Origin of the sequence: Shewanella sp. 10N.286.51.B2, from assembly GCF_041469265.1 — a bacterium.
GTDB lineage: Bacteria > Pseudomonadota > Gammaproteobacteria > Enterobacterales > Shewanellaceae > Shewanella.
Genome location: NZ_JBFRKH010000025.1, coordinates 1 through 57,671 on the forward strand (window position 1 = coordinate 1; position 57,671 = coordinate 57,671).

Annotated in this window: 56 protein-coding genes (1 of these 56 running past the window's edge); 37 read left to right on the top strand and 19 right to left on the bottom strand. The window is 43.3% G+C overall.

The genetic code is table 11. The features are described 5' to 3' along the window. The first annotated feature begins 1,054 nt into the window (after window positions 1–1,054). On the top strand, window positions 1,055–1,306 hold the full coding sequence (locus tag AB4140_RS07050) for a YkgJ family cysteine cluster protein (protein ID WP_102435385.1): 252 nt from the start codon (window positions 1,055–1,057) through the stop codon (window positions 1,304–1,306). A 32-nt stretch (window positions 1,307–1,338) separates the two neighbouring features. Then, window positions 1,339–1,794, top strand: a complete 456-nt coding sequence (locus AB4140_RS07055) for an Rrf2 family transcriptional regulator (RefSeq protein WP_372000349.1) — start codon at window positions 1,339–1,341, stop codon at window positions 1,792–1,794. Here the strand turns inward: AB4140_RS07055 and AB4140_RS07060 are convergent. The 4 genes from AB4140_RS07060 to gpmM all read right to left on the bottom strand — a co-directional run bounded on the left by AB4140_RS07060 (window position 1,769) and on the right by gpmM (window position 6,521). After that, entirely contained in the window at window positions 1,769–2,521 is a 753-nt protein-coding gene (locus tag AB4140_RS07060) for a divergent polysaccharide deacetylase family protein (protein ID WP_372000351.1), read from the bottom strand. The genes AB4140_RS07055 and AB4140_RS07060 overlap by 26 nt on opposite strands. Window positions 2,522–2,531: 10 nt before the next feature. Next, complete coding sequence (locus tag AB4140_RS07065) at window positions 2,532–3,734, bottom strand: S41 family peptidase (RefSeq protein WP_102476993.1); 1,203 nt, start codon at window positions 3,732–3,734, stop codon at window positions 2,532–2,534. Window positions 3,735–3,844: 110 nt separating this feature from the next. Next, a complete protein-coding gene (locus AB4140_RS07070) occupies window positions 3,845–4,978 on the bottom strand; it encodes a murein hydrolase activator EnvC (protein WP_198589350.1) in 1,134 nt (377 codons plus the stop codon). Between the two features lie 10 nt (window positions 4,979–4,988). Then, window positions 4,989–6,521, bottom strand: coding sequence for a 2,3-bisphosphoglycerate-independent phosphoglycerate mutase (gene gpmM / locus AB4140_RS07075; protein ID WP_102435376.1), 1,533 nt, complete (start codon window positions 6,519–6,521; stop codon window positions 4,989–4,991). Between the two features lie 377 nt (window positions 6,522–6,898). Here gpmM and AB4140_RS07080 point away from each other — a divergent pair, with 377 nt between their 5' ends. The 4 genes from AB4140_RS07080 (at window position 6,899) to AB4140_RS07095 (ending at window position 10,318) form a co-directional block, all read left to right on the top strand. Then, window positions 6,899–7,333 (top strand): rhodanese-like domain-containing protein, encoded by a 435-nt coding sequence (locus tag AB4140_RS07080; RefSeq protein ID WP_076541491.1) that lies wholly within the window; start codon window positions 6,899–6,901, stop codon window positions 7,331–7,333. 131 nt (window positions 7,334–7,464) lie between these two features. Next, window positions 7,465–7,953 carry a protein-export chaperone SecB gene (gene secB, locus AB4140_RS07085; protein ID WP_102435374.1) on the top strand — a complete coding sequence of 163 codons (489 nt, stop codon included), beginning with the start codon at window positions 7,465–7,467 and terminating at the stop codon, window positions 7,951–7,953. 3 nt (window positions 7,954–7,956) lie between these two features. Beyond that, window positions 7,957–8,973, top strand: a complete 1,017-nt coding sequence (gene gpsA / locus AB4140_RS07090) for an NAD(P)H-dependent glycerol-3-phosphate dehydrogenase (protein WP_102435372.1) — start codon at window positions 7,957–7,959, stop codon at window positions 8,971–8,973. Window positions 8,974–9,133: 160 nt separating this feature from the next. Then, the gene (locus tag AB4140_RS07095; protein WP_102476991.1) at window positions 9,134–10,318 is read left to right on the top strand and encodes an NAD(P)/FAD-dependent oxidoreductase; all 1,185 of its coding nucleotides are present in this window, start codon (window positions 9,134–9,136) and stop codon (window positions 10,316–10,318) included. A gap of 36 nt (window positions 10,319–10,354) precedes the next feature. On the opposite strand, the gene AB4140_RS07100 is transcribed toward AB4140_RS07095, so the two are convergent. Then, window positions 10,355–11,326, bottom strand: coding sequence for a LysR family transcriptional regulator (locus tag AB4140_RS07100; RefSeq protein WP_102476501.1), 972 nt, complete (start codon window positions 11,324–11,326; stop codon window positions 10,355–10,357). Window positions 11,327–11,576: 250 nt separating this feature from the next. Between AB4140_RS07100 and AB4140_RS07105 the strand changes: the two genes are divergently transcribed. Both AB4140_RS07105 and mog read left to right on the top strand, forming a co-directional pair. Further along, complete coding sequence (locus AB4140_RS07105; RefSeq protein ID WP_102435897.1) at window positions 11,577–12,161, top strand: C40 family peptidase; 585 nt, start codon at window positions 11,577–11,579, stop codon at window positions 12,159–12,161. A gap of 110 nt (window positions 12,162–12,271) precedes the next feature. Continuing rightward, window positions 12,272–12,805, top strand: coding sequence for a molybdopterin adenylyltransferase (gene mog / locus AB4140_RS07110; RefSeq protein ID WP_372000355.1), 534 nt, complete (start codon window positions 12,272–12,274; stop codon window positions 12,803–12,805). A 72-nt stretch (window positions 12,806–12,877) separates the two neighbouring features. Here mog and AB4140_RS07115 read toward each other — a convergent pair whose 3' ends face one another. After that, window positions 12,878–13,057, bottom strand: coding sequence for a hypothetical protein (locus AB4140_RS07115; protein ID WP_102435901.1), 180 nt, complete (start codon window positions 13,055–13,057; stop codon window positions 12,878–12,880). Window positions 13,058–13,221: 164 nt separating this feature from the next. Here AB4140_RS07115 and AB4140_RS07120 point away from each other — a divergent pair, with 164 nt between their 5' ends. After that, complete coding sequence (locus AB4140_RS07120) at window positions 13,222–14,226, top strand: GlxA family transcriptional regulator (RefSeq protein ID WP_303502783.1); 1,005 nt, start codon at window positions 13,222–13,224, stop codon at window positions 14,224–14,226. Between the two features lie 165 nt (window positions 14,227–14,391). Here the strand turns inward: AB4140_RS07120 and AB4140_RS07125 are convergent, their stop codons facing one another. Genes AB4140_RS07125 through AB4140_RS07140 form a run of 4 tightly spaced genes read right to left on the bottom strand, consistent with a single transcriptional unit; the run spans window position 14,392 to window position 17,934 of the window. Then, window positions 14,392–15,525 carry an ABC transporter permease gene (locus tag AB4140_RS07125; RefSeq protein ID WP_372000357.1) on the bottom strand — a complete coding sequence of 378 codons (1,134 nt, stop codon included), beginning with the start codon at window positions 15,523–15,525 and terminating at the stop codon, window positions 14,392–14,394. Continuing rightward, the gene (locus tag AB4140_RS07130; protein WP_277869075.1) at window positions 15,525–15,647 is read right to left on the bottom strand and encodes a hypothetical protein; all 123 of its coding nucleotides are present in this window, start codon (window positions 15,645–15,647) and stop codon (window positions 15,525–15,527) included. The genes AB4140_RS07125 and AB4140_RS07130 overlap by 1 nt, the downstream gene beginning before the upstream one ends. Next, window positions 15,647–16,381: an ATP-binding cassette domain-containing protein gene (locus tag AB4140_RS07135; RefSeq protein ID WP_102435907.1), complete on the bottom strand. Its 735-nt coding sequence runs from the start codon at window positions 16,379–16,381 to the stop codon at window positions 15,647–15,649. Before AB4140_RS07135 ends, AB4140_RS07130 begins: the two co-directional genes overlap by 1 nt. Window positions 16,382–16,383: 2 nt before the next feature. After that, entirely contained in the window at window positions 16,384–17,934 is a 1,551-nt protein-coding gene (locus AB4140_RS07140) for an alpha/beta hydrolase (protein ID WP_372000416.1), read from the bottom strand. A gap of 664 nt (window positions 17,935–18,598) precedes the next feature. Here AB4140_RS07140 and AB4140_RS07145 point away from each other — a divergent pair. The 3 genes from AB4140_RS07145 (at window position 18,599) to AB4140_RS07155 (ending at window position 21,257) form a co-directional block, all read left to right on the top strand. Further along, entirely contained in the window at window positions 18,599–18,733 is a 135-nt protein-coding gene (locus tag AB4140_RS07145; RefSeq protein WP_372000359.1) for a hypothetical protein, read from the top strand. 119 nt (window positions 18,734–18,852) lie between these two features. After that, window positions 18,853–20,652, top strand: a complete 1,800-nt coding sequence (locus tag AB4140_RS07150; protein WP_372000361.1) for a long-chain fatty acid--CoA ligase — start codon at window positions 18,853–18,855, stop codon at window positions 20,650–20,652. A gap of 194 nt (window positions 20,653–20,846) precedes the next feature. After that, entirely contained in the window at window positions 20,847–21,257 is a 411-nt protein-coding gene (locus AB4140_RS07155; protein ID WP_303502779.1) for a thioesterase family protein, read from the top strand. A 23-nt stretch (window positions 21,258–21,280) separates the two neighbouring features. Here AB4140_RS07155 and AB4140_RS07160 read toward each other — a convergent pair whose 3' ends face one another. Continuing rightward, a complete protein-coding gene (locus tag AB4140_RS07160; RefSeq protein ID WP_303502778.1) occupies window positions 21,281–21,706 on the bottom strand; it encodes a thioesterase family protein in 426 nt (141 codons plus the stop codon). A gap of 148 nt (window positions 21,707–21,854) precedes the next feature. On the opposite strand from AB4140_RS07160, the gene AB4140_RS07165 reads away from it, so the two are divergent. Beyond that, complete coding sequence (locus AB4140_RS07165; protein ID WP_372000363.1) at window positions 21,855–23,123, top strand: hypothetical protein; 1,269 nt, start codon at window positions 21,855–21,857, stop codon at window positions 23,121–23,123. Window positions 23,124–23,228: 105 nt separating this feature from the next. On the opposite strand, the gene mtnC is transcribed toward AB4140_RS07165, so the two are convergent. Continuing rightward, complete coding sequence (mtnC, locus tag AB4140_RS07170; protein WP_076541452.1) at window positions 23,229–23,909, bottom strand: acireductone synthase; 681 nt, start codon at window positions 23,907–23,909, stop codon at window positions 23,229–23,231. A 260-nt stretch (window positions 23,910–24,169) separates the two neighbouring features. Between mtnC and AB4140_RS07175 the strand changes: the two genes are divergently transcribed. From AB4140_RS07175 to AB4140_RS07190, 4 genes are all read left to right on the top strand, one after another. Next, window positions 24,170–24,619 carry a dCMP deaminase family protein gene (locus AB4140_RS07175; RefSeq protein WP_102435917.1) on the top strand — a complete coding sequence of 150 codons (450 nt, stop codon included), beginning with the start codon at window positions 24,170–24,172 and terminating at the stop codon, window positions 24,617–24,619. Window positions 24,620–24,968: 349 nt separating this feature from the next. Continuing rightward, complete coding sequence (locus AB4140_RS07180) at window positions 24,969–25,292, top strand: c-type cytochrome (protein ID WP_372000418.1); 324 nt, start codon at window positions 24,969–24,971, stop codon at window positions 25,290–25,292. 186 nt (window positions 25,293–25,478) lie between these two features. Next, complete coding sequence (locus AB4140_RS07185; RefSeq protein WP_303460968.1) at window positions 25,479–27,206, top strand: DUF3373 domain-containing protein; 1,728 nt, start codon at window positions 25,479–25,481, stop codon at window positions 27,204–27,206. Between the two features lie 38 nt (window positions 27,207–27,244). Further along, the gene (locus AB4140_RS07190) at window positions 27,245–28,636 is read left to right on the top strand and encodes a tetrathionate reductase family octaheme c-type cytochrome (protein ID WP_372000365.1); all 1,392 of its coding nucleotides are present in this window, start codon (window positions 27,245–27,247) and stop codon (window positions 28,634–28,636) included. 170 nt (window positions 28,637–28,806) lie between these two features. Here AB4140_RS07190 and hutI read toward each other — a convergent pair whose 3' ends face one another. Further along, on the bottom strand, window positions 28,807–30,051 hold the full coding sequence (gene hutI / locus AB4140_RS07195) for an imidazolonepropionase (RefSeq protein ID WP_102435925.1): 1,245 nt from the start codon (window positions 30,049–30,051) through the stop codon (window positions 28,807–28,809). A 121-nt stretch (window positions 30,052–30,172) separates the two neighbouring features. Here hutI and hutC point away from each other — a divergent pair, with 121 nt between their 5' ends. The 3 genes from hutC to hutH all read left to right on the top strand — a co-directional run bounded on the left by hutC (window position 30,173) and on the right by hutH (window position 34,186). Then, entirely contained in the window at window positions 30,173–30,877 is a 705-nt protein-coding gene (hutC, locus tag AB4140_RS07200; RefSeq protein ID WP_102435927.1) for a histidine utilization repressor, read from the top strand. Window positions 30,878–30,968: 91 nt separating this feature from the next. Then, a complete protein-coding gene (hutU, locus tag AB4140_RS07205; RefSeq protein WP_372000420.1) occupies window positions 30,969–32,642 on the top strand; it encodes a urocanate hydratase in 1,674 nt (557 codons plus the stop codon). After that, window positions 32,642–34,186, top strand: a complete 1,545-nt coding sequence (gene hutH / locus AB4140_RS07210; RefSeq protein ID WP_372000367.1) for a histidine ammonia-lyase — start codon at window positions 32,642–32,644, stop codon at window positions 34,184–34,186. Before hutU ends, hutH begins: the two co-directional genes overlap by 1 nt. Window positions 34,187–34,290: 104 nt before the next feature. On the opposite strand, the gene AB4140_RS07215 is transcribed toward hutH, so the two are convergent. Continuing rightward, window positions 34,291–34,827 carry a hypothetical protein gene (locus tag AB4140_RS07215; protein ID WP_102476489.1) on the bottom strand — a complete coding sequence of 179 codons (537 nt, stop codon included), beginning with the start codon at window positions 34,825–34,827 and terminating at the stop codon, window positions 34,291–34,293. 287 nt (window positions 34,828–35,114) lie between these two features. Here AB4140_RS07215 and AB4140_RS07220 point away from each other — a divergent pair, with 287 nt between their 5' ends. Then, on the top strand, window positions 35,115–36,371 hold the full coding sequence (locus tag AB4140_RS07220; protein ID WP_102476488.1) for a mechanosensitive ion channel family protein: 1,257 nt from the start codon (window positions 35,115–35,117) through the stop codon (window positions 36,369–36,371). Here the strand turns inward: AB4140_RS07220 and AB4140_RS07225 are convergent. Next, complete coding sequence (locus AB4140_RS07225) at window positions 36,368–36,940, bottom strand: lysophospholipid acyltransferase family protein (RefSeq protein WP_303446154.1); 573 nt, start codon at window positions 36,938–36,940, stop codon at window positions 36,368–36,370. The two genes, AB4140_RS07220 and AB4140_RS07225, sit on opposite strands and share 4 nt — an antisense overlap. Window positions 36,941–37,571: 631 nt before the next feature. Between AB4140_RS07225 and AB4140_RS07230 the strand changes: the two genes are divergently transcribed. Next, on the top strand, window positions 37,572–37,970 hold the full coding sequence (locus AB4140_RS07230; RefSeq protein WP_102435939.1) for an SgcJ/EcaC family oxidoreductase: 399 nt from the start codon (window positions 37,572–37,574) through the stop codon (window positions 37,968–37,970). A gap of 30 nt (window positions 37,971–38,000) precedes the next feature. Here the strand turns inward: AB4140_RS07230 and AB4140_RS07235 are convergent, their stop codons facing one another. Next, complete coding sequence (locus AB4140_RS07235) at window positions 38,001–38,777, bottom strand: NRDE family protein (RefSeq protein ID WP_372000370.1); 777 nt, start codon at window positions 38,775–38,777, stop codon at window positions 38,001–38,003. A 100-nt stretch (window positions 38,778–38,877) separates the two neighbouring features. Continuing rightward, complete coding sequence (locus AB4140_RS07240; protein WP_303446152.1) at window positions 38,878–40,473, bottom strand: metal transporter; 1,596 nt, start codon at window positions 40,471–40,473, stop codon at window positions 38,878–38,880. Between the two features lie 224 nt (window positions 40,474–40,697). Here AB4140_RS07240 and AB4140_RS07245 point away from each other — a divergent pair, with 224 nt between their 5' ends. From AB4140_RS07245 to AB4140_RS07255, 3 genes are all read left to right on the top strand, one after another. Next, window positions 40,698–41,291, top strand: a complete 594-nt coding sequence (locus AB4140_RS07245; RefSeq protein WP_102435945.1) for a YhgN family NAAT transporter — start codon at window positions 40,698–40,700, stop codon at window positions 41,289–41,291. A 211-nt stretch (window positions 41,292–41,502) separates the two neighbouring features. Continuing rightward, window positions 41,503–41,784 carry a hypothetical protein gene (locus tag AB4140_RS07250; RefSeq protein WP_102435947.1) on the top strand — a complete coding sequence of 94 codons (282 nt, stop codon included), beginning with the start codon at window positions 41,503–41,505 and terminating at the stop codon, window positions 41,782–41,784. Between the two features lie 12 nt (window positions 41,785–41,796). After that, window positions 41,797–44,175 (top strand): immune inhibitor A domain-containing protein, encoded by a 2,379-nt coding sequence (locus tag AB4140_RS07255; protein ID WP_372000372.1) that lies wholly within the window; start codon window positions 41,797–41,799, stop codon window positions 44,173–44,175. An 82-nt stretch (window positions 44,176–44,257) separates the two neighbouring features. Here AB4140_RS07255 and AB4140_RS07260 read toward each other — a convergent pair whose 3' ends face one another. Next, window positions 44,258–44,836, bottom strand: coding sequence for a chorismate lyase (locus tag AB4140_RS07260; RefSeq protein WP_102435951.1), 579 nt, complete (start codon window positions 44,834–44,836; stop codon window positions 44,258–44,260). 107 nt (window positions 44,837–44,943) lie between these two features. On the opposite strand from AB4140_RS07260, the gene AB4140_RS07265 reads away from it, so the two are divergent. Together AB4140_RS07265 and rlmF are read left to right on the top strand one after the other, a co-directional pair. Next, complete coding sequence (locus AB4140_RS07265) at window positions 44,944–45,345, top strand: flagellar basal body-associated protein FliL (RefSeq protein ID WP_102435952.1); 402 nt, start codon at window positions 44,944–44,946, stop codon at window positions 45,343–45,345. A gap of 11 nt (window positions 45,346–45,356) precedes the next feature. Beyond that, the gene (gene rlmF / locus AB4140_RS07270; RefSeq protein ID WP_241903444.1) at window positions 45,357–46,397 is read left to right on the top strand and encodes a 23S rRNA (adenine(1618)-N(6))-methyltransferase RlmF; all 1,041 of its coding nucleotides are present in this window, start codon (window positions 45,357–45,359) and stop codon (window positions 46,395–46,397) included. Window positions 46,398–46,470: 73 nt separating this feature from the next. Here the strand turns inward: rlmF and AB4140_RS07275 are convergent, their stop codons facing one another. Beyond that, window positions 46,471–47,310, bottom strand: a complete 840-nt coding sequence (locus tag AB4140_RS07275) for a formate dehydrogenase accessory sulfurtransferase FdhD (RefSeq protein ID WP_102435956.1) — start codon at window positions 47,308–47,310, stop codon at window positions 46,471–46,473. A gap of 401 nt (window positions 47,311–47,711) precedes the next feature. Here AB4140_RS07275 and AB4140_RS07280 point away from each other — a divergent pair, with 401 nt between their 5' ends. The 10 genes from AB4140_RS07280 to AB4140_RS07325 all read left to right on the top strand — a co-directional run. Further along, window positions 47,712–48,176: a DUF3305 domain-containing protein gene (locus AB4140_RS07280; RefSeq protein WP_076541409.1), complete on the top strand. Its 465-nt coding sequence runs from the start codon at window positions 47,712–47,714 to the stop codon at window positions 48,174–48,176. Continuing rightward, on the top strand, window positions 48,176–48,799 hold the full coding sequence (locus AB4140_RS07285; RefSeq protein WP_102435958.1) for a DUF3306 domain-containing protein: 624 nt from the start codon (window positions 48,176–48,178) through the stop codon (window positions 48,797–48,799). Before AB4140_RS07280 ends, AB4140_RS07285 begins: the two co-directional genes overlap by 1 nt. Window positions 48,800–48,951: 152 nt before the next feature. Further along, a complete protein-coding gene (locus AB4140_RS07290) occupies window positions 48,952–50,631 on the top strand; it encodes a 4Fe-4S binding protein (protein ID WP_372000375.1) in 1,680 nt (559 codons plus the stop codon). Between the two features lie 10 nt (window positions 50,632–50,641). After that, on the top strand, window positions 50,642–51,337 hold the full coding sequence (locus AB4140_RS07295; RefSeq protein WP_102435962.1) for a molecular chaperone: 696 nt from the start codon (window positions 50,642–50,644) through the stop codon (window positions 51,335–51,337). Window positions 51,338–51,473: 136 nt separating this feature from the next. After that, window positions 51,474–51,677 carry a twin-arginine translocation signal domain-containing protein gene (locus tag AB4140_RS07300; protein ID WP_102435964.1) on the top strand — a complete coding sequence of 68 codons (204 nt, stop codon included), beginning with the start codon at window positions 51,474–51,476 and terminating at the stop codon, window positions 51,675–51,677. Between the two features lie 17 nt (window positions 51,678–51,694). Then, window positions 51,695–54,544 (top strand): formate dehydrogenase subunit alpha, encoded by a 2,850-nt coding sequence (locus AB4140_RS07305; protein ID WP_102435965.1) that lies wholly within the window; start codon window positions 51,695–51,697, stop codon window positions 54,542–54,544. A gap of 26 nt (window positions 54,545–54,570) precedes the next feature. Next, complete coding sequence (gene fdh3B / locus AB4140_RS07310) at window positions 54,571–55,167, top strand: formate dehydrogenase FDH3 subunit beta (RefSeq protein ID WP_102435967.1); 597 nt, start codon at window positions 54,571–54,573, stop codon at window positions 55,165–55,167. 48 nt (window positions 55,168–55,215) lie between these two features. Continuing rightward, the gene (locus AB4140_RS07315) at window positions 55,216–56,226 is read left to right on the top strand and encodes a formate dehydrogenase subunit gamma (protein WP_102476479.1); all 1,011 of its coding nucleotides are present in this window, start codon (window positions 55,216–55,218) and stop codon (window positions 56,224–56,226) included. Between the two features lie 784 nt (window positions 56,227–57,010). Then, window positions 57,011–57,208, top strand: a complete 198-nt coding sequence (locus AB4140_RS07320; protein WP_102435971.1) for a twin-arginine translocation signal domain-containing protein — start codon at window positions 57,011–57,013, stop codon at window positions 57,206–57,208. A gap of 17 nt (window positions 57,209–57,225) precedes the next feature. Then, on the top strand, window positions 57,226–57,671 hold the beginning of the coding sequence (locus AB4140_RS07325; RefSeq protein ID WP_372000378.1) for a formate dehydrogenase subunit alpha. 2,410 nt of this gene lie beyond the right edge of the window; 446 of the gene's 2,856 nt are visible here — the first part of the coding sequence; its start codon is at window positions 57,226–57,228; its stop codon lies beyond the right edge, outside the window.

Consider the following 57,671-nt stretch of genomic DNA (forward strand, 5'->3'; position numbering starts at 1 on the left):
GTCCGCTCCGCCAACATTACGATAAGCCCTGCTAGCAATAGCAGGGCTTTTTCGTATCTGTTATTTAAAGAATGAATAATAGTGACATGCAAAAGTAGTTTGCTAAAGCAGCGGTAATTCAGTTGCTTAGACGCTTGATTAGAGATCAACGGCCTGTCACGCCGGGGGCGAGGGTTCGTCTCTTGATAAGAGTAAGTCCGCTCCGCCAACATTACGATAAGCCCTGCTAGCAATAGCAGGGCTTTTTCGTATCTGTTATTTAAAGAATGAATAATAGTGACCTGCTAAAGTAGTTTGCTAAAGCAGCGGTAATTCAGTTGCTTAGACGCTTGATTAGAGATCAACGGCCTGTCACGCCGTGGGCGAGGGTTCGTCTCTTGATAAGAGTAAGTCCGCTCCGCCAACGTAAAGACGAAAGCCTATACAGCAATGTAGAGGCTTATTTCGTTTTAGAAATGAATGAATTGTCAGCGAGAAAGCGAAAGTTCAGCTGTGTGAATCTGATAATGTGATTGTTATTAGAGACTGTCGACTCGTCACACGCTAAGACGCACTGGTATAACTCTTGATAAGAGTAAGTTAGCTGCGGCAACATAAAGAATAAAGATCAAAGCCTCTACCGTAGTGATTTAGTGCAAGGTAGAGGCTTTTTTAGTTCTGGAATTTAGTTTTTATTTACTCAATATTAATGCAGAAGTAGAATATTCGGTTGGTCAGGATGTTTTTAGAAACTGCCGACCTATGAGACGTTCGAATTTCAAGATCCAAGAATTAAGGTTCTATTGCAACATGCAGACTTTTTGTTTTTAGCAAATTAAGAAAGTTTTTGGCTTATTGCATCAATCTTGTCTAAATGAAAGTAAAGGCTTTTTGTCATTATGGGTAAAGGCTTTGACTCTTTAACTCTAGTCAATACAGATACAAGTAGTTTCGATTGTACCCAAAACTCACATTTTTAAACAAAAGATGCATTTAATGTACTTTTTTTGATTTAGATGTTTTTATATTAGTGATGAGTAAGATATATTGCTCTTTTAAGCAGGTAGGTGGAAGTATGGATTGTCGTTTAGGTTGTGGTGCATGTTGTATTGCTCCGTCAATTACCAGTCCAATACCCGGCATGCCTAACGGTAAACCTGCAGGGGTTCGCTGTATTCAGTTAAATGACGATAATTTGTGTAAGATTTTCGGCGATCCATCAAGACCTGCTGTTTGCGCAGAATTTACCGCGACAATGGATGTTTGCAGTACATCAAATGAGCAAGCATTGATTTTGATCACTGAGCTAGAAGCTTCAACGTCTTAGTATGTACCTTTAATTAGTTTGGATATGACTTTATGCAACTGACCCGTTATACCGATTATGGCATCCGTATTTTAATGTACCTTGCTGCACAGCCAAAAAGAGAGACTTTATTTCGTATTGCTGAAGTCACGGAAGTCTTTGAGCTGTCTTCTAATCATGTTGCAAAGATTATTCATCATCTGGGTAAGCTAGGTTATATACAAACTTTACGTGGTAAAAGTGGTGGGTTTAAATTAGCAGTGAAGCCTAGTAACATTAATCTTGGTCAGCTTGTTGGTGAATTAGAGCCTTCACTGGCCCCTGTTAATTGCAGTGAACCCTATTGCCGCTTTACGCCAGCATGTAGTTTAAAAGGTATTCTTGCGAACGCAGTTGCTGCATATATGAACGTGCTGAATGACTGCACTTTGGCTGATATCGTTAAGAACGCAGATGAGTTAATGGATACCTTACCTGATTTATCTATCTCAATACTTGAACTGAACTAGTGGCTTTATTACTGATCATTGTTATGGGCAACAGCTTTGAAGTATGGACTAGGCTAATTCCTTCGGCTTCTAAGCGATGTAAATTTTGATTCAAAAAGTGCACTGTTTCAGGATATGGGTGTGCTATTACAACAATATTTTCATCGTTTTTTGCTTTTAGTATGATCTGCTTAAATTGTTTCTCTAGTGCCTGCTCACTGACATCGTTATCTAAAAAAATTTGTCTGCGTAATAATGGCACCTCATGTTGCTGCGCCTGCTCACTGGCAACACTAAAGCGGGTTGTCCTGCTATCGACAAAATACAAGTCCTGCTCTTTTAAGCTTTGCATCAGCCAAGTCATTGGGCTTTCAAGTTGTGTGAGCAAACTGCCCATATGGTTATTTGCCCCTTTAGCATAAGGGATATTGGCAATAGAATCTTTTAGCTGGTGTTTTAACTCTTGCTCATCCATTTCATTCGTTAAACCACCTTGGCCTAGGTTTTTACCATTGAGTGCCTGCATGGGAATATGCAGCATAATTTCATGGCCACGCTGATGGCCTTGCTTTGCAAGTTGCTGACCTAATGGAGTATGAGGTATTACCGAAAGGGTAATGCCGTTTGGTAAAGACAAAACCGCCTCATCGGTTTGACGATAACCAATATCGTCAATGATGATAGCGATTTGGGTTGCTTGAACTGGAGCCGTTAACAGTAAAGCTAAAAGTATCAATATATAGCGCACAAAGTCTGCTTTAATTATGAGTTGTTATCCATGCAATAGCGGAAGAAATTTGACCATCCTGTGGTTCATCATATTGCGCTGTAGTTTGTTCAATTATATCCAGATAATCTGTTTTTAGGATAGCATCATTTGATATTTTAATGTCCGGTTCAATGCCTTTAGTGTGAATGTCGTTACCATCTGGCGTGCTATATTTTGCAATCGTGAGCTTTATAGCGTTGCCCATATCCAGCATGGGGATCAAACTTTGCACCGTACCTTTTCCAAAGCTGGTTTCTCCCACTAGCGTGGCGCGGTTATTTTCTTGTAATGCTGCAGCCAGTACTTCTGATGCCGATGCTGAGCCCTTATTAATAAGTACTACCATAGGCACGCCTTTAAATATGGTAGGTTGCGATGCATAGTAGTTTTCATTTGCATCGAAAAAACGCCCTTCAGTTGAAACAATTAAACCTTTTTGCAAAAACAAATCAGCAATACTGATGGCTTGACTGAGTAGCCCGCCGGGATTGTTTCTAACATCAATAATAAGACCTTTTAATTGCTGTTGTTGCCATAGTTTAGCTTGGTTAATAATGGCATTGGTAGCGTCTTCCTGAAACGAGTTAAGTTGTATATAACCGATATTATTATCAATAATTTTCGCATTAATTGATTTAATATGAATTAGCTCAGGGGCGAGATTAAATAGAAGTGTTTCGTTAGCTTGGCGCTCAATGGTGAGTGTTATTGGTCGCTTGTTGATACTGTGCTGCTTAATCTCGGTAAGTACATCGGTTAAATTGGTTTGATCAATCAGGGTGTCGTTAAGTTGCAGGACCTTATCGCCAGGTTGAATATTAGCGCGGGCCGCAGGTGAGTTGGCATAAGGAGTAATGATAGTGATTTGGTTGTCATCAGTTGCCACTTCAAAGCCGAAACCAAAGTACTGGCCATTATTACTGTCATTAATGCTTTGATAATCGCCAGTATCTAAAAAGCCTGAATAGGGGTCTAGTTTATTGAATATTCCTTCGATGGCGTATTCAATTAAGTCTTCGCGGTCTACTTCATTAAAGTAATAGGTATGAACCGTATCGATGACATCAAGTAAGAGTGAGTAACTGTATTCAGATTGGGTTTTATAGTGTTGCTCTGAACTGGATAAGTTCAATGAAAATGCAACGCTAACGCCTAATATGAAGCACAAGAAATAACGTGTAATTTGCATCATAACTGCCCCTTAGATACCTTGCGGTATTATTAGGGCGTCGATTGATCAACGATTAAACCTACGGAAGGTTTGATAACCGCCAAAGATTAAATTACTTTATTATTAGCGTGTTATCGACAATATCTCGCTGGGTTAATGGCTTGCCCTTTGTGTCTTATTTCAAAGTATAGGCCAGATTCTGTTTGTCCGCCTGAACTCCCAACAAGTGCAATGGATTCTCCTTTTTTAACGGTTTCGCCAGGTGGAATAAGTAATGACTGCGCATGACCATATAAACTCATATAGCCTTCGCCGTGATCGATCACCATAACCATACCAAAGCCTCGTAACCAGTCTGAATAAATAACGGTGCCATGAGCAATAGCGGTGATGGTTTGTCCTTCAGGAGCGGCAATTACCGCACCTTTCCAGCTGATTTGTCCTGAGCGGCTACTGCCAAATTTGGACGAAACTCGTCCTTTAGTTGGCCATTTTAATTTACCGCGCAGCTTGGCTAAGCCATCCATTGAGGGGCTATTTTTGGCCGCCAGCACCGCTTGTTCAATAAGGTGTTTTAAGCTGGCTTCTTCAATTTGTAGTTGTTCAAGCTCTGCGCCTTTGCTGGTCAAGGTGCGTTGAATTTGTGCTAAGGTTTGTTGACGTTGTGATTGTTCTTTAGCGAGTTGTTTAGCCTGCTTTTGTTGCTCAAGAATTAAGGAATTAAGTTTTTGCTGTTCATTAACTTGCTCAACTTTAACTAGCTCTAATTGCTCAATAGTTGTTTTTAAACTGGTAATGGCTTTAATACGGGCATTATTAAGGTATTGATAATACGCTAACATCCGCTCAACTGTGGCGGGATTTTGCTGGTTAAGCATCATCTTTGAATAGTCATGGTTACCGGCAAGGTAAGCGCTAGATAATTGTTTAGATAAGGTCTTTTGCTGCGTAACTCGCAGTGTATCTAAGTTGACTTTTTCAGCATCAAGTTCGCGAAGTTTAGTATTTACCGCAGACAGTGAGTTTTGGGTTTGATTAACTTTTTGAGCAGCATTAGAGATAGCTTGCTCATCTCGCTTTAACAACGAAATGAGCTTTTCTCGTTGACGACTGGTGTCCTTCAAAGAGCTTTGTTGTTGGTTAATCTGAGCCTGAATAGATTTCAGCTCTGATTGACGCTTACCAAGATCGGCACTTTGAACTGATGATGTCAGTATCACCAAGCCAGCAAACATGCTGGCTTTAAACAAAAGTCGTTTTTTCACGAGTGGCTAGTTACTCTTTGAGTTTAATGATTGAACGGCCGGTCATTTCCTGCGGCACTTCTTGTTCCATCAAGGTTAACATAGTCGGCGCAATATCGCTCAATCGTCCACCTGCATCAATGGTGGCTTCACGGCCTACATAAATGAAAGGTACCAACTCACTGGTATGGGCAGTATGAGCTTGACCCGTTTGTTCATTGGTCATTTGCTCAGCATTACCATGATCGGCAGTAATAATGCATTCGCCGCCGACTTTCGCTAGCGCCTCTACTACACGACCAATACAAGCATCGACTGCTTCACAGGCTTTAACCGCAGCATCAAATTTACCGGTATGACCGACCATGTCACCATTTGGATAATTACAAATAATCACGTCATAGTCAGTAGACTCAATGGCAGCAACTAATTTATCAGTGAGCTCGGTTGAGTTCATTTCAGGCTGCAAATCATAAGTTGCCACATCTGGCGACTTAATCAAGGTGCGATCTTCGCCTTCAAATGGCTCTTCTTTGCCGCCATTAAAAAAGAAGGTCACATGGGCATATTTTTCTGTTTCAGAAATACGCAGCTGTTTTTTACCCTGTTTTTGTAAGGTTTCACCTAAGGTATTGACCAGATCTGTTGATGGAAATGCCACCACAGCGTCAATGTCATTAGCATAGTTGGTTAGCATCACGAAGTTGATTGCAGGGGTAACTTCACGTGTAAAGCCAGCAAAATCGGTTTCGACAAAACAACGAGTGATTTCTCGGGCGCGGTCTGCGCGAAAGTTCATGAAGATTAATGCATCGCCATCAGCTAAGCTTGCGGCCTCACCTATGGTCGATGCAGCGACAAACTCATCGTTTTCATCACGTTCGTAAGCGGCGTCTAATGCCGCAACTGCGCTTGGGTAATTAAAGTCACCTTTACCTTGAGCAATTAAGTTGAACGCTTTTTCAACTCGATCCCAGCGGTTGTCGCGATCCATGGCGTAGTAACGACCAATCAATGAGGCTACCTTACCGTGACCCAAGCTTGCAAATAACTCATCAAAATGGATCAAAGAGTTTTTTGCGCTACGAGGTGGGGTATCACGACCATCTAAAAAGGCATGTAAATACACCTTAGTGGCACCGCGCTCAACCGCCATGCGGCACATGGCTTCAATGTGCTCTTCATGGCTGTGAACACCACCTGGCGACATTAAACCCATAATATGCACAGCACCATCATTGGCGATAGCTTTATCGATTGAAGCGCACAGTGCCTCATTTTGATTAAACTCATTGTCAGCAATGGCTTTGCTAATGCGGGTAAGCTCTTGGTAAACAATACGGCCAGAACCAATATTGATATGACCCACTTCTGAGTTGCCCATTTGACCGTCAGGTAGGCCAACATCCATACCTGATCCGGAAATTAAACTGCTTGCATATTGGGCGGTTAACTTATCTAAAACTGGAGTTTTCGCATGAAAAACCGCATTTTTATGCGTATTTTCACGATGACCCCAGCCATCTAAGATAAGTAATGCCAGTGGACGTTTTGGTGTCGTCATGGGAGTACCTTTAAGTTTTAAAAGAAAAAGTTTTAAGAGAAAGCTAAAATTTTAATGGTATGGATATTACTTCTTTTTCAGCTCCTGAAAAAGAAATTTACCTTTGAAGAGCGGCTCAGTAGAGGCAATTTACGATGAATAGCTTGCCCAGTCACAATCCCGTGCAAGATGAATAAGGCTCAATAACAACACATTTAGTCAAAAACCTGTGAGCTATTGCCCTTAGGATAGTAAGCAAATGCAATGTTTCGTCGTTAAAGTGCTGCCCATGGCACAGTAGAGAAGATGATTAGGCTTGAATTTGCTGCATTATAAAGATGCAATCGGTATACTCTGTGGCTTATTAATTTTAGCCATTTTTAAAGTAGGCAGAGAAGATGCAAGAATATATCGAATTTTTTCAAGCTAACCCTGTATTAAGTATCGCATGGGTTGGTTTATTTGCTGCAGTTGTGGTGATGACCATTAAATCAGCAACCTCAAAAGTGAGCAACGTCAATACTCAAGAACTGACCATGCTAATGAACAAGCAAGGCGCTAAAGTTGTTGATGTGCGCTCTCAAGACGATTACCGCAAAGGTCACATCGTTGACGCTATTCATGTGCCATTAGCAGAAATCAAAAATAATAAAGCGACTGCCCTTGAAAAGTTTAAAACCAGTCCCATTATTACTGTATGTGCTGCTGGAATGACATCTTCGCAAGCTGCTCAACTTCTTGTCGCTCAAGGGTTTGAGAATGTTCATAACCTAAAAGGCGGTATGGGTGATTGGCAAGCGGCAAACTTACCTGTTGTTAAAGGTAAGAAGTAAGATAACAAACTGGTGAGACCCAATTTACCGGGATGGTCTAAAATGTTGTCTAACGGCCACATTTTAGCGACAAGCCCAAATTTACGATTAGCTTCGCAGAAGAGCTAAAAAACATTTGAAGGTAGGAAATCATGGCTGAAGTAGCAAACAACGAAGAGCAAGCACCACAATTCAACATCCAACGCGTTTACACAAAAGATGTGTCTTTTGAAACGCCAAACAGCCCAGAAGTTTTCCAAAAAGAATGGAATCCAGAAGTTAAGCTGGATCTTGATACTCGTAGCAACAAGCTATCTGATGATGTTTATGAAGTGATCCTTTCTCTAACTGTTACTGCACAAAATGGCGAGCAAACTGCTTTCTTATGTGAAGTTCAACAAGCGGGTATCTTCTCTATCACTGGCTTAACTGAGCAACAACTTGCTCACTCTTTAGGTGCTTACTGCCCTAACGTACTATTCCCATACGCACGTGAAACAGTAGGTAACTTAGTTTCTCGTGGTACTTTCCCACAGCTTAACCTTGCTCCAGTGAACTTTGATGCACTATTTGCACAATATGTTCAACAGCGTCAGCAAGAAGCTGCAGCAGCACCAGCTGCTGAAGAAGCAAACGCATAATATATGAATAACACTGCTGAAATTGCGGTTTTAGGGGCGGGGTCTTACGGCACCGCCCTTGCCATTTCTCTTGCAAGAAGTGGCCACAAGACCTTACTTTGGGGTCATGAGCCTGAGCACATGACCGCGTTAACTAACGATCGCGCCAATAATGCCTTTCTACCAGGGATTACCTTTCCTGATAGTCTTGAAATTGAAGCCGACTTAGCCACCGCACTTGCTGCCACTAAAAATGTATTGGTTGTGGTGCCAAGCCATGTGTTTGGTTTAGTACTGCAACAGGCCAAGCCTTTGCTACGAGATGATGCACGCATTGTCTGGGCGACAAAAGGTTTAGAGCCTGAAACAGGTCGATTACTGCAAGATGTTGCTCTTGAGCATCTTGGGGATAAATTTCCATTAGCAGTATTATCAGGCCCAACCTTTGCAAAAGAACTGGCTGCAGGTATGCCAACAGCAATTTCGGTAGCGGGCACCTGCCCAAGCTTCACTAATGATTTAGTGGAACTACTGCATAGCCCGAAACGTTTACGTGTTTACGCTAATGATGATTTTACCGGCTTACAATTAGGTGGCGCAGTTAAAAACGTTATCGCAATTGGCGCTGGCATGTCTGATGGCATTGGCTTTGGTGCCAATGCACGCACCGCATTAATCACTCGTGGTTTGGTTGAGCTAACCCGTTTAGGCGTTGCTTTAGGTGCTGATGCTAATACCTTTATGGGTATGGCAGGCCTTGGTGACTTAGTACTAACTTGTACCGATAACCAATCACGTAACCGTCGTTTTGGCTTGGCATTAGGTAAAGGCTGCGATGTCGATACTGCTCAAGACGAAATCGGTCAAGTGGTTGAAGGCTATCGCAACACCAAAGAAGTTTACACTTTAGCTAAACGTCTTAATGTTGAAATGCCTATCACTGAGCAAATTTACCAAGTGTTATATCAAGGTAAAAGCCCAACAGATGCCGCTAAAGAGCTACTGGGTCGAGACCAAAAGTCTGAAACCATTAGTGAATAGCTAAAGGCATTGTGTAAGTGTGAATGCGACTAAAAGGGTGCTAATATAGCGCCCTTTTTTGTGGCTTAAATATACCGCTTGCTAGCTGATTAACGCTGTCGAGTAGGCAGCGTAAACTGTCACAATAATCGCCCCCAATCATTTTAAAGAGAGTAAGCTTGTGAAACATCATGACGTGATCATTATTGGCGCTGGCGCAGCAGGACTCATGTGCGCCTCTACTGCTGGCTATCGAGGTCGTGATGTTCTAGTGCTAGATAATGCTAAGCAAGCAGGCCGTAAAATTCTCATCAGTGGCGGCGGTCGTTGTAACTTCACTAATCAAAAAGTGGAACCTCACAACTTCTTGTGTGGTAACAGCCACTTTGTAAAATCTGCCTTAGCACGTTACCGTTCAAGTGACTTTATCGAGTTAGTTGAGCGTCATGGCATTGAATATCACGAGCGTGATCATGGGCAGTTATTTTGTAATGACTCAGCTAAAGACATTGTCAGCATGTTAATGACAGAGTGTGAATGGGCTGGCGCGCAAATACAGCTACGCACTGAGATTGTGTCGGTCACCAAAAATGATGCTGGGCAGTTTGCAGTCGTGACCTCAAACGGTGAGTTTAGTTGTGAGTCACTGGTGATTGCCACGGGCGGCTTATCAATGCCCAAACTTGGCGCATCACCTTACGGTTACAAGCTTGCAGAACAATTTGGACTAAAGGTGTTACCGACCACAGCAGGCTTAGTGCCGTTTACATGGCATACGGAGCAAAAAGCGCGTTTTGAGCCTCTGTCGGGCATTGCGGTGCCAACAACAATCACCGCGCAAGATGGCACTCAGTTTAGCGAAGCATTGTTATTTACCCATCGCGGCTTATCAGGCCCGGCAATTTTACAAATTTCAAATTACTGGCAAGCAGGCCAAAGCATTAGTATTAACCTGTTACCCAATGAGTCAGCGAAAGATAAAATCGAGCTAGCGCTTGCAAATCACCCTAAGCAAAGCCTACGTAACACCATCAGCCAATGGCTACCAAAGCGCTTGGTTGAAGCGTTATTTGAAGCAGCACTGCTTGATAAAGCCTTAAACCAGTTAGGCCACGGTGAGCGTGAGCAAATAGCACAAGACCTTAATGAATGGTCAATCGTGATGAACGGTACCGAAGGCTATCGCACTGCTGAAGTCACCTTGGGTGGCGTTGATACTAATGAGTTATCATCTAAAACCATGCAGTCTAGCAAGGTTACTGGATTGTACTTTATTGGTGAAGTGATGGACGTCAGTGGTTGGCTCGGAGGGTTCAACTTTCAATGGGCTTGGTCGTCTGGTGTGGCGGCCGGGATGGCGGTTTAGCTTGTTTATCGCGCCAGAGCAGGGTAAACAAGCTCACTACTGCAGCTGGGTATTTTCATAGCAAGCCTGATATTCAGCTAGGTTCGTTGTCATCACCTGAGTTAACGCATCTGTGAACTCTTGCTCATGGGAATCATGGTATTGCAATGAATGTAGTGGTACTTTCCATTCATGCATGATCTTAATATTTTTATTATAAAAGTCAGTTATATCAACCAGTTCAATATCATCGCGTTTTTCACCAATAAAGTAGGGAAATATCGTTGATGCCAAGCAAATATCATTAGAATTTACCACTTTTTCAAATGCCATAAATAGGCTTGAAGTCATTAAGCTTACCTCGGGTTTCTGGTTAACTTTTTGCGCGCAAAGTTCAAAAAGGTCATTCAAGTCTGCAATGGGACCATTATTGGTTAATACCAGTTTGTGATTAAAAATGGCCTCCATGGTGATTTCATTTTTCAAAATAGGGTGGTTCTTTTTAACGGCTAAAAACCAATATTTCACCTCAGCTAACGTGCTAATTTGGACATTTTCCTGCTGACGAGTACGAGTGCCAAAAGCGTAATCAATTTTACCTTGGGCAATATATTGTTCAACGTTGTCAGCCCAGGGGTGGATGTCAACGGTTCTAGATATGCCTAAGTCTTGATTAACCTGTTCAATGGCATCAAGAATAAAGCTCGACATATGCTCTGGCGCAGCGATATGTAGCACTTTCTGCTGCAATGGCTGCCTGTTTGCAACCTGGGCCATTTCATCGTAAGCGGCAATGATGGCTTTCGCTAAAGGGTATAGGCGCGAGGCCATGGCGTTAGGCTGTAAGCCATATTGCTTTCTGATAAACAGTTCATCATGGATAACTTCACGCATGTTGCTTAGCGCTCGGCTTATCTTAGGCTGAGTGCTATTGAGTTTCTCTGCCACTATGCTGCCATTTTTAAATTCGAATAAACCGATCAGCACTTTTAACGTAAAATAATCTAGTCTTGACAGTTGTTTTTGCATAGTTTTTTACCAAGTGAGCCAGTCTGGATGAGTAAGTTAGCATAATATGTAGCTGCTAAAGTGTGCTTAAATCACACAAATACCTAAATAGGGGTATGTTTTGGGGTTTGTACGATCTATTTCTCATTATATTCAGTTAGATACTGCATTAATTTGAGGTGCTTGTTGTTGGTTTGTTCTGGTTTGGTGACGTTGAGGTTTAAGATGCTAAACTTTTATCTGCCTTGTTGGTCACAGGGGGCTTTAATTAATGAAAACCATTCCCAATACGCAGATAAAGCGTAAAAGTATTGATAGTTTCCTAGATAATGGCGAGTTAGTAGCGGAATACATCACAGAGGTGACTTTGTACAAAAAAATCCTTATTGCGTTTATTGCACTTGTCATTAGTGGTTGTGCTGCACGTATTGAGCAAACTGCTGGCAATGGCATAGCTGTCGATGGGTATAGCGTAATGACTGATGCTCAACGATGGAATGAAGCTCGTTTACTGCAATTTCACCAGCAGTGGCAGGGTACACCATATCGATTAGGCGGATTAACCAAAAAAGGCTTAGATTGTTCTGGTTTGGTGTATGTGGCTTATCAAGATCTCGTGGGGCCCAGTATTCCAAGAACTGTGCAAGGTCAAACAAGCTTAGGTATTCGCATTGCTAAAAGTGACTTACAAAGTGGTGATTTAGTGTTTTTTAAAACCACGGGCAGTGGACGTCATGTTGGGGTGTATTTGTCTGGTAATCGCTTTTTACATGTATCGACCAAAAAAGGGGTGATTATTTCCAGTATGGATAATGTTTATTGGAAACCGCGATACTGGTTTGCTAGTCGTATTTAACACCGTTTCGCTATCTGTTGATCAATCTCTCCGCTATGGCAGATAAATTATGTTATTTTAGCCTCATCTAAGTCGTTATTGTTTATGTGATCAAGTTTAAGGACCCAGTCATGACTAAAGCTAAAATCGGTATTGTTACTGTAAGTGATCGTGCCAGTGCAGGTGTATACGAAGATTTATCAGGTAAGGCCATCATTGCTGTACTAAATGAGTACTTAACCTCTGAATGGGAACCTGTTTATAAAGTTATCCCTGATGAGACAGATGTGATTGAAGCCACCTTGATTGAGATGGCTGATGTGCAAAACTGTAGCTTAATTGTCACCACTGGTGGTACCGGCCCTGCTAAGCGTGATGTTACTCCTGAAGCCACAGAAGCGGTGTGTGATCGCATGATGCCAGGCTTTGGTGAGCTAATGCGCGCTGAGTCATTAAAGTTTGTACCAACGGCTATTTTGTCTCGTCAAACAGCAGGTTTACGCGGTGATTCACTGATTGTTAATTTACCTGGCAAGCCTAAGTCAATTCGTGAATGCTTAGATGCAGTGTTCCCAGCGATCCCTTACTGTATTGATTTAATGGATGGCCCATTCTTAGAATGTGATGAAGCGGTAATTAAGCCATTTAGACCGAAAGCTAAATAATGAGCTGAGAAGTTTGTTATAGCGATGAATAAAAACCAGCCGCGGCTGGTTTTTATGTTTGTAATCTAGCATTTAAGCCCCTTTTCGGAGGATTAAATTGGCACTGTAACCGGTAAATAACACCAAACTTGGTATGGCAACAAGGTGGGCAAATATATCGGGTTCAGTACTAAAGTTTAGCCAAAATAGTAATCCCCAGCTTATTAATAAATAGCCAATGCTGAGTGCGATATGTGGTATGTACTTTTTCATTGTAGTTTCCTTACTGGGTATTTCATTCACTAAGTTGTTACTGGCTGAGCTCCTCAATGACCAGCTTTAAACTTACCTCTATCAGTATAAAAACTAGACAATCCGTTCGTAAGTGTCATTATTGACAAAATCAGGGTCGATAGTGACATTGTTTGGGGTTTATCATGAAAAGGATTTACATTCTTGCTGCGGGTAATGTTGTCGCAGGTGGTTTAGTCAGTTTTCTCGATGTGTTCAGTTTCTGTAATAGTTATTGGCGGCGGATGCATGCCGAGGTGACTGAAGACTTATTCCATTGTCAGGTCATTTCCAGTGATGGCGAAAACGTTAAAACCACCCAAGGATTCGAAATTCCTGCCAAAGGCTTTGAGCATCCTGAAGATATTTTGCAAGCTGATGCGGTTATTTTGGCAGCCTCTTTTGTGACCAATCGGCAGGAGTTTCAAGCGCTGTTAACCGATTTTGAGCCATTGTTTGCGCCGCTAGCCACCTTTGTGGAAAGTGAAAAACCGTTAGCGGCTTATTGTTCTGGGACACTATTGCTAGCGGCATCGGGGCTACTTAACCAAAGGCGAGCCACGACGGTGTGGTGGCTAAGGGAAATGTTTGAGCGCAATTTTAAAGAAGTTGATTTGAGTATGGATACATTCATTGTGTCTGATGGTCAGTTTCACACCGCTGGGGCGACTACCTCAAATTTAAGTTTGGCGCTGCATTTGGTATCAATGCTGGCTGGCGAGGAGTTGGCGCAACAGATGTCGAAGATATTATTGATTGACCCCAATCGCTCTCAACAGCCTTTTATGACCATGTCTATTAATCCTGAGCAACATAATGATGAGCTGATCCAAAAGGTGCAGTTATGGATGCAAGTAGATTTGAGTCAGCATTGGTCATTGGATGACATTGCCGATAAATTTGCAGTGGGTAAACGCACCTTAATTAGACGCTTTAAAAAAGCGGTTAATGAAACCCCAGCCAGTTATATGCAGCACTTACGTGTGGATGAGGCGAAACGCTTACTGGAAACTACCGATCTTGCCATTGAGCATATTGTTCAGCGGGTCGGCTATGAGGATGTCAGTTCATTTAGAAAGCTGTTTATTCAACTCACCAGCTTAAGCCCTAGGGCATACAGGCAAAAATTTAATATGAATATCCGTTGGTAACCTTAATCTGGTTATTCATGATGACGAAGTCTATGACAATTACAGTCAATTAATCAGCTGCTTAAGTTCATTGCCTGTTTCAGTGTAAACTCCTTGTAGATGATTGAACATGACTGGCTCGATGTTACTTGAGCCAGTCATGTTCAAATGATTAATTAACAGGCATTACAATCCAAAGACCACTTTTTCACTTTTAAGTAGTCGCTCTAACCCTAGTGCAAGGGCGATTGAAATCACTATGGTGGCAGCTGATGAAACTAACAGCTGCAACATAGGCACTTCACGGCCTTTAATAAACGCCATTAACGCTTGCTGCTGGCCTGAAACCGGAAGCCACTCAAGTACATCTGGGGCGATGTTATAACTGGCGGCCATGGATAATGCCAGCGGTACAAATAACACCATGGTTAAATAAGACTGGGCCTCTTTAAAACTCTTTGCCATAAATGACACAAACAGCTGCAGTGTTGCCGCCATGATGGCGAGTGGAATGCCGATAAATAGCATCAGTCCCATAAAGTCAGGCGAGATGTTGACGCTAAAGCCCAGTTCCTGCCAAGGTACGAAGGTGTAAGCGAATTTAGATACCAGCAAGATCAGCAGCAAGCCCAGTAAAGCAAAGCAAGTAACGGCAATGATTTTGCCCAGCACTAACTGACGGGTACTAATCGGGTGGCTTAACAGTAATGCCAGCGAGTTACGTTCACGTTCCCCCGCGCTAGTATCAATAGCAAGGTTCATTCCTGAGATAAACACCGAATAAATCATGGTAAAAATCGCAATGCCGAGAATAAAGCCGCCTTTTGAGTCGGGTGTTGCTCGATCTTCCACAATCACTTTAATCGGCTGCACTACAGCAGGATTAATGCCGCGGGCAATTAAGCGTAAGCTGCCCATTTCACCGCTGTAGGCTTGCAATTGCATTTCTACCCGGCGAATAGATTTTTGCAGTTTTTCATTGGAGTTATCGGCAATCAGAGTGACTTCAGCAGGCTTTGCAGCCGCCATTTGCACGGCGTAGTCAGCACTGATGAGCAGCTCTATTTCTTTGGTGTCGTTATCATCAGTATGGGTAATACCGCGATTATTTAAAAAGCGCACTAAGTCAGGGGCATTGTCAGCATTGCTGATTTTAATGTTGAGATCTTCTGGGCTGGTAACCTGACCAATAAGCACCATAAACATGCCGCACATTAAAATAGGTGTACCAATGGCGTAATATAATCCCGCCATCACCGAACGCTTGTCACGCATTGCATCAATCAGTTCTTTTTGAACCATAGCTATCACTGTTTTCATTAGGCTGGCATTCCTTTGTCAGTATTGAAATCAAGATTGATCAATGCGGGGTTATTTGCTGGCTGCATTTTACTTTTGAACGGGATAAGTTCTTTTTCAATTATGGCTAATATGGTTTTCATTAGGCTGCGATCCCTTCGTCAGTTCCAATCAGTTTTATAAAGGCTTCTTCTAATGAGTCTTCGCCTGTTTGCTGGCATAACTCGGCAGGGCTACCAGTGGCAACAACCTTACCGTCGGCCATCACAATCACTTGGTCACACAGCGCGGCGACTTCTTGCATCACATGGCTTGAGAACAGCACACAATGACCGGCTTCTTTAAGCTCGATTAGAATGTCACGCAGTAAGCGGGTACTCATCACATCCAAACCACGGGTTGGCTCATCCAAAATAATATTAGTTGGCTGGTGGACTATGGCCTGGGCTAATGCTGTTTTCATCCGCTGACCTTGGGAAAACCCCTTACAACGTCTATCGGCAATATCTTCTAGCTTAAGCTGTGCAATCACATTAGTGGTTGCTTGCTTAGCATCAGCTTTTGACATGCCGCTAAGTTGGGCAAAATAACTGATATATTCTCTAGGAGATAAACGCTCATAGAGGCCAAATGGATCAGGAAATAAGCCTAACTGGGCTTTGGCTTTAGTGGGCTCTTTGGCGACATCAATACCGTCGATTTCAGCATGACCTTCATCGGCAGCGAGTAAGCCAAATACTGTGCGCAGACAGGTGGTTTTACCTGCGCCATTGGGGCCAAGTAGGCCAGTAATATGGCCGTCATGGGCACTGAAACTTAAGTTGTCTAACGCTTGTACGTCACCAATTTTCTTCGAGAGATTAGATACGGTAATCATGATTATTCTTCCCCTGCTGGAATGGTTTCAACAGTATTGGCATTGAGGTAAAAGCTGCGGCGGGTGTCTTGTTCAAGGCATTCAGCATCGATACCGTCAATTGAACCTGACTTGACTAAATCGGCGATTAACTCATTCCCACAGCTTTGATAGGCCACGCCGTGGGTCGCATACATAGAGGTAAAATGCTTCGCATTAGTCAATTTTTCAGTGGCCATATCGCCCCAGCTTGGCGGTGTTGCTGGATCTAACTCACCTGATAATAAAAGCGTTGGAATATCACTTTCAATGGCGTCACTAAAGCTGTCATCTACCGCAGGAATTGCCCACACGTTACAGGTCGCTTCTAAGCCTTCGAGCATGGTTCTACTCATATAAGAGTTTTGCGCTTGCTGGCGTATATCATCGGTAATGCGGTGAATATCTTCACCACACACGACAGAAGCGTGCATGCCCATGGCGATACCTGTGCTATCAGCTGTCAGGGTGTAAATTCCAAGTATTGGTTGGTAATTCCCTAATGCCGCTTGATGAATAGCATGAGGGATTAAAGCGCGAATATTGGGCATATATAACGCCATTCTGATAGCGCCATTATATTTACCGCGAGTGAGGGTAAAGCTGGCTATCTCATCGGTTTGTGGGTCGCGAGTTTGGGTAATAATAGGCGCTTTAGCTAGGGCTGAGTCTACTGTTTCAAACTCTTGCTTCAACTCAGGGAACTGCTGCTGACATTGGGCGTTTTGCTGGCAATCTTTAAATAATAAATCATAGCCACGGTCAATAGCGCTGCCAATGGCGATAACACTTTGCTGCATTGGCACAACGCCATCTAAGGTTACTGTGGCTATGGCTTGCGGGTATTCACGCATATAAAGCTGCGCCATGCGGGTACCGTAAGATACACCATAAAGGTGCAGTTTTTCATAACCTAAATGCTGACGCACGGCTTCAAAATCGGTTAGTGCAGTTAAGCTGCCATATTGGCTGACATCGGCATCAAGGTTATCAAGGCATTCTTGGGTGTCTTTGGTGATATCAATATCGTCATCATTAAAAGATAGCATCGACATATTGTCATCATCACAAGCCAGCAGGTTTGATTGGCCCGTGCCGCGCTGATCTATCAGTAATATATCCCTATCTTGGCGTACTTTGGCTAACATGCGATCAAAGCCCGCGGCATTTTCAATGGCCGATTGACCAGGGCCGCCTGCAATGGCGAGCATGGCTTGTTTTTTAAAGCTGGGCTTGATGGCTGGCAATACTGCGTAATGAACCGCAATTTGTTTGCCATCAGGTTTGGCTGGGTTTTCAGCAAGCTCAAGTGAGCCACATTGCATTTGCTCTGATAAACCATCGAGGTAGCAGCTAGATAAGATGTCGCTGTTACTTACTGCAATCTTGTTTTGACTAGCATCAGCCAAAGCGGCGCTACTAAGCCCCAAGCTACAGATGCTCATAGCAACGCTTAGACCAATACTGATGCTTAGCGCCGAAAGTAATAAAGACGAACGCTTTTTGCTGCCCACCTTTATTGGTTGGTTAACCATGTCTGACTCTCCTTGTGACATTAGTTGGTTGATGTTCATGACATCTTTCCTTTTTGCATTTCATGATGATTATGGATAAATCATGACTGCTTGCTTAAGTGCGACCGTCGTTAAGGAGGCTGGCAAAGGACCTCACAGTTAATCCGACGGCAATTTTTAGCTTTAATAAATGCTGAAAATCTCTAACTTGTAGCTTTAACTCGCACTGCGATAGCAGTCATGTTGTAAATTCTTAAATTGATTCTAAATAACATTGCTGTCAATTACTTAGAGTGTACTTATTTATAAGCTCACTATGAAGCTGTCAATTAAGGTTATTTGAGCATTATGACTTAATCACCTGTTAGCTACTGGCGGTGTGTTCACTAATTTATCGAACACGTGTCCAGTATTGTCTATGTACCTCAAGTGTATTTGTATTGCCAAATTTTAGTGCGAAACAGGGTTTAGCGGGTCCATTTTGTAAGCCTCAACAGCGCTTGTTAATGACTATAACGCGAATAATGAGGTTACTTTTTTGCTGGTAGTCGCTTTAAAGCCACAATATCGCAAGTTGTAAGGCTACATTGTCCGATGACAATTGTTAGATAAGTTGATCAATATAGTAAACCACAGCCAGTCGCTAATTATCATACTCATACAGCTTATATGGTTAGCGAGTGTCTTGTTGCAGTTACCAGAGCAGGGCGAGATTGAGCCAATATATTATTGCGGTGACATCGAGTTACTGGTGTTAATGGCTATTTTGCTGGTTATCAACAAAGACAAGTTATGGGAAAAACCTGTTGCGCAAATGTAAAAATCGACCTAAAACTGTGAATTGCGCTTAATTTAGACTAAAAACGCTTATTATTCCTGATGGCTTGCAGTAGAATGCCCGCAAAAGCGGAACACTTGTAAGCTTAAAGGTGGTTAGTAATGTCTCTTGAAAAATTTCACTTAGTAAGACTGCTACAGCAGCAAAGCCAAGCATTAAAAGATAAAATCGCCCTCGAAGGATTTGAGATGGCCGCTCCATGGAATAAAGTTTCTTGGAGCCAGTTTGATACTATTACCAACAAAGTCGCACAACTGTTGATCGACTTTGGACTAAAAGCCCAGGACAAAGTTGTCATTGTGGCGCAAAACAGCCCACAGTGGAGCTGTGCTGATATCGGCGCATTAAAAGCCCGTACTGTTGTCGTACCTGTATACCCAACAAGTACAATGGAACAAGCGGTGTTTATCGTTAACGATGCTCGCGCTAAAGTTATTTTTGCTGGTGATGAAAGCCAGTATGTCACCGCTCGTAAAATTCAAGCTCAATGCCCAAGTGTTGAGCACGTGATTGTATTCGACAGTCAAGTCGCATTAGTATCAGATGAGCATTTTCATTTTGATGACTTATTAATTTCTGAGACCTCGCCAGCAAGTGCAACCGAGCTAGAGTCTCGTTTATCACAAACCAGCCTTGATGATTTACTGACCCTTATTTATACCTCAGGCACCACAGGTGACCCAAAAGGTGTGATGCTGGATTACCGTAATATCGCTTCTATGGTTGAGCAGCATGATGCTGAAATCGCCTTTAAATCAGGTGATGTATCGTTAGCCTTTTTACCATTAAGCCATGTATTTGAGCGTGGTTGGACCTTCTACGTACTTTGCCGCGGCGGTCATAATGTATATCTAAATGACACCAACCGCGTTAAAGAAGCCATTGCTGCGGTTAGGCCTCATACTTTATGTGTGGTGCCACGCTTTTTAGAAAAAGTGTATAGCGCCGTGCATGATAAAGTCAGTACAGCACCAGCGATCCGCCAGAAGCTATTTAATTGGGCAATCGGCGTGGGTGCGCGTCAGTTTGAAGTAAGCCAAGGCCGTAAACGTGCCAGTTTTGCTTTATCTACGCAGTGGAAATTGGCTAACAAATTAGTCTTTAGTAAATTGCAAAACGTATTGGGTGGACGCCTTAAGTTTATGCCTGTTGGCGGCGCTGCGTTAGATGTTAATGTCGGCGGTTTTTTCCATAGCATTGGCGTACCTATTTTATGTGGTTACGGCATGACAGAAACCTGCGCTACAGTAACCTGTAATACCTTAGATAACCGAGTATCGGGGTCAAACGGCAAGCCATTACATGCAATGGAAGTTAAAATTGGCGACAACAACGAAATTCTCATTCGCGGTGAAACGGTAATGCGTGGTTATTATAATCGTCCACAAGATACCGCAGAAGCTTTTGAAGATGGTTGGTTAAAAACCGGTGATGCCGGCATGCTAGATGCTGAAGGTAACTTATATATTACCGATCGCATTAAAGAGTTAATGAAAACCTCAAACGGTAAGTATATTGCACCACAGCGAGTTGAAGGTAAGGTCAGCTGTAGTCCGCTTATTGAGCAAGTTGCAATTATCGCTGATGCGCGCAACTATGTATCAGCTTTAATCGTTCCAGCATTTGAGTCGTTAGATGCGTGGGCTAAAGAAAAAGGCATTACTTACGAATCGCCACTTGAGCTACTGCGAAACTCATATGTGATTGAGCACTTTGAGCAAAGCTTAAAAGAGCTACAGCATGAGCTAGCTGGATTTGAAAAAATCAAAAAATTTACTTTATTGCCGGAAGCATTTTCAATGGAGTCAGGGTTAATAACCCCTACCATGAAGCTACGTCGTAAGAAGATTTATACTAAATATGACCGTGAAATCAATGCCATGTACGGCAAAGCTTATTAATTTAAGTTTTTAAAAGAATAAAAAAAGGGAGCTGATAGCTCCCTTTTTTATGGACATTATTTAATAGTGACTCAAACACAAAGGTCGCTTAAGCTATCGGCTGCCAAATTTGATAACGGCTGTTTAATCAAAGCGCTTTAATAACTGCATTTTTGCTAATAACAGCTAAAAATAATAATAAGAAGGATTTACCAGTGTCTGATACTCAATTTACCATGAACCTTACTCCACGCTTTTGCGAAACCGATGCTTTAGGCCATATCAATAACACAGTGATCCCAGTGTGGTTTGAAGCGGCGCGTGATCCGATTTTTGAGATTGTGAATCCCGGCCAAGATTTGTCGAAGTGGAACATGATTATTGCTGGTTTTACGATAGCCTTTAACGCTCCGACTTTTTATGGCGCTGAAGTAACGGTAAAAACCTACGTGAGCCGAGTGGGTAATAGCAGTTTTGAGATAGCCCAAAGCTGTTGGCAAAATGGTCGCCAAACAGCGGAGGCAAAAACCACTATGGTGCATTACGATTATCAAGCAGAAAAGAGTAAGCCGTTAACTGATGCAGTAAAAAGCCAATTAGCGCAACTAACTGGCCCTGCAGAGTAAGCTAGCTTAAATGTCGCATTAAGCTATTCGCCATGCTGCTCTAATGCTGCTAATAATTCAGCAGTCAGAGTGGCTTTTTGGCCAGTTTTAAAGTTAAACATCACTACTTTTGCGCTGCCTGTAGTGGTAATCGCTTGTTGGGCTTTACTAAAAACACGGTAATGCATCATAAAGCGGTCTTGTTTAATATCGCTGATAGTGATGCCAACCAGTAGCGTGTCAGGAAAGGTCACTGGGCGCTTAAATTTCGCCTGAGTTTCACTAAGAACGGGCCCTACCGAAGTTTCCTTTAACTCTTTCATCATGTTTATTTGACTGAAAAAATCAATTCTGGCCGTCTCAAAATAGCGGAAATACACCGCATTATTGACATGATTTAATGCATCCATTTCTCCCCATGCTACAGGGATTTCAGTAATAATTGAGTTTTGCGCGATAAACTGTTCCATAACACCACTTTATTTAAACGTTTGTTTGAATTTTGTGCAGCATATCAGTCGGCAGTAAATTCAACAACCTCGGCTAATTCTTTGCTATCGATTTGCCAATATGCTTTGATGATTAATAATGATGTCATTGCTAGGGAACGCGCAGAACTTGAAATCCTTAAACTATGCTCGCTTGCAGCAGCTAATCAGCGAACCCATAAATAGTTGGCGCGCCTTGCCAGGCGCTATTATCACCTACTTTAAAACCGTTATCGGCAAGCTCACCGTGGCGCAAAAGCTATACTTTATTGCGTTTCTGCTGATGCTGGTTTTTGATGGTTTCACCTTAGTGGCTATCATTGCCATGATTGCGATGATGGTCGAGTTTTGGCCACTATTTACTAAAACCTGGCATAGTTTGGCCGGCAAAGCCTTTTTATTATTATTTTATGCGGTGATAGCTAACTTTTCACTAGTATGGGCTGGTACCGTGGTGAATGAAGTCACCGGTATTTCGGCTCAGCACTTAGCTTATACCCACAATTTAGTGGTGCTGCTGTATATGCCTGTGTGGTTTGTGGTGATCAGTGGCATCGCTTTAATGCTGCTTCAGTTTGCTATCCCACTATATTTTGTATTTCGACCATTTTTTAAATTGGTTGGTGTGAAAGCGATTAGCTTTACCAACAGCGAGCATTACCGTAAACGGACTATTTTGTTACGGGTGATCCTGGCTTATATCGTGCTGACCAATATCTTGCTGCTGGGAGATTTTGAACACAGTTTTGATAGCATTGACCCCAAGGCCAGAATGGCGAGCTTATTAAAAGAAGAAGCCAGTGTGCAGGGAAGAAATGTTGTTAAAGCGCCAGAGCCTACAACGCAAGAGCCAATTCCTGCAAAGCCAATCGCTGAAGAGAAAATCCCCCAAGAGCTTGAACAGCTGGTTAAAGATATGACGGGTAATTCTATCGCTGAAATTAACCAGGGTAATTTAGCGCCAGCGGATATTACTGCAGATTTAGCAGAGCCTACCTCTGAACAATCAACACCTGAACAAGTTGGCTTTGAAGAAGTTGAATTTGAAAAGACTAAGCAGCTGATTGAAGATATTACCGGAGAATCAACCGAAGATATTGAGGCCGCTGATTCATTTAATATTAACTTTAGCGATGAAAATACTGAGCGCCGTTATGACTTAGTGCGTGAAGCTTACCGAGTGTTGGTAAGAAGCATGGTAGCAGGCTTTGTGTATTATTTTGAAGCTGACCAATTTTCTCGTTGTGAGCACATTAAAGACAGTAAAGTGGTTGAGCTTAATGACTATGAAATTTTAGAGATTAGCGCTGATAAAGAGAAAGGTAAATACGGCTACACATTTACAGTTAAGCAGTGTATTTCTCCTGCGTTTCCAGCGTCTTATTATTCGGCCCAATAAGTGGTTTTGCAAATTTGAAGGCTGGTTTTAGATAGCTTATTTTGTAAGACGTAAGCCATAAAAAAACGACCATCAAGGTCGTTTTTTTATGGTCGTTAACCATGCTTAATCAATGGTTAACTCAGCAAAGCTTTTGATTTGTGCAAACTTAGCCGTTTTTTGGTTTTCAAAACGCACCATATGGCGGGTATGTAGACCTGCTGCTTCAGCGGCTTTTAGCTCTTCTACCACGTCAGAGATAAACAATACCTGCTTAGGGCTCAAGCTGATGGTATTTAAGATATTGCAGTAAGCCTGCTTGTCTAATTTGTTACCGGTACGGGTATCAAAATGGCCACTAAATTTAGGGGTTAAATCACCCGCATCGCTGTGGCTAAATAATAGTTTTTGCGCTTCAGCAGAGCCTGACGAAAAGCTATAAAGACGAATATTGCTCGCTTCTAAGCCTGGCATGGCATCAATAAAATCTGGATAGATATGGCCTGTAAACTCGTTAGCGGCATAACCTTGCTTCCAAATTAACCCTTGTAAGGTTTTTAATGGCGTAGCTTTGCGGTCTTCATCAATCCATTGAGAGAGGATTTCAGTAACGCGTTCAATTGAAGCGTCTGCTTCTAATGCTAAGTCGCGTACATCACTGATACAGTATTCAACTAGCGGGTTATGTTGATTTTGCGCTAGAAAATCACCCATAGCCTTTTTTGAATAAGGAAATAGTACATCTTGAATAAAATCTAGATCAGTGGTGGTGCCCGCTGTATCTACGATAATCGCTCTAATACCCATAATGAATATGTACTCCAATCCTTAAGTTTGCCTGCTGAAGATCCTAAGCTTTATTGGGGCTATTGGCTAGTCCAAATAACAACTTGTGGCGCAGTAACGCACAAATCAGTCGGCAGTATTTATATTTTTGCTAGCTACGCAGATGAAAACAGCCAATATTCAACAATCTTACTGTAGAAAAGGTGAGAATGTTAACAACATTAGGTATGATGAATTCAGTTACTTAGCTAAAAACATCATCACCTTAAAAGGCTATTACTATGATCTCAAAATGGGCAAAACGATTTTTCCAAATGGCAGAACTGGTAGGCTCTTGGAGTAAAGATCCCTCTACCCAAGTGGGCGCGGTGATCACCAAGCATAACCGTATAGTGTCTGTTGGCTTTAATGGTTATCCCCATGGTATTTCTGACAGTGCAGAAACCGATGACCGTGATATGAAGCTACTTAAAACCCTGCATGCGGAAGAAAATGCCATTTTATTTGCTAAGCGAGATTTAGATGGTTGTGATATTTGGGTGACCCATTTTCCTTGCCCTAACTGTGCTGCCAAGATTATCCAAACCGGGATAACCGGGGTGTTCTGCCCTGAGCAAAGCACAGACTTTTTGTCTCGCTGGGGCGACAAGATTAAAATTAGCCAAGATATGTTTTTACAAGCTGGGGTTAAAGTGAACTGGTTACCGATAAACGAACTTAGCGACGATTAACCTTACTGTAACTAATACGCTGAAGAAGTCGCCTTATTGGCGACTTTTTTTGTGGTTGATTTTCGGGTTATAGCTTGCGTCATTTTATTTCACTGCTGTACTCATTCACCCCCTAGCTAAGTTTTTCACAACTTACTAATACTTAAAAAGTATAAAAATCAGTATTGTTATTACTCGCTCAATTAGATTTTATTCAATTATGTTTTTATCAATTAGATTTATCTCATGAATATGATCAAGGTCAAATTAATGTCTACCTATTTTAAGTAACATCTTTAACAAGGCATTAAAGATTTGGTTTGTCTTGATTGATAAAAAGAACTAAAGAAAAATTGATGAGGTAGTAATGATGAACAAAAAAATAGCGATGACAGTAGCCTTAGTGGCAATGTGCATGATTGGCGGCAGTTTTGCAGCTGATGGCGGCAACCCTAAAAAGGGTAAACATCTGTATAAAAAACAATGTAAAGCTTGCCATAGTGTCGGCACCGAAGGCCCTGAGTTAACCCCAATGGCAAAAACCATGAGCCAGTGGGACAGATTTTTCAAGCGCGATCAACATAAGGCTAAGCCTGAAGTATTCAAAGCCCTATCAGAAAAAGATCTGAAAGATATTCAGCAGTTTTTATATGACCACGCAGCGGACTCTGATCAGCCACAAACCTGCGGCTAGCGGAAATCGTGCGTCCTGATGGCGGCTTAGACTTAATGCAAAAGTCAGAATAAGCCAGCAACACCATCAGTTAATCCAGATAAAAATCAGAAAAATTGAGTTTATCGCTCAGGGATTTCTGCAGCCAAAATTTAGCCTAAACCTATGTATTTGGATGGTTTAGGCAAAATAAAAGGAAGCCAAATTATGCGTACCTTAATATCAATACTCGTTGCTAATGCATTAGCGTTTAGTGGTGCGGCCATGGCCGCAGCACCGTCATCAGCCAATGATGATGCTCAAAAAATGGCAGAGCTAAAACAGCAATTAACCGAAATAACCGAAGAGCTTGACGATCTTAATTCACGGGTGGATAAAACTGAGCGCCATAGCGCCTTAGATAGATTAACTATCACAGGTGACTTTAGAACCAAAGTGCATTCATTGCACTATCAAGATGTGACTTGGAATCCTGCCATTAATGTTAATTTTTCAGATTTTGGCGCCAAAGCCATGTCAGGAGCATTTGGCGACCCTACTAGCGCTGACTCACCACTTGGGCAAATGATGGCGACCAATCCTGCTTTAGCTCAAGCATTTCAAAGTGGCCAATTACAAGGTGTTATGCCCTATGTACTCGCGCCTAAAACAGTTCAAGACATCGACAATGACTTACTTTATACCACTCGTTTACGCTTAAATATGAAAGCTAAAGTGTGGGATAACGTCAGCTTTGCGGGTCGTTTATCTATGTATAAAAACTGGGGCGATTCAACTGGCACACAAGTGTTTGATTCATGGCGCTCATTCACCATGGATGGCACCAGTAGTGGCAATACCAGTGGTGATTGGCTCAGAGTGGAAAGAGCCTATTTTGACTGGCGTAATATCGGTGGCAGTCAAACTTACCTGTCAATTGGTCGTCGTCCATCAACTTACGGCCCACCAAGTCATTACCGTGAAAACGAAATGCGTGGCGGTACCCCATCTGGTCATTTAGTTAACTTTAACTTTGACGGCGCCACTTTAGGTTACAAACTCGGTGAAATTACTGGTATTGATGGCCAAGTGGTGCGCTTTTGCTATGGCCAAGGTTTTGAGTCTCAGTGGGGCAATGGCGAAATGTTTGGCGATATCGTCACCAAAGATACCCATTTAGGCGGCTTTAATATTGATGCCATTAACGATGGTAACCACTTCTTACAGTTCACCTTATTTGGCGCCAAAGATGTTAATGATGGCTTCAAAGGCACCATGGCATTTCCAACTCAGTTGGCCGGTATATTTGCGCCAACCATGTATCAAGATATGCAAAAGTTCGACAACTTTAACTTTGTCACCCGCGTACAACCCAGTGGCGTGATTGGTGATATGTACTTAGGTGGTTTGGGTTATGCCTATGAAAGTGATGAAGACTTTAAAGCCTTTGCTTCATTAGGCTGGACTCGCGCTGAGCCAAATGGCAACAGCGGTATGTTTGGTGGCATGTTATCTGATGCCGTTTTTGAAGCGCAGCTTAACAGCACTGGTACTGAAATCATTATGATGCCAACGGTTGCTGATGATGCCTCAACAAAAGACGGCTATGGTATTTATGTTGGTTTCCAAATGCCTGCACCAATGGGTAAATTTGGCCTTGAATATAACTATGGCTCTGAATATTGGACGCCGTTCACCCAAGCTCAAGATGACCCAATTGGCAGCAAATTAGCCACTCGCGGCCATGTTGCTGAAGCCTATTACATCTTTGATATCAATCCTAAAATGTTTATCAAGGTTGCAGGGCTGTATTACGACTATGAATACACAGGTAGTGGCACTCCAGTGGGCGCACCGCAAAAAATTGATGATGTGATTGCAGGCTCTGCCTATTCCATGTTGCCTGTTGTTGATACTGCTTATGATGTAAATGCATCATTAACGGTTAATTTCTAAATATGGTGCCCCTGCGTGGCAGGGGCTAGGAGCCTTATATGAAAACTATCAGACTAGTTGTCGCATTAGCTTTTTGCAGTCAGATGGCCTATGCAGAATTTGACCATAAAGAAGTGATTGAGGGGCCGTTTACCCAAGGCTCTGACGTCACTGAGCAATGTATTGAATGCCATGAAGACCATGCGAAAGAGTTTATGAAATCTTCCCATTGGACTTGGGAGTTAGAGCAAGAATTACCAGGCCGCACTGTGAAGCGCGGTAAAAAAAATAGTATCAATAATTTTTGTGTCTCCATTAGTGGTAACGAGCCGCGCTGCACCAGTTGTCATGCGGGTTATGGCTGGAAAGACAACAGCTTTGACTTTACTGATATGACTAAAGTGGATTGTTTAGTGTGCCATGACACCACAGGAACTTATATCAAAGAGCCTGCAGGCGCGGGTGAAGCGATGGCGAAAGTGAATCTTGAGCGGGTAGCACAAAATGTCGGCCAACCGGTTCGAGATAACTGCGGTACTTGCCATTTTTATGGTGGCGGTGGTGACGCGGTGAAGCATGGGGATTTAGACTCTTCCATGTCATATCCTGAAAAAGATACCGATGTGCATATGGACACTGACGGCAATGACTTCCAATGCCAAACCTGTCATACCACTGCAAGTCATCAAATCTCTGGCAATGCCATGGGCGTGTCACCGGGGGGAGAAAACCCCATTGGTTGTGAAAACTGCCATGACAGTGCGCCCCATGACAATAAAAAGCTTAATACTCATACTGCTGCGGTCGCCTGTCAAACCTGTCACATCCCATTTTTTGCTCGTAATGAGCCAACAAAAATGCGCTGGGACTGGTCAACAGCAGGGCAAGAGTTAACTGAAACCAAAGACAAAAACGGCAAAAAAACCTTTATGAATAAGAAAGGGAGTTTTGAATGGCAAAAAATGGTGCCGCCGCAATATGCTTGGTTTAACGGTAAAGCTGATGCCTATATGGCGGGTGATAAAATTGATCCAGCTCAGGTGATAAAACTCACTTATCCTTTGGGTGATATCAATGACAGCAAAGCCAAAATCTACCCGTTTAAAGTCCATACTGGTAAACAGATATTCGACAGCAAATTGAATATTTTAATTACCCCTAAAGTGTTTGGTAAAAATGGCTATTGGGACAAGTTCGATTGGGACTTAGCATCAAAACTTGGCATGGAAGCTAATACCACCATGAAAGACAAAGGCCTCAGTTATAGCGGTGAACATGGCTTTGTGGAAACTGAAATGTGGTGGCGTATCAATCACATGGTTTCACCTAAAGAGCAAGCCCTACAATGTAGCGATTGCCATAACAAAGGTCAGCGCCTTGATTGGCAAGCATTAGGCTATGACGGCGACCCAATGAAGAATAAAAAGGGCAAACGTCACCCAACTGATTAAGGTTATTGGTTTAATCAAAATCGTTTAAATTTGAACCTTGTTTGCAGTGATTAAAAAGTGCTTAGCCCGAAAAGGTTAAGCACTTTTTTGTTGTTACGCTTGAGTCAAAGGGGCTACTCGCGGCGGGTCGAGATTGAGCTGACTCAATAGTCGCAAGTTAAAGCAAGGCTTTATTGATGCACTAACACGCCGTTTTTAACCACATCCTTACAAGGATTCACCCCATAAGAGTAGGCCAGTTGCGCTGGAGTGCTGATATCCCATAAGCAGAAATCAGCTGTCATGCCGGCGGCTAAACTGCCGACATTGGCTTCAATACCTAAAGCTTTGGCGGCATTAATGGTCACGCCTTTTAAGGCTTCCTCTGGAGTCAGCTTAAATAAGGTGCAGGCCATGTTGAGCATTAATAAGGTTGAGCAAATCGGCGATGAGCCCGGATTAAAATCACTGGCGACCACCATAGGTACATTATGTTTGCGTAACAGATCTATTGGCGGCATTTGGGTTTCACGTAAAAAGTAATACGCGCCGGGTAACAAGGTTGCGCAGGTACCATGTTCACTGAGCGCGATAACCCCTGCTTCATCAAGGTATTCAATATGATCGACTGATTTAGCCCCCATTCTTGCCGCCATAGCGGAGCCGCCTAAGTTAGATAATTGCTCAGCGTGGAGTTTGATATCTAAACCGGCCTGTTTGGCGGCGGTTAATACTCGCTCGGTTTGCTCAAGGTTAAAGGCAATGTTTTCACAAAAAACATCCACTGCATCGGCAAGGTTTTGCTCGATAACCGCAGGCAGCATGTCGTTAATCACCATATCAATATAGGCATCACTTCGTGCGGTGCTGTTTGCAGTGTCTTTATATTCCTCAGGTATCGCATGAGCGCCTAAGAAAGTGGTTTTAACATCAACATGATGATTACGGCCAAGTTCGCGGGCCACTTTAAGGATTTTGACTTCGGTTTGGGTATCCAAACCATAGCCTGATTTAATCTCGACCGTGGTGACGCCTTCTTTGGCTAAGGCGTTTAATCTTTGTCTGCCAAGTTCAAATAGCTCGGCTTCGTCAGCTTCACGACACGCTTTTACAGTTGAAATAATCCCACCGCCAGCGCGGGCGATATCTTCATAGCTGGCGCCTTTGAGGCGCATTTCAAATTCGTTAGCGCGATTGCCTGCAAAAATTAAATGGGTGTGGGCATCAATCAGCCCTGGGGTGATCCAGCCGCCTTTGCCGCGATAGATGGGCATTTCAAATACATCAAATTCAGGCATTTCTTTACGCGGGCCCATCCAAGCAATTTTACCGTCTTTTACTGCAATGGCGGCATCGGTTATTGCGCCATAAGCGACTGAACTGCTTGGATCCATTGTTGCAATATTGACATCAATCCACACATGATCCCACGACATAACCGCTCCTGAAAATACTCATTTTTTAGACTTTATCACAAAACAGTACTTGTTTTAACTTGTATATACAAGGTAAGGTTGTTGGTAGATTTTTAATCACATCAAGGGCTGGGCGAAATCCGTGTTGGCTAAATTTGCACAAATAAAGCAATCCATTCTGGCTCGTATCGAAGCGGGTGAGTGGCAAGAAAATGATCAAGTGCCATCAGAAAATCAACTTGCTGAGTTGTTTTCTTGTAGTCGCATGACAGCAAGAAGAGCATTGACTGAGCTGGTGGAGGCTGGGGTGTTAGAGCGCACTCAAGGTATTGGTACTTTTGTGGCGGGGATTAAATCGCAGTCATCATTATTGGCCATTCGAAACATTGCCGATGAAATTAAAGACCGTGGTCATGGCTACAGTGTTAAGCAGCTTAAGTTAACCCAAATTGCTGCCACAAGACCCGTTGCGGTGGCCTTAGGATTAGAAATTGGCGACCTTGTGTATTACTCGGTATTGCTGCACTGCGAGCAAGATGCGCCATTACAGGTCGAAGAGCGCTTTGTGAATCCAGAATTAGTGCCTGACTACTTACTGCAAGACTTTACCCAATTAACCCCCCATGAATATTTATCCAAGGTGGCGCCTTTAACCGAAGCCCGTCATCGCATCGAAGCCATTATTGCCAGCGAGCAAATGCAGCAATTATTAAATATTGAGCCAACAGAGCCTTGCTTACAAATTTTGCGTCGCACTTGGTCACGCAAAGGCGTGGTGAGCTTTGCGCGCTTGGTTCACCCCGGCAGTAAATTTAGTTTAGGGGGCCATTTAACCTTTAACAGTTAACTGCTTCTAAACAGAACATCATTAAAAAAACCTAAAAATATTAGACATCAAGCTGACAATGTTAGTTGAAGAGGAAAATATGGATAACACCATTAGTAAAAGACACGACCCTAGCCGCCGCATTATTGCCCCTCATGGCAGTCAATTGAGTTGTAAAAGCTGGATGACAGAAGCGCCAATGCGGATGTTAATGAACAATCTGCATCCTGATGTAGCCGAGCGCCCTGAAGATTTAGTGGTTTATGGCGGTATTGGCCGCGCGGCGCGTGATTGGCAGTGTTACGACAAAATAATTGAAGTACTGCAACGTCTAGAAGATGACGAAACCTTGATGGTGCAGTCAGGTAAACCTGTGGGGGTTTTCAAAACGCACAGTAATGCGCCGCGGGTGATTATTGCTAACTCCAACCTAGTGCCACATTGGGCTAACTGGGAACACTTTAACGAGCTGGATAAAAAAGGTTTGGCTATGTACGGCCAAATGACCGCCGGTTCGTGGATTTATATTGGCTCCCAAGGCATTGTTCAGGGGACTTATGAAACCTTTGTCGCCATGGCCAAGCAGCACTTTGGTGGCTCATCTGCGGGTAAGTGGATTTTAACTGGTGGCCTTGGCGGCATGGGCGGCGCGCAGCCTTTAGCGGGCACTATGGCGGGTTATTCAGTATTAACCTGTGAAGTAGATGAAACCCGTATTGATTTTCGTCTGCGGACTCAATATGTCGATAAGAAAGCCACTAATCTTGATCAAGCATTAGCCATGATTGATGAGGCTAATGCCTCTGGTAAGCCGGTATCCGTTGGTTTGCTGGGTAATGCTGCTGATATTTTTGCTGAGTTAGTTGAGCGTGGTATTACCCCTGATGTGGTGACCGATCAGACTTCTGCCCATGATCCACTCAATGGTTATTTACCCCAAGGTTGGACATTAGAGCAAGCTGTCGAAATGCGTAAAACTGACGAAGCGGCAGTGGTTAAAGCGGCTAAGCAGTCAATGGCGGTGCAAGTTAGAGCCATGCTGGCGCTGCAAGCGGCAGGTGCGGCCACAACAGATTATGGTAATAACATTCGTCAAATGGCCTTCGAAGAAGGGGTTGAAAACGCCTTTGATTTCCCAGGTTTTGTGCCAGCTTATGTGCGTCCACTATTTTGTGAAGGTATTGGTCCGTTTCGCTGGGTGGCATTATCGGGCGACCCTGAAGATATCTATAAGACTGATGCCAAGGTCAAAGAGCTTATTCCTGATAACCCTCACTTGCACAACTGGTTAGATATGGCGCGCGAGCGGATTGCCTTTCAAGGTTTACCGTCACGAATTTGTTGGGTGGGACTAAAAGACCGCGCCCGCTTAGCATTAGCCTTTAATGAAATGGTTAAAAATGGCGAGCTATCAGCGCCGATTGTCATTGGTCGTGATCATTTAGACTCTGGCTCGGTTGCCAGCCCAAATCGTGAGACCGAATCCATGCTCGATGGCTCTGATGCGGTATCTGATTGGCCGTTAATGAATGCCTTACTCAATACTGCAAGTGGTGCAACTTGGGTGTCATTGCACCATGGCGGCGGTGTGGGTATGGGCTTTAGTCAGCACTCTGGCGTGGTGATTGTTGCCGATGGCAGTGATGATGCAGCAGTGCGTTTAGGCCGAGTATTATGGAATGACCCAGCCACAGGCGTGATGCGCCATGCTGATGCTGGATATGAACTTGCGCAACAATGCGCTGAAGAACAAGGCCTAGATTTGCCAATGCAAGGAGCTAAATAATGACTGCAACACCTTATAAACTGCTCCTAAAACCAGGCACACTGACGTTAGCGCAATTACGCCGTATTGGCCGTGGTGCAGTTCATCTAACCTTGGCAGAAGAAGCGATTCCTGAAATTAATACCAGTGCCGCGATAGTGCAACAAGTATTAGATGAAGGCCGAACTGTATATGGCATTAATACTGGCTTTGGCTTATTAGCTAACACCAAAATTGCCCCAGAAGATTTGCAGTTATTGCAGCGCTCAATCGTGTTATCACACGCTGCGGGCACAGGCCAATACATGCAAGATGCCACAGTGCGTTTAATGATGGTGCTAAAAATTAACTCATTAAGCCGCGGCTTTTCAGGTATTCGCTTAGAAGTGATTAACTTTCTTATTCAGTTGGTTAATGCCGGTGTTTATCCGTGTATTCCAGAAAAAGGCTCAGTGGGCGCATCAGGTGATTTAGCCCCGTTATCGCACATGTGTTTACCTATGCTGGCAGAAGGTGAGATGAGCTACCAAGGTCAAATCATTACAGCAGCAGAAGGGCTTGAAATTGCAGGACTTAAACCGATAGAGCTGGCTGCAAAAGAGGGTTTAGCACTGCTTAATGGCACCCAAGCCTCAACGGCATTAGCCCTTGAAGGTTTGTTCCATGCTGAAGATTTATTTGCTGCCAGTTCAGTTATTGGCGCCATGAGTGTTGAAGCGGCTATGGGCAGTCGTAGCCCGTTTGATGCCCGTATTCACGCGGCTCGTGGCCAACAAGGTCAAATTGATTCAGCGGCTATCTTCCGTCACTTGCTAGCTGATGAGTCTGAGATCAGTCAAAGCCATGTAGATTGTGAAAAAGTGCAAGATCCATACTCTTTGCGTTGCCAGCCGCAGGTGTTGGGGGCGTGTTTAACGCAAATTCGCCACGCTGGTGAAGTGTTAGGGGTTGAAGCCAATGGCGTGACCGATAACCCGCTGGTATTCCAAGACACCGGCGATATTATCTCTGGCGGTAACTTCCACGCTGAGCCTGTGGCGATGGCGGCAGATAACCTTGCCATTGCTATTGCTGAGTTAGGCTCAATTGCCGAGCGCCGCATAGCACTGCTCATTGACTCTAGCTTATCGAAATTACCGCCGTTTTTAGTTAAAAATGGTGGGGTGAACTCAGGCTTTATGATTGCACAGGTGACGGCGGCGGCATTAGCATCTGAAAACAAAACCTTTGCGCATCCAGCTTCTGTGGATAGTTTACCGACCTCGGCGAATCAGGAAGATCATGTGTCTATGGCAACTTTTGCAGCTCGTCGGTTGCGTGATATGTCTGAAAATACCCGTGGGGTGTTAGCGATTGAGCTATTAGCTGCAGCGCAAGGGTTAGATTTTCGCACTCCATTACAACCCAGTGATGCGGTAGTGAAAGCCAAAGCCGAGCTGCGTGAAGTGGTAGCGTATTACGATAAAGACCGCTTTTTTGCGCCGGATATCGAAGCGGCGACAGATTTACTCTATAGCGCCAGCTTCAATGGTTACTTACCTGCGGGCATGTTACTGAGCTTTTAGGGGCTAGCGAGTTAGCAGCTTGAAACAAAAGGCTTGAACAAAAAGACTCAAAACAAAAAAAGGACCTGCGGGTCCTTTTTCTATTATGACGATTTTGATAATGCTTACATGGTAAAACCAATGGAGATTATTGCCGCTTCGGCACTGGTGTCGTAACCCGCGCCGATGACAAAGCTATCAAACACTGTGTAGCGTACCCCAACTTCAGCGCCCCAGTCTTTATCACGGTTAGATTCCCAGCGCGGCTTGCCGTTAACTTCGCGGGTGGAAATATTGTTGGTGTAGTTTTGTTCGTTTATAAAAACCGTGGCGCCGCCATAGAGATTAAAATTTTCAGTTAGGCTATAGCTTAACCCAAAGCGCCACATGTATTCTTCGGCATAAGCTTCAGCCGGCTCTGGTACATCAAGGTCGTATTTATCACCCCAAGCATAACCAATATAATAGCCCCAGTCGGCGTAATCAGGGTCAAAATGTTTCATGGCAAGGGTGATACCAAACATATCGCCGCGGCTATCGATAAAATCCACTAACAAGGCAGTCGAAGGCTTAAACTTTTGTTCATCCGTTTCTGCGCGGGCGTTACTGCTAACCGAGAGAATGCTCAGTGTTAGGATGACTGCTAGCCAAGTGTGTTTCATAGGAACCTCAATTCGTTTTAATGTTCCAATGGTAAGTGAAGGGAGCTCTAGGTCAATTAATGTGCTCAACTTTGCAACCAATATCATTAGTTTACTTTGGTATGCTGTCGCCTTGTTTGAATGCGGTGGTGATTTGATGGCGAACTTGTTATCAAATTGAAAGCGGGTTAATTAATCGATAAATATGCTATTTTGGATCGTTCTCAATAAGTCTTTGTTCTCTATAATGGCTTTGGATGTTGTAAACCTAGTCTTTCAATCAGTATAAATGTGTAAGGAATTAATGCGTGGATAACGAGTTACGTGATGATATTGCCAGTTGGTTGCTTGATATTGGGGTGAATAGTCAGCCCTCTGACAGTGTAGCAACATCAATATTACTGATGGTGAGCTTTATTGTGGCAACTATCGCTTATTACATTACCAAAAAGGTATTTGTAAAAGCGGTTAATGCGATGATCCGTAAATCGACCGTGACTTGGGATGATATTTTCATGCGCTATGGCGTATTGGAAAAATTGTCCTTGTTAGTGCCAATCATGACCTTGGACTTACTGATCCCGATTATTTTAACCCATCAACAGTTGCTGGGCTCAGTCATTGACCGTGGCCTAAGCGTGCTGGTGGTCATTTTTGTTATTCGGGCGATTTACGCCTGTTTAGATGCGGTAAATGAAATTGCTGATGTCAGGCTGATTAGTCGCCGCTTACCGGTTAAAAGCTTCGTACAACTATTTAAACTATTTTTATTCTTTGTTGGTTTTATTATTGGCATATCAGTGATTGCAGATGAGTCGCCAATTTACTTTTTAAGTGGTTTAGGTGTTGCCACCGGTTTAGTGATGTTGGTGTTTAGGGACACCATTTTAGGCTTTGTTGCTGGGATTCAATTAGCTGCTAACCGTATGGTGAGTAAAGGCGATTGGATTCAAATGGACAAATATGGCGCTGATGGTGCTGTAGATGAGGTATCACTCAATACCGTAAAAGTACGTAACTGGGACAATACCATCACCATGATCCCAGCTTATGCGCTGGTATCAGACGCCTTTAAAAACTGGCGCGGTATGTCAGAAAAGGGCGGCCGCCGAATTAAGCGTTCAATTAATCTTGATGTTAATAGTATCCACTTTCTGACAGAAGACGATATTACTCGGTTGTCGAAAGTGAATTACCTTAAAGATTACTTCCCTAAAGTATGCTCAGAAATTTCCCATGCCAATGAGCAGGTTAGTGATATTGATATGCCGGTTAATGGCAGACGCTTAACCAATGTGGGGACGTTTAGAGCTTATTTAGATGCCTATTTACGTCAAAATAATAAGCTACACAAAGACATGACTCTGATGGTGCGCCAACTTGCGCCAACGCCAGAAGGTCTGCCTATCGAGTTATATGTGTTTACCAATGACGTCCGCTGGGCCTTTTATGAAGGCATTCAAGCAGATATCTTTGATCACGTCTTTGCCATCTTACCTGAATTTGGTTTACGTGCTTTTCAAAGCCCTACTGGGGATGATATTCGTAGCATCAAGCCACACTAGCTTTTTGGCTGCTCATCCGAGGGAATATAGTGCGGGATAACCTTAGGGTGGCGACCGTTAATATTACGGAAAAAATCTAAAATACGATTCATGTCAGTGGCAACATCGCCACTGGGATGCAGCGGTTGATTAATCACAATAGACTTGGTTTTAAAATCTAATCCCACGGTGATTATCGGCACCTTGGCTTTAGTGGCAATATGATAAAAGCCGGTTTTCCAGCGAGTAACCGCGCTTCTGGTTCCTTCGGGGGCCAGCGCCAACTTATATTGGTTATCGTCATTAAATAGCTGCACCACAGCATCGACCATATTGTTGTTTTTGCGTCGATCCACAGGGCTGCCGCCTAAGGCTTTAAAAAACCAACCCCAAGGGGGAATAAACAGCTGATGTTTGCCTAAAAAGTGAATTTTTACCCCTATAGCAAAGCGGGCGATAATACCGACAATAAAGTCCCAATTACTGGTATGTGGGCCAACCACCATAATGAATTGTCCATCAGCGGCGACCTGGCCGTCTAATTTCCAGCCATTAATGGCCAATAGCCATAAACAAAATTTACTAAACATGCACTATTTTCCAGTTTATTTCACTCTGATACGCTAGAATCTAACCATAACAGAATGAATTTATATATTAATTTCACAGAATCTCATGTTACAGATATCGCTTATCTCAACATGTTTTATAAGCCAAACCGCAGTTGGGATTAACACGACACAGCATGCTTACTGGGTTATTAATCTAATGCAAAAGTACTAAATCATTGTTATTACTGTGGCACTCGTGTTGGGTAATTTCAACCTTGGTACAAATTAAGGAGAGTGTGTGAAGCACCCGATAATTATTTTATTCGCCGTTATTTTTGGTGGTTTTACTACTATGTTAGCGGCAGAAGATAAACCAACAGCGACTCAAACCGCCTCAGATGTTGCACTCAAACAAGCTGAATTAAAAATCGTGCCATTAAAACCTGCTTCAACTGCCAAGGTCGAAGTTGGCGTGATTGAACCCGTTGCCGATTTAAAGGTAGAGCCAAGCCCTTCAGATAGCTCACCTAAAACCACGAATACAGCAGATATTGCAGCAGAGCAGCTAGTTAGTGCCTTTACCGACACCTTAACTTCAGCGCCGGCTGAGGCTGAGGCTGAGACTGAGCCTGATGCCGTCAGCGCAGTTGTCTCACTTGAACAACAATCCGTGTCACTAGACGAAGTTAATACCAATAGTGCTATACCTACAGATAGAATTAGAGCAGTGATTTCACAGCAAGAACAAGCCTGGAATAGCGGCGATATTGATGCCTACATGCAAGGCTATTGGCAAAGTGACAATTTACGTTTTGTGTCTAATGGTAAGTTTAGCTACGGTTGGGATGTAATTCTTGCTAGCTATAAAAAAAGTTATCCTGATTCAGCGCGCATGGGCAAACTGTCGTTCAATGTGAAAGAGATTAAAATGCTCAGCAACTACGCCGCATTGGTTGTGGGTCGTTGGCAATTAGAACGTACAAAAGACAAACCTAATGGTGTGTTCACCCTACTGATAGAGCGTATTGATGATAAGTGGGTGATAACCCATGATCATTCATCTGATTAATTGCTTGGCTGCGAATAGATTAATTCGGACTTAGGGTGTTATAACAAAATTCTGCTGCCCTAAGTTTCGAGCTTTGCCGTCATAACGCACTTCATAAAAGTCGATGTTGCCGTTTTTATCTCGCATTACCACACTGGTTGAACGGGTGCCATATTCTGGATGGCGAATAAAAATCGACGACAACAGCCTTTCCCACTCAATTTCAATGCCAGTACTAGGTAGGCTGCGATCTTCAGCTTGAGATTCATCACGCATAAATGCCAACATTTGTTCAATATTGGGCTGCTTTTCAGCTAATAGATGCTGCTCTAACGCCTGTAATCCCTTGGCCATTTTCGGCCAGACATCATCTATAGCGCCATTACTCACAGCATGAAAACCTTTAGTTAATGGCGTGTTCTCAGCAGTGACGCTATTAAAACAGTAAAGTTGCTGCTGTTGCTGATAAACAAGATTAAACGGACTGTAATTAGCGCTGTGTTGGCGTAGCCAATCAAGGCTGACATCTTGGCGAAGATCGAGAGCGTTAACCACCAGTTCGCCGCGACTTCTTAGGCCATCGGCTTGTTGATTGCGAATATTGGTAAGGCCTGCAAAGTGACCTTGTTGATTCACTCCAAGCCAAGTGCCGCCAGCTTGTAGGTCTTTGCCTGCTAATATCGACTGAGATTGAGGTAAACTGCTGTTAGCAACTGTTTGCCAAAAATGGGCTGGATCGGTGGCGCGATGATGAAACTCATCACGATTAGCGCACACAATCAGTGGCCATTGGGGATGCATGTCTACCGCGATAAATAAAATACACATAGGCTTGGTTAAGTCGGCTCAGTTATTCGGTCGATGATAAAACATCATAGCCTGAATAACATGAACCTGACAGTAACCCTCGCTTAATGCGGCGGCTTAATTAGTGGTGATGTTTATGCTCTGTTGGCGCAGCCGCAGATTTATCTGAGGTATTAGCACCATGGGAGTGATTGTGGTTATGATCATGGTTATGACCGCTAAACTTAATCATTAAGCGACTTAAGAACTTACGTGGTCCTAAGCGCAGTAAGCTAGCACTAAAGATTAATCCCACCACAACTAATCCCGCAATATTAACGTTATTTGGCAAGGTGAGTAACTGGTGCCAATCAACCAGATACTGGTGTGCGAATAACAACGCGACGGCTAATACAGCTGACAATGACAAGCGCATGCTCCAGCTCATTAGTTTTAACTGGCTAAGGCTAAGCACAGGTGCTGCAATAAGTGCAAATGCCACTGCGACATTGCTCCAGCCGCTATAGGCTAATGATAATGCCAGTACTGCCGCGCCTAAATTACAAAAACGCATCGGTAGAAAGACGACTAACAAGATTAATACTTGCAGCGCTGGATGCTCTAAATGCACCGAGGGGTGACCAATGAGATTCGCTAAAATTAAGCTAAGGGCAATCCAGGGCGCGCTGCGATCCACTAAATGTGCAAACCCAAAGCGCCAAGCCGATTGCGGTAAATTCTCGTGGGGATCGGTAAGTTCAACTTTACCCAAGCTGAGTAACGTGCCAATCGCCAACAATGAAATAGCTTGATATATGGCAAACCAAGGCCCCAATAATAGCAAGGTGATCAGCAAGGCTTCAGGGCCCGCTAGACGCTGTAACCAGCGACTGGAGAGGCTACTGTTTTGCGGGGTTAACCCAGCTTTGAAGCGCGCAGTGGCAATTAAGTAACTGGCAATTAATATTGGCGAGATGGTCAGTAACCAAGACATAAACTGATCCGAGCCATGGCTGTGATGGGCGTGTGCGTGGGCATGGCCACCACTGTCCATTAACAATAATACAGTTAGTAATGCGACCCCCAATAAACTGCCAATGCCTGCTTGGTATTGATAGCGACCTTGATGATCTTCTTCGTGTTGTCCGTGGGGCTGATGTAGCACCACATGCAAAATTGATCCGGTAACAAAGGCTTGTAAATAAACGGTATTATCTAAGCTGAGGCTATCGAGTAGTTGCTCGCCAGCAAAGTAACCCAAGCCTGTGAGTACCATCATCGCAGCTAATACCGCACTGGCCCAGCGGGTACCAACCTGGGGTTTTAATAGCCACCAAATTGCCACACCAACGGGTAAGCGATGCATAATCACTCCCAGCGCTAATAAGCTAGAGTTACCCTCTTGTTGGGCTAAAACCATGGCGCCACCATCGGTAATGGTGTGCAGCAATAGTCCGCCAATCCCTAAAGTTAGGGTCACGTTATGGGTAATATCTGAGTAGCGGTGGAAAAGCCGTTCACTGGCTGTGGGACCCCATAAGCCAAGCACCACGAACAGCAAAGTGATAAAACCACCATGTTCAAGGAGTTCAGGCAAAATATGGATAAGCACCAACCCGCCTAATGAGACGAAGATAAATCCATCTAAGCCTTTTTGTAGCCCACTCCCTGATGAGAAGTAGCGATAAAAAAGCGGTCCGAATAAAAGTGCAATACAACTAGCAGCTAGATAGAGCATGGGATCCAAAGAATCAATGAAACGGAAAAAACACCGCAGTATATCGCAGTCTTTCAATTAACTTAATACTTGCTTTGCTTGATTATCACTCATGATGACAATTTACACGGTAAAGATAGCCTTCAGCGTTGCAAGATAGAGCGAAAGTCACGGTTATTTCTGCCAAATGACTGTATTAAGTATACAATAGTAGTTCATTGTTAATAATTAATAGAACTAATGTAATGGACATCTTTTCTGCTGCAGTCATGCTTTTCCTGATTATGGACCCTTTGGGCAACTTGCCTATTTTTGCTTCAATTTTGCGGCATATTGAACCCAAAAAACGCCGCCGAGTGCTTATTCGTGAATTATTGTTTGCGCTGGCAATCATGTTGCTGTTCTTGTTTGCCGGCGAGGTGATCCTTAATTTTCTTAGCCTGCGTCAAGAGTCAGTGAGTATTGCAGGCGGGATTATTTTGTTCTTAATTGCCATTAGGATGATTTTCCCACAACCGGGCGGCGTGGTAGGTTTAGCCGCCGGTGAAGAGCCATTTATTGTTCCTATGGCTATACCGTTAATGGCTGGGCCATCAGTGTTAGCTGCATTAATATTATTGGCGCACAGTGACAGTAGCAGAATGATGGATTGGACTATTGCCTTAGTGGCGGCTTGGGGTGTGAGCGCAGTTATCTTACTATTCTATAAAGTCTTTACTCGCATATTAGGCGAAAAAGGCTTAACCGCAGTCGAGCGTCTAATGGGTATGGTGCTGGTAATGATTTCGGTGCAAATGTTCTTAGACGGGGTGTCGAGCTATTTAAAAACTGCCGGCTAATCAGCTCATGTCAGGCATCGCTATAGTCAACAAGGCCGCTTAATGCGGCCTTTTGGTTTTCTACGCAATATTCTCTACCTTTCAGTTTATCTTCGATTATTTTTTACTTCTTTAGTTGTATAAAAATCGCTCTAAAAAGTTGTGTAAAGCCGTTTTAGCAACTTTACTTAATATTACTCTTTGATTCATCTTCGTTGTTTGGGCGTTCATTATGCGCATTGTATTCGCTATCTTTTTTAGCTGGGTTATTTGGGGCTGTAGCCATAGTAATAGCGCCGAAAACGGCTCTAATCAGACCCAATTAACGCATCAAAATAATACCATTCAATGTGGGGCAATACCTCCTCCTTTAGATATGTCCGGCGTTAAACAGAATTTAATCAAAAGTGGTGAAATAACGACAGATATGAGTGAACAACAGCAACAAGAGATTGTTCGTCGTTATATCGCCAAGCGTAACAATGCATTTAAAAAGTGCAATCAAAGGAAGTAAAGGAGGCATAGGATGCCTATTCAATGGAGTAAAATCTTTACTGGTGTTATGACCATATTGGCAATGACTCTTTTTTCGTTAAACGCCATGGCAGCGCCGAGTCAATACGCTTCTCCAGCAGATGCTGGGGTAATGAATCAGCAACAGATCCAATACTGGTTGATTAAGCGCGGTGAGCTGGCAATTGATGCCAGCGAGGCAGCAAAGCAAGCTGCGGTAGAGAAGTTCACTCGCAAAGCAAGTCATAATTATCTGCCTGCTGAGGTCAAAATACTAAAGCAAATAGCTGCCAAGAATCGATCCCAACGAATAAAAGTCTCACCAGTATCAGCTCCGGCATTGGCTGACACGGATGTCACCAAAACCGTGAATGTGCTGGCGGTATTGGTCGACTTTCCTGATTTACCCTATAACGCCAATCGTTTAACCAAGTCTGATACGTCAATGTTTTATGACGATTATTCCGTACAACATTATCAAGATTTGCTTTTTTCTCGATCTGGATTTTCTGGACCTAACCGTGAGGTGCTTCAAACGGCTTATCAATATTTTGCTCAAGCCTCTGGTGAGAGTTTTTTCTTTCGTGGTCAGGTTAAAGGCTGGGTAACCGCCAGTAACAATGCTGCTTACTATGGCGCCAATAATTCGGTTTTCAGTGATAATGATATTGCAGTACCTGAATTGGTTATGGAAGCCGTTACTCAGGCCGTTAAAGGGATGAGCGCGACAGAATTAGCTGAATTCGATAGTGAAGATCCATTTGATTTTAATAACAACGGCAATGAAAATGAGCCTGATGGCATCATAGACCACATTGTCATATTTCATTCCAGTATTGGTGAAGAGGCGGGCGGCGGCGTGTTAGGCACCGATGCTATTTGGTCGCATCGCTTTTTTGTTGGTGCCAATAGCCAAGGACAAGCTCTTCCTGGCACGTCAATGAAAGTTTATGGCTATACCATTCAGCCTATCGACTCAGGTACCGGGGTCGTTACCCATGAGTTTGGTCATGATTTAGGCCTGCCTGATGAATACGACACTAATCTGGGGGATGGCGCGCCAGTGGGTTACTGGTCGTTAATGGCAAGTGGTACTTGGGTGGGTCAAGCGCAAGCGGGTAATCCTTATATTGCTGGCAGTAAGCCTGCGGGCTTAAGTCCTTATGCCCGTTCATATCTGCAACAACGTTACCAAGGCAAGTGGGTCAATGAGCAAGCCATCGACTTGGCCGATATTACTGCTGAAGGTTTGACTGCTGAGGTTTTTGCAGCAGTTAATGCTGATGCTGTGAATCAATTGTCCATCGCATTACCCAATCCCCCCTTCGCCTTTAAGTCACCTTTAGTTGGCGACTATCAATACCATTCAGGTAAAGGCCATCAACTTACCAATAGTCTGAGTTTCGAGGTAGATTTACCCGCTGACGCACAGATTGAGCTTGTTATGCAGGCACATTGGAGCATAGAAACAGATTATGACTATATGCAATTGTTGATTGATGGCGTAGCCATTGTCGGCAACCATACCAGTGCCAGTAACCCTCTGTTCAACAATGTAGAGCACTATATTTCTGGGGTATCGAGCGATATAGCTGGCGCTTCAGGAACAGATGCTTGGGTTGAACTGGTTTATGACTTGAGCGATTTTTCAGGGCAAAGTGTGCAAGTTGAAATGAGCTATGTAACGGATCAAGCTGTAGGTGACTACGGTATTGTTATTGACCAAATTGAAATTAATCAGCAAGGCGTCAACATTTACCAAGACGGGGCCGAAGAGCAAGGCAAAGTTGATTTAGTGGGTTTTTCAAGGATCGATGATACCTTACCCGGTTTGCCGCAACGCTATATTGTGCAACTGAGAAACCATCAAGGTATTGATGCGGGCTTGCAAAGTGTCGGCTACGAGCCCGGTATTTTATTATGGCTCGAAAATAACAACTATGAAGATAACAATGTCGCCGAGCATGAAGGTTATGGCTTTATTGGGGTTATTGATGCTGACCAGAGTCTAATAACTGGCGGGTCTTCAAGTGTGCAGGTACGTGATGCCAGCTTTAGCTTATATCCTCAGTCAAGCTACGCTAACGATAGCGCTCTAAGTAACTTTAGTTTATTTGATGATAATGCTGATTACTCAGCGCCCCTGCAACCGCAATCAGGCATGGTGTTACCTGAACTGGGCTTAACGATGGAGGTGCAGGCGCAATCGTCAGACAGCTCAAGGGCAATCGTCGAATTTAAACTAAATGGTGTAGTTACTTCAGAGTTTATGGGCGAAAACCAGACAATTGCTGGCGACGATGGATCTCAAAGCAGTAGTGGCGGTAGTTTAGCAGGGGTGTATTTGTTGCTACTGAGCTTACTTCTTGTAAGGCACTCGACTAAAACATAAGGCTATAAGCTTTATGGTTACTTTACAAATAGCCATGATGTTGCCAACGTATGGTAAACCGCATGGCTTTGTTGGACTAACTTTAACAAGATTGCTTTAGTGTTAAGGCGTTAATTTGCTTAACCGCATAAGGAAGGAAAATTTCGCTAACAATAATGTCTTGGTTGGCTAAGTTAAAGTAACGGCGACGCCCCCAAAGTGAAGAGGTGACAGGTTGGGACAGGCGGGTTGCCAGTTGGGCTAGCTTAGTGCAGCTTTCAAATTCAGCGACCTCTATTTTGCCCGGGACAATATCAGCACTGGTAAACAGTAGTTCACCCAATGGGCGCTTACCTAAGGCTTTAAAGTTGTGTTGATCATTGGCTAGGTTCTCAGGGATTAAGGTGCGTGCAAACACCCAAGGCTCGCCATCAAGGCACAGCAGTACTTCTCTTACCCAAACCTGCTTTTGCTGCGGGCATTCCCCTGCTAATGGTGTAGTAAGTTGTTCGCCAAGGACTTTAACTTCAAAATCGTGGCAACAGCCTTTAAGCTTTTGGGTTAAACTACCGGTAGCGAGTAACCATTCTTTTAGTGCCGATTGCGGCATAGAATTGATTGCATCAGGTGAAAACCACTGGATTGATTCACCATACGGGAAGCTAAGACTGGTCACGTTCATTCAATACTCGTTACAATATACTCAAACGAGTGCAGTTTATCATGACAGAGCAATGGCTGGATAGCCGCTGCTATTAGGCAGATTTAAATAATGGAGTTTGATTAACTATGGCAAAGTACCTATTCGCAGTGTTAGTTGCACTGTTTTTTTTCCCCAATGCGCATAGCGCAGATGACAAAGCCACTGGGAACTTTGCTTACTATGGTTTCGAACCTGACATTGTCACTAACTATATCTCTAACCGCAAAAAACTCGGTTTTGTAAAAATCAGTGTTGAGTTAATGGTTAAAGATCCTAAACAATTGCAGCAGATAGAGCACCATGATCCGTTACTGCGAGCCGCCATCGTTGAAGTGCTAGGAAATCAGCCTGAAGACAAGGTTAAGTCCTTGACCGGAAGAGAGGATATTCGTCGTGCGTGCTTTGAAACGGTTAATCGACTGCTAGAAGCTGAAACGGGTGAACAGTCCGTGGTTAATTTACTGTTTACTAAATACCTATATGATTAATGAACATTTGCATGAAAAACAGTAAAGCTGGCAACAAAACGAACAAGCAAACATCTGCGGCAAGCAAAGGCGTCGCTCATACTCAAGTGAAAACACTACACCCGCGAAATAAGCATAATCAAGGTTATGATTTCGAAGGATTAATAAAAAAGTGTCCCAAATTGTCCCACTTTGTCAGACCAAACCCCTACGGTAATCTTTCAATCGACTTCTCAGATCCTGAAGCGGTCAAAAGCCTCAACGCAGCAATTTTATTGACTGATTATCACATTGAGCAGTGGGATATTCCGGCAGGGTTCTTGTGCCCGCCAGTACCAGGTCGAGTAGATTATTTGCATTACATTGCTGATTTACTGGCTGTTAATGGTAAAGCGCCTAAAGGAAATAAGATCCGTGCATTGGATATTGGCACCGGTGCTAATGGTATTTATCCATTATTAGGGGTTAAAAGCTATGGTTGGCAGTTTGTCGCCAGCGATATTGACCCAGTTTCAATTGCAAATGTCGCTGAAATTATTAGCCATAACCCTGATTTAGCATCGAAAATTGACCTGCGCCAACAGACTAATCCTCAAGCTATTTTTAGCGGAATTATCGGGGATAATGAGCGCTTTGATATTACTCTGTGCAACCCGCCATTTCATCGCTCATTAGCCGAAGCGAGTCAAGGCAGCGCCAAGAAAAATGCCAATTTAGCCGCCAACAGAGCTAAAAAGCACAGCCAAAAGCCAGCCGTTAGCTCAAGTAGTGCCGCACTTAATTTTGGTGGGCAAAAAGCTGAGTTATGGTGTGAAGGTGGTGAGCAGCAGTTTTTAACGAATATGATTAAAGAAAGTCAGCAGTTTGGGCAACAATGTTTGTGGTTTAGCTCATTAGTGTCCAAGTCAGAAAACCTAAAGCCCTGTTATCAATTATTAAAACAGTTACATGCCGATAGTGTGCAGACCATTGAAATGAAGCAAGGCAATAAAATTACCCGGGTTTTAGCTTGGAGTTATTTGCCCGAAGCGGCAAGAAAGCAGTGGGCTAAATTTAGGCATAATGCTATTTAGCATAGGGTTACATGATGAGTGATAACAAGGTGGTCATCACCTTGTTACCAATTGTTTGCGTTAATAGGTAACGCTAAACTTTCATCGCATCAAATTCAATATTTTCTGCGCCGTGGTAAACCAAGAAGTGACGCCCCTTGGCTCTGGCAATAATAGTGATCCCCAACTTTTGAGCTAGTTCTAACCCCATCTGAGTGACACCACTGCGTGATAACAATACTGGTATACCCATCTTGGCAATTTTTATCACCATTTCAGAGGTTAAACGGCCAGTGGTATAGAAAATCTTATCGTGCCCATTTTCACCTTCAAGCCACATGTCGCCCGCGAGGGTATCAACCGCGTTATGGCGGCCAACATCCTCAATGAAAGCTAAAATTTGGTCGTCTTTACAAATGCCGCAACCATGGACGGCACCGGCATTTTTGTAGGTTTCATTATAAGCACTAATGTTTTTTAGCAGGCTATATAAGGTTGATTGTTGTAATTGGGGCGTTGGCAGCTTTATATCATCGAGCCCTTGCATGAAACCACCGTAAACAGTACCTTGACCGCAACCTGAAGTGACGGTTTTTTCAGATAATTGTTTATCTAAATCAGCTGTTTGCTCTTTAGTCAAAATGGCTGCAGAGTTAACATCCCAATCGACGATAATTGATTCAAGTAAGCTGGCATCGTTAATAAAGCCCTGATTTTTCAAGTAACCCAAAGCTAATGACTCAGGTTTTGCGCCCAAGGTCATTAAGGTCACTATGGGTTGCCAGTTCAAATATACCGTTAATGGTCTTTCACAGGCCACGAATTTATCAACACTCTCTCCTTGCTCATTAATTGCTTTAACTGCAATTGTAAGGGGAACTTCAGCATTGGTTTTGACCAGTTTTAGCGATTTATTAGCATTTGATTGGGTCATTGAAAGTGTGGCCTCTGAAATAGTTAACTAGCTCGGTAGTGAGGATGGTAATGAAAACTAATTAACTATCAGCATAGCAACTTTTATTCCCGAGGCGGCAATGTAGTTTGTAAATGCGTGATCTAACTCTGATGTTAATCAGCAGCGACTAATTAACGTAGCCTTATGTCCTAGTGTAATTAGCAATATAGACAAATTGTCCTACTCTTAGTGGTAATTAGGAGATCTGGATCTAGCTTTTTGTTCTTATTTATCTGGCACTATTTTTGCAGTGTACTGATTAGTTAAGAGAAATAAAGTGGTTTTTAGCTTCTAAAAATAATCAAGAGCAACTTTTAAGTCGTTGTTAATATATATTTTATTTATTTCTTGTGGATTTATGTTTTAAGGGCAAGGCTTGTATGCAACACACTGAAAATGTTTGGCCTATGTATGTTTCGCTTAGAAAAGTCGAAAAAATGATGGGGCGTTGGCCCTCAATCACTTGGGAAGTGGAACAAATGGTTCCTGCGACTCATGAGGCACCTGAAGGGGCCAAATTAATATTGTTTCAACTTTATAAAGATGAACGTGGCAGTTACCGGATAAATTTAGACATGGATAACACCATGTTATATATCGTTTGTGATGAGTTATCGGATGGCACTTGGGTTCCTGCTGCTATCTCTGCAGACCAAAATATTGCCGCAGCCTGTTTGGAGTCTGAAACCCCAGTGCTGAATATCCCAATGCCAGAAGCACTGGCATGTTGGGTTGAAGCTTTCATCACCCGTCATGGCGAAGTTGAAATATCAGCTAAACGCCGTAAGCATGTGAACCGCCGAAAGGATACTGGCCCTAGCACAGATCACCTTCGGAGACATTAATGAGCAATAATTCGAAAGGTTTTTTCTCTCGTTGGACTGAGCGTCGTGAGCAAGTTGAAGCTGAAGCTGCTCGTGAGACTGAACTGCAGCAAAAGAGTGTGGCGGCAGAGGAAGAAAGCCTTGCTGACTCTTCCACTGAGGATGCCATACAAGAAGCGCCTCAGCCTGAGAAGATCCTTGAAGCTGAAGATTTACCGGATCCCGAAAAAATTGAAGTTGGAGGCAGTTTTGCTTCGTTTATGGGGGCGAATGTATCACCTCAAGCGAAATCAGCAGCGTTAAAAGCACTGTGGAAACAACCCCAATACAATGAAATCGACGGCTTACTCGAGTACGCCCTTGATTACAGTAATCAACCTAAATTGTCTGCCGAAGTTTCGGCTGAATTAGCCAAAAAAGTCTTCCGTAACGTCGTAAAAGACAAAGAAGAAACGGAAGAGCAAGAGTTACTTGCTCGTGAGGATGATGACACAGTTGTTGATACAACTGATGCCTCACCAGTATTAAATGATAAGAGCGAAATCGTGTCTGCCACTGACTTAGATACCAACCAAGACCAGAGTGATGTTCTGGGAATGGTTGATGAAGAAGCTATAACGGCTTCAAGTAGCGCTAAGGCTTAGTGTGTAGTTAAAAATTTTAGTCCACTATTTAGCGTATAAGGTGTTTTGTTTATCATTTTAAGCTGATGTAATTAAATAAATGTTTAAATACAAAATGGATTTGCAGCCCTGATAAATCACCTAAGCGTTAAAAAACTGTTCAGGAACGCAATGTGAGCAATAGTCAAACCCCGCTAGAACTAAAACAAGTTCGCCAGCAGGTATTAGCACAGACTCAAGTGATCCAAAACTTGATCCCGCCAACAGTCAGTTATACGACTGAAGGCAATGTGTTAGTCATCGGCCCAGAAGATTTGGCCCGATTAGCTGCGGATAAACTGTCAACCATGGCCAATACGGTTATTTTGGCAAATGAAGCCATTACCAGCCAAGATGAAGCTCATCTTGAAGCGGTAATGAACGCTGCAGTAAATAGCGAAAGCTATTACAACAAACTTATTTCTGTTAAAGGCTTTTTAGGTCAGTTTCAGGTAACCGTTGAGAATGAAGGCGCGGGTGAAAACCAAGCGGCGACTGAGTTAAGTCTTGTTGCTATTCGTAAGCCGCATTTTGATATGGTTTTAGACCTGAGCATGTCGCCATGTCTTAACCTTGAAATGCTACCACCAGGTTATTTCTATGTCGGTCAAGATGCAGATAAATTAGCTGATGCGCTGGAGCAAATTCCAGATTTAGTTGGTGAATTTGATAAGCCACGTTATGTGAAGGTGAACAGTGATATCTGTGCTCATAACCGTAATGGCGTCAATGGCTGTAATCGCTGTTTAAACTTCTGTCCTGCTGATGCCATTAGCAGTATTGAACAAAAAATCGAAATTGATCCTTACCTTTGTCATGGTGCGGGTAGCTGTACTAATGCGTGTCCTACAGGGGCTATCGCATTTGATTTACCAACACCACATGCACTACATAGTTACCTGCAAAAGCTAATTAGTCGTTACCTTGAGCAAGCCCAAGCTGCGCCAGTGATTTTATTCCACGACAGCAGTGTCGGTGCTGAATTAATCACAGCCGAATTAGTTGGCGATATTATTCCGGTTGAACTAGAAGAGATTACTGTTGCTAGTATTGATCACTGGATGTCATCACTTGCATGGGGCGCTCGTCAGGTATTGATCCTTAATACTGACGCGACAGCACCCACGTTAACGCAAATGTTAAATGGTGAACTAATATTAGCTAATAGCATTCTAGATGAAATGGGTCAGCCACAGCGCATTAGCTTGATAGACACCCAAGCATTAGCAGCCTTAGATGATAAGTTAGCCATAAGCCTTGATTGGCCACTAACGGTACCTGCAGCGTTCGCGCCAAGTACTAAGCGTGACACCTTATATGCTGCTGTTGATCACCTTAACCAACAAGCCGCAGCAACTGATGCAACCATTACGATGAGTAATGTGCCATACGGTGTGGTTAATGTAGAGGTTGATAAATGTACCTTGTGTATGTCTTGTGTAGCAACCTGCCCAACACAAGCATTAACCGATGGTGGTGAATCACCGTCACTGCATTTTGTAGAGCAAGACTGTGTGCAATGTGGTTTATGTGAAACCTCTTGTCCTGAAAACGTGATTAGCTTAACGCCGCAAATCAATTTGGACCAAGCAGCACGTCAGCAGCGTCAAACGTTAAAAGAAGAGGCTCCGTTCGAGTGTATTCGTTGCGGAACCGCTTTTGCTACACAATCGATGGTTCATAGAATGATCGATATGATTGGTGGACATTCTGCATTTAACGCCAATATTGAGCGCCTAAAAATGTGTGGTGATTGCCGCGTAAAAGATATGTTTGAAGACATTCTTGAAGACCCAGAGAAGCAACTTCGATAAGAGATCCAATATGACCGAATTAGTTAGAGAAATTTCAGAAAACGATCAGCTACGGGCAGATATTTACCAATTATTAGCTGCATTACTACGTCGCCATCCGAGTGAAGAACTGCTGTCATTTTTAGCTGACATCGAAATAGAAACAGAAGCTGAAGATGATAACGACATGAGCACGGCTTGGCTGGCGCTAAAGGCAGCTGCGACCCAGTACACACAAGAGCAACTTGAAGAAGAATACTTCAATATTTTCTTCGGTGTTGGCCGTGGTGAAGTATTGCCATACGGCAGCTGGTTTATGACAGGCTCGTTAATGGATAAGCCATTAGCACTGTTACGCCAAGATTTAATGCAATTAGGTTTTGCTCGCGAAGAAGACGTTAAAGAGCCAGAAGATCATGTTGCAGCATTATGTGAAGTGATGGGTACCTTGATTTTAGAGGCGCCAGGTTATCGTCAATTAGCATTTTATCAGCGCCATATTGGCAGCTGGATTGCGCGCTTTTGTGACACCTTAGAGAAAACACCGAGTGCAGCGTTTTATGTGCCTGTGGCGCAGCTAGCAAAAGCATTTTTCATCATTGAAGCCAATGAGTTTGAGCAACTAAGCTTAGATATTCCAGTTAATTGCCCAGGTTCTGAAGCCGAAAAAACTGCTGCTGATGAAGCAGACAAGATTGAACCATCAACCAATGAACTTGCCTCTTAGGTAATTTTTAGGCTGTTGGTGCAAAGATTTATGCCACAGAGTTTGACTCTGTGGCATAGACTGAAAAGGAAGGCAACTTCCATAAAAACAGAGAGTAATTTTACTCTTATAACACGCGTTAAATTAAGGAGAGACTATGAAGAAGCAAGCTTCCGACATGGGTCGTCGTCAAATGCTAAAAGCATTGGCTGTCGGCAGTGCCGCTGGCGCAGTTGCCACTGTTAGCGGACAAGCTCTTGCCGCCTCACCAGAAGCTACACCCGTTGTAGGTAAAAGTGATGGTTATAGAGAAACAGACCATGTACGTAGTTATTACGACACATTACGTAGTAGCAAGTAATTTAAGGAGAATATGTGATGCGATTAACCCGCAAAACAGAAGCAGTCAAAGTCGCAGATAAACCTGCACTTGGACTCAATCGTCGCCAATTTTTGAAGTCTGCAACCCTTGCTACAGGTGGTATTGCTGCCGCTTCAATGCTGGGCGCCGGAATGATGCGTAAAGCTGAAGCAAAAGATGTTGCTTACGATGCGCCGACTGAAGTGATACGTACTATTTGTTCTCACTGCTCAGTGGGCTGTGGTATTTATGCTGAAGTGCAAAATGGTGTATGGACAGGTCAAGAACCTGCATTCGATCACCCATTTAACGCTGGTGGCCATTGCGCCAAAGGTGCTGCACTGCGTGAACATGGTCATGGTGAAAAACGTCTTAAATACCCAATGAAGCTAGAAGGAGGCAAATGGAAGAAACTTTCTTGGGAGCAAGCCATTGAAGAAGTGGGTCAAAAAGCCCTCGATATTCGTCAAGAATCTGGTCCTGATTCAGTATTTTTCATGGGTAGTGCGAAGTTTTCAAACGAACAAGCTTATATGTACCGCAAATTGGCAGCAATGTGGGGCACCAACAATGTCGACCACTCTGCACGTATTTGTCACTCTACCACTGTAGCCGGTGTTGCAAACACTTGGGGCTACGGTGCGCAATCAAACTCTTTTAACGACATGCGTAGCTCGAAAGCGATGATGTTTATCGGTTCGAACCCTTGTGAAGCTCATCCGGTTTCAATGCAACACATCCTTGAAGGTAAAGAGCGCGGCGCGAAAATTATCGTAGTCGACCCGCGTTTCACTCGAACTGCAGCTAAGTCTGACGAGTTCGTGCATATTCGTCCTGGTACGGATATTCCTTACATTTATGGTTTGTTGTGGCACATTTTTGAAAATGGTTGGGAAGACCAAACATTCATCGACCAACGTGTATACGGTATGGAACGTATCCGTGAGGAAGTGAAAAAGTGGACCCCTGCCGAAGTTGAACATGTTGCTGGCGTGCCTGAAGCGCAGATGCATCGTGTCGCCAAGTTACTGGCTGAAACTAAGCCTGGTACTGTGGTTTGGTGTATGGGTGGGACTCAGCATCACATAGGTAATGCTAACACTCGTGCATACTGTATCCTCCAATTAGCCCTTGGTAATATGGGTGTTTCTGGTGGTGGAACTAACATCTTCCGTGGCCATGATAACGTTCAAGGTGCAACTGACTTTGGCTTATTGTTTGATACATTGCCAGGTTACTATGGCCTTAAAACAGGTTCATGGAAACATTGGTGTAATGTATGGGACTTGGATTACGAGTGGGTTAAAGCCCGTTTCGATCAAGAGCAACGTCTAGGTCAAGATCCAATGACTTCAACGGGTATTCCATGTTCTCGCTGGCATGATGGTGTCCTTGAAGACAAATCTAAGATTGCGCAGAAAGATAATATTCGTATGTCATTCTTCTGGGGGCAATCAGTCAATACTGAAACCCGTGGTCGTGAAGTGCGTGAAGCATTGAACAAAATGGATACAGTTGTTGTTGTGGACCCATTCCCAACGATGGCAGGTGTCATGCACGAACGAACTGACGGTGTGTATTTATTACCTGCTGCAACTCAGTTTGAAACATACGGTTCAGTCTCTGCTTCAAACCGTTCACTGCAGTGGCGATCACAAGTTATCGAACCATTATTTGAGTCAAAAGCTGACCACATTATCATGTACAAGCTGGCGAAAAAATGGGGTATCGATGCTGAGTTCTGTAAGCATATTAAAGTTAATGGCGATGAGCCGTTGATTGAAGATATGACCCGTGAGTTCAACAAAGGTATGTGGACCATTGGTTACACTGGCCAGAGCCCTGAGCGTTTGAAAATGCACCAAGAAAACTGGGGCACATTCGATATGGAAAGCTTAGAAGCGCCAGGTGGTCCAGCTAAAGGTGAAACCTACGGTTTACCTTGGCCTTGTTGGGGCACGCCAGAAAACAAACATCCAGGTACGCAAATTCTTTACCGCACTGGACGTGAAGTTAAGTATGGTGGTGGTAACTTCCGTGCACGTTACGGTGTTGAGCATAACGGTAATAATATTCTTGCTGAAGGTTCTTATTCAAAAGGATCTGAAATCAAAGACGGTTACCCAGAGTTCACCGCTGACATGCTGAAACAGCTTGGCTGGTGGGATGACTTAACTGCTGAAGAGAAAGTTCACGCTGAAGGTAAAAACTGGAAAACAGATATTTCTGGTGGTATTCAACGTGTTGCTATCAATCACGGTTGTATCCCATACGGTAATGCCAAAGCACGTTGTATTGTGTGGAACTTCCCAGATGATATCCCGATTCATCGCGAGCCGTTATATACCCCTCGTCGCGACTTAGTGGCTAAGTACCCAACTTACGAAGATCGTATGGTTGCACGTCTTCCAACTCTGTATAAGTCTATTCAAGAAAAAGACTTTGCTAAAGACTTCCCATTAGCGGTAACTACGGGTCGCTTAGTTGAGTATGAAGGTGGTGGTGAAGAAACACGCTCAAATCCATGGCTTGCAGAATTGCAGCAAGAAATGTTTATTGAGATTAACCCTGCTGATGCAGCCGACCGCGGCTTACGTGATGGTGATGATGTATTCGTTCACAGTCCAGAAGGCGCTAAAATCACAGTTAAAGCAATGGTGACTCCACGAGTCATTGCTGGTGAATGTTTCATGCCATACCATTTCGCGGGTGTATTCGAAGGCAAGAGCCTAGAGAAAAATTACCCTGAAGGAACCGTACCTTACATTATTGGTGAAGCTGCCAATACCGTAATGACCTATGGTTATGATGTTGTGACTCAGATGCAAGAGACTAAGTCTAGCTTGTGTCAGATCAGCAAAGCCTAATTAACTTGATGAGGAGATAAGCCATTATGGCAGTCATGAAATTTTTGTGTGACACAAAACGCTGCATCGAGTGTAACGGTTGCGTCACAGCTTGTAAGAACGAAAACGATTCCGCTTTAGAGTGGGGTATTCAGCGTCGCCGCGTGGTTACTATCAATGATGGTGAACCCGGTGAAGCGTCAATTTCTGTTGCATGTATGCATTGTACCGATGCTCCTTGTATGGCCGTATGTCCGGCAGATTGTTTCTATCAAACCGACGATGGCATTGTGCTACACGATAAAGATACTTGTATCGGTTGTGGTTACTGTTTTTATGCATGTCCTTTTGGAGCGCCACAGTTCCCGAAAAAGACCGCATTTGGTAGCCGCGGTAAAATGGATAAATGTACTTTCTGTGCCGGTGGCCCAGAAGAAAACCATTCCGATGCCGAGCGTCAGAAGTACGGTGCAAACCGTATTGCTGAAGGTAAGTTACCTATGTGTGCTGAGCTTTGTTCAACTAAAGCCCTGCTTGCTGGTGATGCCGAAATCGTATCGAGTATCTATCGCGAACGTATGTCTAAGCGCGGTAATCCGAATACCATTTGGGGCTATGATCCTAAAACGGGTGATATGGTTTAGACAGTGCAAAGGTTACGGGCTTTGTCCGTAACAAAGCAAGGAGTGACAATGTTAAACAAACAGTTAAACAAATCACTGCGTAGCTTGTTTGCTCTGTTGGTTCTGGTGATGGGGTTAGGTTTTGCAACCACAACCTTAGCGGCAGATGAACAATCAAGTAAGCAGCAGGCAGGGAAGGAAAACCCGGCTGAATTATGGCGAGCAGTTAAAGCCGGCGATTCTGGTTTTACAACAGCTCAAGGTATTGAACCCGGCGTACTGATTAATGTTGCGGGCAATCAAGGTCGAATAATCAGAGATGACTATATTACTCCCGGAGTGGCGTTAGCTCTCGTAGGTGTATTTGCTGCATTTTTACTATTCTACTTTGTTAATGGCCCAGCAAAATTGGCGAAGGGGTATTCAGGCAAGATGGTTGAGCGATGGTCTAAAGCAGATATTTGGCTGCATTGGATTATGGCCGTTGCCTGTTTAACGTTAATGCTAACTGGTCTGGTGATCATACTAGGTAAAATTGTTATTCAGCCCTATGTCGGTGCGAGTATTTGGGCTGGAATTATAGCCTTTTGCAAGCTAGTGCATGATTGGGTTGGTCCAGTCTTTATCGTATCTTGGTTGCTATGTATTGTTAAATGGATGCCACTGCAAACCTTTAAGATGTATGATTTAAAATGGTTTTTAGTGGTTGGTGGTTACATCAATTTCGGTCCATTTAAAGGTAAGCATCCAGATAGTGGTTTTGCCAACGCCGGTGAAAAAATGTGGTTTTGGACATTAGTGTTCTTTGGCCTCTTTATCAGCGTATCAGGCATCATGCTAGTGTTACCGGGATTAGATTTACCCCGTGAAGCTTCAATGGCCGCGCTACTTATTCATGGCATTAGTGCTGCGATTCTCATTGCATTTACCATTGTGCATATTTGGATGGCAACAGCATTGAGTGAAGGTGGTATGGAATCCATGGTTTCAGGCTATTGTGATGAAAATTGGGCAGTGCAGCATCACAATGTTTGGTTCGATGAAATCAAAGCTAACGGTTCGATAAAATATCAGAAGTGATAGTGAGTTAGCCTTTTGCTGATTTAGTCACTTAATTACTTTCAAAACACCTCAACTGAGTCTATCTTGTTGAGGTGTTTTTATATCTGCCTGTTGGCGGAACGGGTAGTTTTGTCAGTACCTATTTTATTGCTCGCAGCAGGCGAATAAATCGCTTAATTTAGGCTGCTATTCCAACAGTTATTTCAATAGTTATTTCAATAGTTATTTTGACCAATTTTAGTGGCTTATTGATTGCAGTTATTACTGAATTTTCTTGGACGCTTTCTGCGTGCTACTCATGCTACAAAGTAACTTGCTTGTTAATATTTACTGAGTGATTTGTGGGCAGCTAACTATTGGTTATTTTAATAACCAAAAGCACTGCAAGTACAGCTTTTAAGTACTAAAAGTTATATAGTGATTGTGGTGTTTATTTAGACAAAAACCGTATAAAAATCCTTTTAACTCAATCTACTTGTTAAGTAATTTAACATTGTAAGCACTGCTAAAATCCCACCCAAAAGTTTTGTTCTCACACGGCATGATTTGAAAACATGACCCAGTTAACGCTTTCTTTATTTATTGGTTATTTTAGGCCAATGAACAGGTGTTAGATCATATTATTTCAGCCTCTCTCTCTATATATTAGCGGCGTAAATTTGTGGACTAGATTCATTTATATGTGTTTTTACCTTTTTAGCTCACCCACTTAACCATTGATTAACAATGGTGTTTGGTAACTAAAAAGGCCTAAGAGGGCATCTGCATGATAAGCAGATGTGTATTAAACCCAGGAGTAAAGATGAAGAAGCAACAGCCTGATCTGAACCGCAGATCTTTGCTGAAAGCCATCACCGTAGGTAGCGCTGCTACTGCAGCAATTGCTGTTTCAGGTGTGAGTGTGGCAAAAGCAACCGAGAGTAACATTAGTATCAAAGGTTCTAATGGTTACAAAGAAACTGCGCATATTCGTAGCTACTACGATAGCTTACGCGGATAATTCAGGAGAAATAAGCGATGAAGTTAACTCGCAAGTCTACAGCAGCACCTAAAGCTGCTAGCAAGTCGCTCGGTATCAACCGTCGTCAATTTATGAAGAATGCAGGTATTGCTACTGGTGGTATCGCCGCTGCTTCATTAATGGGCACTGGCATGATGCGTCGAGCTGAAGCAAAAGAAATTGCTCATGATGCACCAACTGAAATCAAACGTACCGTATGTTCTGCATGTGCTGTTGGTTGTGGTTTATACGCTGAAGTACAAAATGGTGTTTGGACAGGTCAAGAGCCTGCATTCGATCACCCATTTAATGCTGGTGGACACTGTGCTAAAGGTGCTGCATTACGTGAACATGGTCACGGTGAGAAGCGTCTTAAATACCCAATGAAATTGGTTGATGGCAAGTGGAAGAAACTATCTTGGGAGCAAGCTTACAACGAAGTTGGCGACAAGATGCAAGATAT

Bases quoted from the DNA above. Each gene is read 5' to 3' on its own strand.
- AB4140_RS07185 (WP_303460968.1), top strand. From the start codon at position 25,479: ATGCGTACCTTAATATCAATACTCGTTGCTAATGCATTAGCGTTTAGT.
- secB (WP_102435374.1), top strand. From the start codon at position 7,465: ATGGCTGAAGTAGCAAACAACGAAGAGCAAGCACCACAATTCAACATC.
- AB4140_RS07115 (WP_102435901.1), bottom strand. From the start codon at position 13,057: ATGAAAAAGTACATACCACATATCGCACTCAGCATTGGCTATTTATTA.
- AB4140_RS07320 (WP_102435971.1), top strand. From the start codon at position 57,011: ATGAAGAAGCAACAGCCTGATCTGAACCGCAGATCTTTGCTGAAAGCC.
- AB4140_RS07255 (WP_372000372.1), top strand. From the start codon at position 41,797: ATGCCTATTCAATGGAGTAAAATCTTTACTGGTGTTATGACCATATTG.
- AB4140_RS07260 (WP_102435951.1), bottom strand. From the start codon at position 44,836: ATGAACGTGACCAGTCTTAGCTTCCCGTATGGTGAATCAATCCAGTGG.
- AB4140_RS07130 (WP_277869075.1), bottom strand. From the start codon at position 15,647: ATGAAAACCATATTAGCCATAATTGAAAAAGAACTTATCCCGTTCAAA.
- hutI (WP_102435925.1), bottom strand. From the start codon at position 30,051: ATGTCGTGGGATCATGTGTGGATTGATGTCAATATTGCAACAATGGAT.
- AB4140_RS07225 (WP_303446154.1), bottom strand. From the start codon at position 36,940: ATGTTTAGTAAATTTTGTTTATGGCTATTGGCCATTAATGGCTGGAAA.
- AB4140_RS07150 (WP_372000361.1), top strand. From the start codon at position 18,853: ATGTCTCTTGAAAAATTTCACTTAGTAAGACTGCTACAGCAGCAAAGC.
- AB4140_RS07240 (WP_303446152.1), bottom strand. From the start codon at position 40,473: ATGCTCTATCTAGCTGCTAGTTGTATTGCACTTTTATTCGGACCGCTT.
- AB4140_RS07160 (WP_303502778.1), bottom strand. From the start codon at position 21,706: ATGGAACAGTTTATCGCGCAAAACTCAATTATTACTGAAATCCCTGTA.
- AB4140_RS07175 (WP_102435917.1), top strand. From the start codon at position 24,170: ATGATCTCAAAATGGGCAAAACGATTTTTCCAAATGGCAGAACTGGTA.
- AB4140_RS07180 (WP_372000418.1), top strand. From the start codon at position 24,969: ATGAACAAAAAAATAGCGATGACAGTAGCCTTAGTGGCAATGTGCATG.
- AB4140_RS07100 (WP_102476501.1), bottom strand. From the start codon at position 11,326: ATGCAAAAACAACTGTCAAGACTAGATTATTTTACGTTAAAAGTGCTG.
- gpsA (WP_102435372.1), top strand. From the start codon at position 7,957: ATGAATAACACTGCTGAAATTGCGGTTTTAGGGGCGGGGTCTTACGGC.
- AB4140_RS07305 (WP_102435965.1), top strand. From the start codon at position 51,695: ATGCGATTAACCCGCAAAACAGAAGCAGTCAAAGTCGCAGATAAACCT.
- AB4140_RS07250 (WP_102435947.1), top strand. From the start codon at position 41,503: ATGCGCATTGTATTCGCTATCTTTTTTAGCTGGGTTATTTGGGGCTGT.
- AB4140_RS07295 (WP_102435962.1), top strand. From the start codon at position 50,642: ATGACCGAATTAGTTAGAGAAATTTCAGAAAACGATCAGCTACGGGCA.
- AB4140_RS07245 (WP_102435945.1), top strand. From the start codon at position 40,698: ATGGACATCTTTTCTGCTGCAGTCATGCTTTTCCTGATTATGGACCCT.
- AB4140_RS07315 (WP_102476479.1), top strand. From the start codon at position 55,216: ATGTTAAACAAACAGTTAAACAAATCACTGCGTAGCTTGTTTGCTCTG.
- AB4140_RS07300 (WP_102435964.1), top strand. From the start codon at position 51,474: ATGAAGAAGCAAGCTTCCGACATGGGTCGTCGTCAAATGCTAAAAGCA.
- rlmF (WP_241903444.1), top strand. From the start codon at position 45,357: ATGAAAAACAGTAAAGCTGGCAACAAAACGAACAAGCAAACATCTGCG.
- AB4140_RS07285 (WP_102435958.1), top strand. From the start codon at position 48,176: ATGAGCAATAATTCGAAAGGTTTTTTCTCTCGTTGGACTGAGCGTCGT.
- AB4140_RS07120 (WP_303502783.1), top strand. From the start codon at position 13,222: ATGAAAAGGATTTACATTCTTGCTGCGGGTAATGTTGTCGCAGGTGGT.
- mtnC (WP_076541452.1), bottom strand. From the start codon at position 23,909: ATGGGTATTAGAGCGATTATCGTAGATACAGCGGGCACCACCACTGAT.
- fdh3B (WP_102435967.1), top strand. From the start codon at position 54,571: ATGGCAGTCATGAAATTTTTGTGTGACACAAAACGCTGCATCGAGTGT.
- AB4140_RS07055 (WP_372000349.1), top strand. From the start codon at position 1,339: ATGCAACTGACCCGTTATACCGATTATGGCATCCGTATTTTAATGTAC.
- AB4140_RS07215 (WP_102476489.1), bottom strand. From the start codon at position 34,827: ATGAAACACACTTGGCTAGCAGTCATCCTAACACTGAGCATTCTCTCG.
- mog (WP_372000355.1), top strand. From the start codon at position 12,272: ATGACTAAAGCTAAAATCGGTATTGTTACTGTAAGTGATCGTGCCAGT.
- AB4140_RS07190 (WP_372000365.1), top strand. From the start codon at position 27,245: ATGAAAACTATCAGACTAGTTGTCGCATTAGCTTTTTGCAGTCAGATG.
- AB4140_RS07105 (WP_102435897.1), top strand. From the start codon at position 11,577: ATGAAAACCATTCCCAATACGCAGATAAAGCGTAAAAGTATTGATAGT.
- AB4140_RS07235 (WP_372000370.1), bottom strand. From the start codon at position 38,777: ATGTGTATTTTATTTATCGCGGTAGACATGCATCCCCAATGGCCACTG.
- gpmM (WP_102435376.1), bottom strand. From the start codon at position 6,521: ATGACGACACCAAAACGTCCACTGGCATTACTTATCTTAGATGGCTGG.
- AB4140_RS07050 (WP_102435385.1), top strand. From the start codon at position 1,055: ATGGATTGTCGTTTAGGTTGTGGTGCATGTTGTATTGCTCCGTCAATT.
- AB4140_RS07275 (WP_102435956.1), bottom strand. From the start codon at position 47,310: ATGACCCAATCAAATGCTAATAAATCGCTAAAACTGGTCAAAACCAAT.
- AB4140_RS07125 (WP_372000357.1), bottom strand. From the start codon at position 15,525: ATGAAAACAGTGATAGCTATGGTTCAAAAAGAACTGATTGATGCAATG.
- AB4140_RS07280 (WP_076541409.1), top strand. From the start codon at position 47,712: ATGCAACACACTGAAAATGTTTGGCCTATGTATGTTTCGCTTAGAAAA.
- AB4140_RS07140 (WP_372000416.1), bottom strand. From the start codon at position 17,934: ATGGTTAACCAACCAATAAAGGTGGGCAGCAAAAAGCGTTCGTCTTTA.
- AB4140_RS07135 (WP_102435907.1), bottom strand. From the start codon at position 16,381: ATGATTACCGTATCTAATCTCTCGAAGAAAATTGGTGACGTACAAGCG.
- hutH (WP_372000367.1), top strand. From the start codon at position 32,642: ATGACTGCAACACCTTATAAACTGCTCCTAAAACCAGGCACACTGACG.
- AB4140_RS07265 (WP_102435952.1), top strand. From the start codon at position 44,944: ATGGCAAAGTACCTATTCGCAGTGTTAGTTGCACTGTTTTTTTTCCCC.
- AB4140_RS07080 (WP_076541491.1), top strand. From the start codon at position 6,899: ATGCAAGAATATATCGAATTTTTTCAAGCTAACCCTGTATTAAGTATC.
- AB4140_RS07065 (WP_102476993.1), bottom strand. From the start codon at position 3,734: ATGATGCAAATTACACGTTATTTCTTGTGCTTCATATTAGGCGTTAGC.